The sequence below is a fragment of the Sporosarcina highlanderae genome (assembly GCF_030433715.1).
Classification (GTDB): domain Bacteria; phylum Bacillota; class Bacilli; order Bacillales_A; family Planococcaceae; genus Sporosarcina; species Sporosarcina highlanderae.
Genome location: NZ_JAROCC010000005.1, coordinates 114,949 through 172,619 on the forward strand (window position 1 = coordinate 114,949; position 57,671 = coordinate 172,619).

Here is a 57,671-nt window from a genome sequence, read left to right on the forward strand (position 1 = left end):
GGTGTATCGACATAAACCCGTAAAAACCAGTCTCTTCCTTCTTTCACAAATTCAATATCAACCAATTCCAACTCGAGTTCGCTCACAATCGGACTGACGAGTTTTTGGACTTCTTCTGTAATTTTACTCATCAAAACCCTCCCGAAATTTGATTTAAAAAAATTATTACTTACAGAACAACAGAAAAGAGCGGGAAACCCCACTCTTTTTACGCAAGACTTATAGCAAAAGTTGCTCCAATTGTAGCATTTATAGGGCATCATTGCAAATAATGTGCCATGTTACCCAAACTTAGCGTACCAATTGATCAAAATAATGATAATTGGTTCGAATCCGGCATGCCTTCCAAACAACCTAAAGAATCCATATATTCAATAACAGTTTTTGACACCCTGCCCCTTTGTTGCAAGTCTTCTTTCGACAAGAAGATTCCATCCTTACGAGCTTCAACAATTGTTCTCGCAACGTTAGTACCCAAAGAAGGGATAGAGTCAAATGGGGGGATCAGTTTGTTATCTTCAATAATGAATACGGAAGCATCTGATTTATATAAATCCGGTTTCGCAAACGAAAAACCTCGTTCTCCCATTTCCAATGCAATTTCAAGTACTGTCAACAGGTTCTTCTCTTTCGGGCTTGCCTCTAACCCTTTGTCATTGATTTCCTTTATTTTTGCACGCATAGAAGCTGTCCCTTTGGTCATTGTTAATAAATCATAATCTGTGGCTCGTACAGTGAAATAGGCGGCATAATACATAATTGGATGGTGCACTTTAAAATATGCAATCCTTAGTGCCATAAGAACGTAGGCGGCAGCATGTGCCTTTGGAAACATATATTTAATTTTCTTACAAGAATCGATATACCAGCCGGGAACGTTATTTGCCTTCATCTCATCCTCGAATTCGGGAGTCAGCCCTTTCCCTTTCCGAACAGATTCCATTATCTTAAATGCCATTGAAGGCTCCAAACCTTGATAAATAAGGTAAACCATTATATCGTCACGACACCCGATTACATCCGACAATTGACATATCTTATTTTGTATCAATTCCTGTGCATTCCCCAGCCAGACATCCGTCCCATGAGATAGCCCAGATATCTGGATTAGTTCAGAGAAGGTCGATGGCTTTGTTTCCTCTAACATCTGTCTAACAAAGCGTGTACCAAACTCAGGAACACCCAATGTACCTGTCTTACAGTCTATCTGTTCTTCAGTAACGCCTAAAGATGAGGTTCCACTGAAAAGCGCCATTACTCCTTCGTCGTCCGGCGGAATCGTTTTCGGATCGATGCCCGATAAGTCTTCAAGCATCTTAATCATCGTCGGATCATCATGCCCAAGTATGTCCAGTTTCAGTAAGTTGTTGTCAATTGAATGGAAGTCGAAATGTGTTGTCCGCCAGCTTGATGAAGTATCATCGGCTGGATATTGAATTGGAGAAAAGTCAAAAATCTCCATATTATCCGGTACAACGATGATTCCACCTGGATGTTGTCCTGTATTTCGTTTAACGCCAGTACAACCTTGAACCAACCGGTCAATTTCCGCTCCTCTTAAATGGAGATTATTATCATTCATATATCCCCTGACATATCCATATGCAGTCTTTTCAGCAACTGTACCAATGGTTCCTGCCCGATACACATAGTCTTCACCAAATAGTTCCTTCGTGTAGTTATGCGCATGCGCTTGGTATTCCCCACTGAAGTTCAAATCGATATCGGGGACTTTATCTCCGTTAAAGCCAAGGAAAGTTTCGAACGGGATGTCTTGTCCATCCTTTTTGAACATTGTTCCGCAGGAAGGACACGCCTTGTCCGGCAAGTCAAAACCGGAACCAACAGAACCATCCGAGAAGAATTCGGATACTTTACATGATGGACATACATAATGTGGCGGCATCGGGTTCACTTCGGTAATTTCCATCATCGTTGCAACGAGTGAAGAGCCTACTGATCCACGTGAACCAACAAGATAGCCATCGTCCAAAGACTTTTTAACAAGCTTATGTGAAATCAGATAGATGACCGCAAATCCATTGTCGATGATCGATTTCAATTCTTTTTCAATTCGCGCCTCAATGATTTCGGGCAGTTGTTCACCATAAATATGACGGGCCATCGAATAAGTAAGTTCACGAACATCTTCATCCGCTCCCTCAATGGCTGGAGTGTAAAGATCGTCTTTGATAACTTTTACATCACCAATCCGATCGGCAATCGCTTGAGGATTATCAATGACAATTTGTTCTGCAGTTTCATTGCCCAAGAACGAAAAATGCTCCAACATTTCATCAGTTGTTCTAAAATGAACTTCTGGCAGCACATGCCGATTCATCGGGTTTGCTCCCCCCTGAGATCGAACAAGCACTTGTCGATAAATGGCATCCGTTTCGTCAATATAATGAACGTTACCAGTCGCACATACCGGAAGACCGACCTTTTTTCCAAGTTTAATCATCTTCCGCATAATATCTTCGAGATTCCACTCATCCCGTATAAGTTCTAACTCTATCAGATGCGAATAAACCGGTTTCGGATGCAATTCAAGGTAATCATAAAATTGAGCAATTTCCTCAACTTCCTCCATCGATTTTTGCATTAGGCCTTCAAAGACTTCTCCTTTATCACAACCCGATCCAACTAATAGCCCTTGTCTATGTTTTATTAATAAGGAACGTGGGATCCTTGGTACTCGGTAGAAATAATTCATGTGAGAAATCGAAACCAATTTAAATAGGTTCTTCAGTCCTTCATCATCAATTGCAAGTAGCGTACAATGTGAAGGCCTTGACCGTTTATATGCATCGCCTTCGCCAATATTTTTGTTGAAATCATCAAGATATACAATGCCTTTCTCTTCGGCATCTTTCATAAGGCGAATGAAAAGATAAGCCGTCGCTTCTGTATCATAGATAGCGCGGTGATGCTGGGTCAGCTCTATATCGAATTTTTTTGCCAATGTATTCAATCTATGATTCCGTAATTCAGGATACAAAAATCGGGATAGTTCAAGCGTATCAATTGTTGGAAAGTTCCTATCATGCAAGCCGGCTTTTTTACTTGCTTCATAAAAGAAGCCCATATCAAAAGATGCATTATGGGCAACTAAAATTGAGTCACCGATAAATTCTTTGAAATCCCTAATGACTTCGGATACTTCTGGAGCATCTTTCACCATATCATCCGTTATGCCGGTAAGGTCAGTCGTCGTGGAGGATAATGGATGATGCGGATTTGCAAATCGTTCAAATCTATCTTTTATTTCCCCATTCACCACTCTAACTGCCGCTAGTTCGATAATTGTGTCATACACAGCGGATAGACCAGTAGTCTCCACGTCGAAGACGACATACGTTTCCTCTTCAAGTAAACGATGTTCTTCATCGTAAACAATTGGAACACCGTCATCTACAAGATTAGCCTCTAAGCCGAACAATACTTTTACACCGTGTTTTTTACCGGCGGCATACGCTTCAGGAAATGATTGAACATTTGCATGATCAGTAATGGCAATTGCCGGGTGACCCCATTTTGCAGCCTGCGCAACTAAATTCGAAGCAGAAGTTATAGCATCCATCTGGCTCATATTTGTATGAGCATGTAATTCGATCCGTTTTCGATTTTCCGATGCATTGTCCTTCCGGATAACCGGTGCTACTTCCATGATATCTTGTGCCATCATAATGAGATCTCTTACAAAAGTATCATTTTGGATGCTTCCCCGGGCGCGAACCCAAGAGCCTTTTTTCAGTGTTTTCATGAGCTCCGCATCTTCATTATCTCTTGAAAACATTTTAACTAGTATGGAATCGGTGTAATCGGTAACTTTGATGGTGAGCAATGAACGTCCACTTCTCAGTTCCCTTACATCCGTATCGAAAACATAACCTTCGATTGTGACTCGTCTTTCTTCATCCTGAATTGTTTGAATATCAATTAACGGTTCATCCGGTTTAATAGGCACACCTAATACGAATGGCCTGTTTCCAACATCTCCATTTTCTCTTTTCGTTGCCTCTAATTTTTGAAGGTTTGCTAAAGCATTCCTGGCAAAAGCTTCTTCTTCCGCTTCCTTTTGGGCAATGAAGGCCAACCGCTCCGCTTCACTACTTTCGGCCTCTTCTTCGGTGATTGAGAATTCAATTGCCATTGCCGGGAAACCGAAAGACTCATAAACTTCGGTGATCAGACGACTATATTTACTTTTCAATGTCTGTTGTTCAAAATCATTAATGCAAATCAGTCTTATCTTTTCACCGACCATCACCGGTTGCTGTCCAATGAGGCGTTCCCGAATCGGTGGAGACATATCTCTCATCTCTTCGATAACGTACGGCCAATACCCAATGATATTATCAGGATTCCATTCGGGATGGTTTGTACTAATTTTAAGGCGGATTGTAGCAATGGATTTAAAGGCTTCCTGTAACTTATGCTGGAATAGCTGAAATACTTGTAAAGGCAATGTCTTATCAAGTCGTATATTGAATTGCCAAATCCTTGACTTTCGGTGAATATCGACTCGTTCAAGTGTTGCATGTTCAAAGTGTACGATTGTTTGATCATCAGACATTCCAATTTGCTGCAATAGAGTGAGCATTTTCACTTTAGCATCCATATGTATCCCCCCTTGTTTTACAGTGAAAAGGGAAGCGTCGCAATTTCCGACCTCCCCCTTACACTTTACTTTAATTAAAAAATGATTGTAGTTTTTCGGTTAGTTCTTCTTTTTGCCATTCGACTGTTTCACCGGTTTCTCGGAATTTAACCTCTACAATTCCATCCTTTGCCAACTTACCGACAGTAATACGGATGGGCAAACCGATGAGGTCGGCGTCCGCAAATTTAACACCCGCCCTCTCATCTCTGTCATCATGAAGGATATCATAGCGATAGGTTTTCAGAAGGTGATAAAGATCGTTAGATAAATTTGTTTGAATTTCATCGTTCATATTGATTGTAATCAGATGAATATCATATGGCGCAAGTTTTTTCGGCCACTTCAATCCATTGGCATCATTGTATTGTTCTGCAATTGACGCTAAAATTCGAGACACCCCAATTGCATAAGAACCCATTAGAAAATGCTGGTAATTTCCATCTTCACCAAGAAAGGATGCTTTCATCGCTTCACTATAAGTGTCGCCTATTTTAACTAAATGACCAAGTTCGATTCCTTTTGCAAAACGGATTGTTCCATTTCCATCTGGCGAACGGTCACCTTCTTTTATGAATCTTAAGTCTAAATAATTATCAATGGCGAAGTCTCGTTCTGGATTAACATTTATAAAATGGAAGCCGTTCTCATTGGCTCCGCAAATCCCGTTAACTATTTCCATCACAGCATTATCGGCAAAGACTTTAATATCAAGTGGTAATTTAACGGGACCTATCGAGCCAACTTTGCATGAAAGTGCTTTTTCGATTTCATCCTCAGAGGCAAGATTTAAAACATTAACGTCTAAAGCTTTTCTAAGTTTCGTCTCATTAATTTCATGATCTCCACGTATTAGCACAGCAATCATATTGCCATCTGCGTGGAAGATGATTGTCTTGATGATGTTTGATGGGTCGACATTAAAGAAAGATGCAACTTCTGCAATTGTTTTATGGTCGGCAGTTTCGACCTTCTCCAACTCTATCATTGATCCTTTTGGCTTGGTATAGTCACTATGGACTTCTGCCATTTCGATATTAGCTGCGTATGGTGAAGAATCACTAAGTGCAATTGTAGCTTCCCCTATTTCTGATAAAGCCACGAACTCATGTGATTTCCCACCCCGAACTGATCCACTATCAGCTAAGACGGCACGAAACTCCAAACCGAGCCTCGAAAAAATCCTCGAATAAGCTTCCATCATTTCACGATATTTTTCTTCAAGGCTGTCATCGGTAGAGTGAAACGAATAGGCGTCCTTCATGATAAATTCCCTGCCGCGTAGCAATCCGAATCTTGGTCGTTTCTCATCCCTGAACTTCGTTTGAATCTGATACATGGTCAGTGGCAACTTTTTATAGGTTTTCACCTCATCACCAACAAGTGATGTAATCACTTCCTCATGAGTTGGTGCTAATGCCATTTGCCGATCATGTCGATCACTTAAAGAAAATAATTCAGAACCATATGTTTGCCATCTTCCTGTTTCTTCCCAAAGGTCAGCTTGTTGTAGCGTCGGTAAGTAAACCTCGACTGCTTCGATTGCATTCATTTCTTCACGGATGATGTTCTCGATTTTTCTTAACACTTTTTGTGCTAATGGTAAATATGAATAGACCCCGCTCATATGATGCCGGATATAACCGGCTCTAAGTAGCAGTTGATGGGAGATGATTTCAACGTCGCTGGGTATTTCACGAATAGTTGGGATGAATGTCCGTGATTGTTTCATGAAAGATTTCACCTCGGATTGTAAGAAATGCTGAAGGCGCTTGCTCAAATGCGACAGGCATAAGGCGAAGATGCGTAGTGGCGTCCTTTGCCACATAGCATCTTTGACTTATGTCCCGAGCGTTTAGCGCCTGAAGCTGGACAGTAAATTAGTCCAGGTTAGTTAAAAGAAGAATCTTTGTATATCGTTCCAGGTGACGACTAGCATTAGGACCATTAGTAGCATGATTCCTACAAAATGGACCATGCCTTCTTTTTGCTTATCGACCGGTTTACCTCGTAAGCCTTCAAATAGGAAGAACAACAATCTTCCTCCGTCAAGTGCTGGAAGAGGTAAAAGGTTCATGATTCCTAAATTAATACTTAGGACAGCAGCCCAATTCATAAGCGAGAAAACGCCAAATTGTGCAACTTCCTCTGTTGCTTTATAAATTCCAACGGGGCCGCTTAAGGCTTCAATTGTAAATTTACCTGTCACGAGCATACCCAAAAGTTCAAAAATGCGTTTAGTCCAAGTATATGTTTGCTCTGCCCCGAAAGTGAACGCCTTCAACGGGTTCTTTTCTAATGGAGGATCATACATTACACCGATTTGGCCAACTTTCTGACCTGCTTCATTCTCAACTGTATCGGGAGTAACTGTAAACGTAACGAGATCACCGCCACGCTCTACTTTCAATTGAATTTTCTCGCCGCCACTGCTTTTTACAATATCAGTAAATCCAGTCCAAGTCTCAACAGGTACCCCATCAACTTCCTTAACGAAATCACCAGCTTCCATTCCGGCGGAGTACGCTGGACTGTTGCTGATAACTTCACTAATAATGGGTTCATTAGTAGGAATGCCATGTAGAAGACCTATTGCTAGAAAGATAAAGAATGCAAGGATGAAATTGAAAAGGGGACCTGCAAAAATAGCCATAGCCCTGCTGCCTAAAGGCTTCGAATCAAATTGTCGATCATAGGGCGCTATTATAGTCTCCTGCCCCTTTTCATAAATAACTGCATTTCTGGAAACGTTATACTTAACTAGATTTCCGTCCTCATCATATCCCTCGATGAATAACCCTTTACTCAAATCTGCTCTTTCAGTTTCGATGAAAAGGACATTCGGATTAGAAACTTCTTGGTTTAAATAGATCTTCTCAACTTCATCTTCATTATTTATAATGAGGCCAACTCGATAACCGGGTTGTAATTCAACAGTATCAAAATCCTCGCCGGCCATCCTGACGTACCCACCAAGAGGCAGAAGTCGGATTGTGTAAAGCGTCTCATTCTTTCTAAGCGCTAATATTTTTGGTCCGAATCCAATCGCAAATTCACGAACCATGATTCCAGCCTTTTTTGCAAATAGGAAATGACCTAATTCATGAAAAAAGACGAGCGAACCAAATATGATTATAAACGCAATTACGGTTTCCATAAAAAACCACCTTAACTGGCTTTTAAAGCCGTTTTATGAATCATTTTACCTTATCATACACCATTTTTCGGGTCAGGGAATCGATTTCCAGTATCGTATCCAAATCGGGGGATGTAATTTTTTCGTGCTGATCCATCATTCTTTCAACGATTTCCTCAATTTCAAGGAAAGGAATTTCACCTTTCATGAAAAGCTCAACAGCGACTTCATTTGCCGCATTCATTACGGTCGGCATCGTACCGCCTTCCCTACCTGCAGCGTAAGCAAGCGCAAGTGCTTTATATCGTTCCAAATCCATTTTTTCAAAATGCAAGGTTCCAATCTCCTCAAGTCTGAGTGGTTTTGCATTTTGCATTGGAATCCTATCAGGATAAGTCATTGCATATTGAATTGGAACACGCATATCCGGGGAACCCAACTGGGCGATCATGCTCGTATCCTCAAATTCAACAATTGAATGGATTATGCTCTCTTTATGGAGAAGACAATCAATTCTTTCATACGGCATATTGAATAGATGATGAGCCTCTATCACCTCAAGTCCCTTATTCATCATCGTTGCCGAGTCAATCGTCAATTTGTTTCCCATTGACCAATTGGGATGCGCTAATGCCTGCTGTACGGTTACATCTTTTAACTGTTTCCGCGACAAATCCCTGAAACTGCCTCCAGATGCTGTAAGAATTAAACGTGATACCCGTTTTGGATCTTCTCCATTCATAGATTGAAACAGTGCAGAATGCTCGCTATCTACAGGCAAAAGTGCAACATTTCTCTTTTTAGCTTCTGTCATGACAATGTCTCCTGCAGCCACCAATGTTTCTTTGTTAGAAATAGCTATTGTTATTCCTTCTTTAATTGCCTCCATTGTCGGTTCCAATCCAACACTACCAATAACCGCATTGACAAGCATGTCCGCGTTCGAATGGGCAGCAACAAGAATCAGGCCCTCTTTTCCATGAACGAATTTCGTTTTAGGGAATTCAGCTTGTAAAACATTCGCGTCAGTTGAATTCATTACTGAAACGATTTCGGGCTGAAACTCCTTTGTGATTTCTCTCACTTTAGTAATATTCATCCCGGCTGAAAAAGATACGAGCTTAAATTTTTCACGGTTTGAATGAATAATATCAAGGGTCTGTGTACCGATTGAACCAGTAGCTCCAAGCAGACTAATTTTTTTCACCATTATGAACTACATCCTTTCCTTTTAACCGACAAGATGAAGAAAATGTATGAGTGGCAATACGAAAAGGAGACTATCAAATCTATCAAGAATTCCACCATGACCTGGTAAAAGATTTCCTGAATCCTTCACTGCAAAATGCCTCTTCAATGCAGATTCAACCAAATCCCCCAACTGTCCAACAATTGAGGCGATTATCGTAACAATAGTTAACATGAAATAAGAAGGTGCTATCGGATAAAACAACTGGAATACAAACGCAAATAATACAGCACAAAGAATCCCACCAAGAAACCCTTCTACTGTCTTATTAGGGGAAATCTCCGGCCATAACTTTCGTTTTCCAATTTTTCTTCCCGTAAAATATGCACCTGAGTCGGTCGTCCATATTACTAATAATGCATAGAATACATATTCAAATCCGTAAAATCGAGTTTCAATCAAGAAGTAAAAACCAATGCCAAGGTATAAGGCACTAAACGCAGTAAATGCTGCATGTTCAAAAGTAAAACGATTTTTTGAGATTACTGTATAAATCAATAGAATGAGTATAAATGCGAATAACAATTCCATTTTTGTGTAACTCGTTAGTTGTAGTACATCCTTCGTCCATGTCGAAGGCATTAATAGGATAGCGAGCATAATCCATGTAAGGATCCCTTCCACTGAAAATATGCGAATGTTTTTCATGCGAAGCAACTCGAATAAGCCTATTGAAGCGAGTGTATAAATGGCTAGTGTAAATGGAAGGCCACCGATGATGACAAGTGGAAAAAAAACTGCTAATGCGATGATTGCTGTGATTATTCTCTGTTTCAAACTTCATTATCTCCTTCCACATTCCCAAATCGTCTATTACGCATTTGGAATTCCTCAATAGCATTTAGCATACATGATTCATCAAAATCTGGCCAAAGAACATCTGTGAACGAGAATTCCGAATAGGCAAGCTGCCACAGCATGAAATTCGACAATCTTACTTCTCCACTTGTTCGAATCAGTAAATCCGGTTCAGGCAAATGCGAGGTCATTAAATGCGACTCAATAAGGGTTTCATTAATATCGTCTATTGATAGTTGTTTGGTTGCCGCCATTTGGACAATTTCCTTTACCGACTCAACAATTTCAAGCCGGCTTCCATAATTCATAGCGAAATTTAGTATAAGGCCAGTATTCATTGAAGTAGCTTCTACAGCTTTCATAATAGCCTCTTTTGTATGGGGCGGCAAAGCATCAAAATTACCGATTGTTTCCACCTTAACATTCTGCTCAACCAATTCCGGTAAATATGTAGTTAAAAACTCTCCAGGAAGCTTCATTAGAAAATCTATTTCCATTTTTGGACGTTTCCAGTTTTCGGTTGAAAATGCATAAAGAGTTAAAACTTTTATGCCAATATCATTCGCTATTCGGGTAATTTTACGAACTGTTTTCATTCCTTCATGATGACCGGCAATTCGCGGTAAACTGCGTTGTTTTGCCCATCTGCCATTCCCATCCATAATGATGGCGACGTGTGAAGGTATTGTCCTCTTTTTCACATTTTTAAGCCTGTCGGAAATTGACAATTCGATTCCTTTAGTTTTTTTTCGCAACAGTTTTTCTAACATTCCGTTTCCTCCACTCGCCTGCTTCTTGAGCAAGTACCTAGTCTATCGTATCAAATCGGCCAGCAAATTTCATTAAAACAAGCGAACGTTTCGATGAAATTTAAGTATCATCTGTTAAAGACTATGCGTGCCTACTAATATTATTTATATTTCTTTCCTTTTCCTCTAAAATTCGGTCAGAAAAAAGGCGTCCTGAGAATAGGACGCCCGGGCATATAGAAAGTTCTTCGATCAGATTTCCATAATTTCATTTTCTTTTGCTTTAGAAATCCCATCAATCTTTTCGATGTACGAATCAGTAAGTTTTTGAATTTCATCGCCTTCGCGACGCAACTCATCCTCAGTGATTTCACCGTCTTTTTCCAACTTCTTTAATTCGTCATTTGCATCTCTTCGCACATTACGAATTGCGATTTTGGAATCTTCCGCTTCTCTTTTAACTTCTTTCACCAATTCCTTACGACGTTCTTCCGTCAAAGCGGGAACAGCCAAGCGGATTACAGAACCATCATTGGATGGAGTGATTCCGATATCTGATTTCAAAATCGCCTTTTCGATATCCCCAATTGTCGTTTTGTCATAAGGCTGTATGACCATTAGCCTTGCCTCAGGCACCGAGATACCCGCCATTTGGTTTAATGGCGTTGGTGCACCATAGTAAAGAACAGTAATACGATCAAGCAGTGATGCGCTTGCCCGTCCAGCACGAATTGAAGCCAATTGTCTAGTAAATGCTCCAATTGCTTTTTCCATTTTGTCCTTCGTTTGGTCCATAAGTTCTTTTGGCATTACCCATTCCTCCTCACAACCGTACCAATCGGTTCCCCTAATACGGCCTTTTTTATATTTCCATTATCCATTATTGAGAATACTACGAGAGGGATATCGTTGTCCATACATAGGGTTGAAGCTGTGGAATCCATTACTTCAAGTCCTTGGCTAATTACTTCCAAATATGTCAAATCCGTGTATTTCACTGCAGTTTTATCTTTCATTGGATCAGCGGAATAGACACCATCGACATTGTTTTTCGCCATTAGAATGACATCGGCTTCGATTTCAGCCGCTCTTAGTGCTGCAGTCGTATCTGTTGAGAAATAAGGATTCCCTGTGCCAGCAGCAAAGATGACGACGCGCTTCTTTTCAAGATGACGAATTGCTTTTCTCCGTATATACGGTTCGGCTACTTGGCGCATTTCGATAGATGATGATACACGTGTTTCAACGCCTAATTTTTCAAGAGCGTCTTGTAAAGCCAATGAATTCATGACAGTGGCAAGCATGCCCATGTAATCAGCGGTCGTGCGGTCCATTCCCATCTCACTGCCGATCTTTCCGCGCCAGATATTTCCTCCGCCAACAACGACTGCCACCTCTACACCAAGGTCCGTGACATCTTTTACTTGTGCTGCTACGGTTTTTATGATTTCAGGCGATAATCCGAATCCCTTTTCCCCTGCGAGTGCTTCACCGCTAAGTTTCAAGACAATTCTTTTGTATTTTGGGACGCTCATATGTACCCTCCGTCTATAATTTTCTTTAAAAATAGGGAACACAAAGTTGTGTCCCCTAAATTATTTTGTATTCATAAAATGTGAATTAGTTACCTTTAACTTGGCTCATAACTTCTTCAGCAAAGTTATCTTCACGTTTTTCGATACCTTCACCAACAGCATAGCGAACGAATTCTTTCAAAGAGCCGTTAGTGGACTTAACAAAGTCACGGACTTTTTGATCGGAATTTTTAACGAATGCTTGATCAAGAACACAAATTTCTTCGAAATATTTACCAAGACGGCCTTCAACCATTTTCGCAACGATATTTTCTGGCTTGCCTTCGTTCAACGCTTGCTCAGTAAGTACTTTACGCTCGCGCTCAACTTCCTCTTCTGATACTTCATCACGTGAAATGTATTTAGGGTTCAATGCAGCAATATGCATTGCAACGTCTTTTGCAGCATCAGCGTCTGTTGTGCCTTCAAGGATTGTCAACACAGCAATACGTCCGCCCATATGAAGATATGGTCCGAATGCATCGTTATCTGTTTTTGTTTTCAATTCAAAGCGGCGAAGAGTGATTTTCTCTCCGATTTTTGAAACAGCGTTAGAAATATGGTCAGCGACTGTAAGACCGTTTTCCATTTTAGATTCGTTAGCTTCTTCGATTGTAGCTGGTTTTGCAGCAAGAAGGTGTTCTCCAAGTTCTTTAACAAGTGTTTGGAATCCTTCGTTTTTCGCAACAAAGTCTGTTTCAGCGTTTACTTCAAAGATAACAGCTTCGTTTCCGTTAACAAGGATTTCAGTTGTACCTTCTGCTGCAATGCGGTCAGCCTTTTTCGCTGCGCTGGATAGACCTTTTTCACGTAGGAAGTCAACAGCTGCGTCCATATCACCATTTACTTCAGTAAGCGCTTTTTTGCAGTCCATCATACCTGCGCCAGTTTTTTCACGTAGTTCTTTTACCATTTGTGCTGTAATTGCCATTATAATTTCCTCCTGTATGAGTGATTTGTGACGACAATACTCTTTCTTGTTCAACAGTATTGTTAACCTTTCGACGTGTTTCACACTAAAAATCAACAAGTAATGTAAACAAGCCAACTCTTTAAAAAAGACGATAAGGGGGTTGGCCGCTTATCGTCTGTTCATTTGCTAATTTTACTCTGCAGCTACTGTTTCAGACGCTTCTTCAGATACTTCTTCATCTGCGCCTTGTCTTGATTCGATCAATGCATCTGCCATTTTGCTTGTAAGTAAACGTACGGCACGGATTGCATCATCATTCGCAGGAATGACATAGTCGATTTCATCCGGATCACAGTTTGTATCAACAATACCGACGAGTGGAATGTTCAATTTGATAGCTTCAGCCACAGCGATGCGCTCTTTGCGTGGGTCAACAACAAAGATGACGTCTGGCAATGATTTCATATCACGAATACCGCCAAGGAATTTCACAAGACGTTCGTGTTCTTTTCTTAGTTCGGAAACTTCTTTCTTAGGAAGTACAGAGAATGTACCATCCTCTTCCATCGTTTCGATCTTTTTCATACGTGCAACACGTTTTTGGATCGTCCCGAAGTTTGTAAGTGTACCACCAAGCCAACGTTGGTTGATGTAGTACATGCCTGCACGTTCTGCTTCTTCTTTAATAGCATCTTGTGCTTGTTTTTTCGTACCGACGAAAAGTACTTTTCCGCCATCAGCACCTACTTGACGCATGAAATCATACGCTTCTTCAAGTTTTTTCACCGTCTTTTGAAGATCGATGATGTAGATTCCGTTACGTTCTTGGAAGATGAACTTCTTCATTTTCGGGTTCCAACGACGAGTTTGGTGTCCGAAGTGTACACCTGCTTCAAGCAGTTGTTTCATAGAAATTACTGACATTTGATATTCCTCCTATTTGGTTAGTTTCCTCCGTATGTTTCATCCGATGGAGCGACCTTTCGGCACCGTTCCCATCGTCCACGCACGTGTGTAGTAACACCATTTGATAATATACCATAGTGAAAAAGAACTTGCAACTCTGTTCATCGGAATTTGAGTAATAATTCTACTTCAGTTGTTCCTTTGCCGAGGGTTTTGGCGATTTCTTCTATTGTTTTACCTTCATCAAACATCGATAAAGCGCGATGATGGTCGTTCTTTTCGGGAGTTGAATTTACCGTTTTTTTGGTCGTAGGGGCATTCTGATATGACTTCAGTGCCACATTTACTGGGATATTTGGTTGAACGATCGTAAATTCATTTTCCTTTTCCACAATCTTAGACTCACGGGCAGGTTTTACTTCTTCTTGTACTTTTAAATGGACTTTCTCTTCACGCTTTTCAATGGCATGAATAAGCCGTTCATTTTCCTCTTTCAATTCGGAAAGATAAGCAGCGATGGCATCATCCATTTCAGCCATAAGCCGCTCTTGCTTTTTTTCCAGGTTGTTGAATTTGGAGATCTTCATATAAAGAAGTGCGATAACATAAAAACTGACCATTTGTAAAACGAATAACAATAATAAAAATAATGAACTCATTTGCTTAACCTGTAAAGTCTACGAATGACCCTTTATACGGATGCATCGCTTTCTTTTCCCCTTCTTCTTGTTGTCGGTTTCTTGCTGAAGGTTCCCTTTCCTGCTTACTACTATTTGCGTCAGAATTTGTTTTAGCATATTTGTCAGTATGCAAGACAGTCTCACGGTGTTTCAAAACTTCTTTTTCATTTAACGCTTGTGCATGTCCCTGGTCAATTTGGGGCTGTTGTTGCTTTTGCTCTGTTAGTTTACCAGCATCGAAAGTTCTTGGAATTGCAATTTGGAGTTCGATTCCTTTTAAGCTCATAAAATCCCTCCATCAACTATTTCCGGTAATAGTGACTTTCTTAATTTAAAAAGCGCTTTTGAATGAATTTGGGAAATTCGGGAAGTAGATAGGTTTAAGATTTCACCGATTTCAGTCAAGGTCATTTCATTCGTATAAAAAAGGTCTAACACCATTTGTTCATTCGAATTCAGTTCTTTGATTTTCATTGTTAAATCCTTAACAAGTTCTTTCATCATAACTTGATGCTCCGGTGTACGTTCATGATGATCTTGTAAAGTATATGAACTGCCTTCCTCATCATCAATTCCAATGCGCTCCTCCATGGAAAGAACATTTGAAAAGTAATGTTCGTGCATTATTTGATAAACATCTTCCACTTCGATACCAAGATGATCAGCAATTTCTTCAGGAGTGGCATGTCGCAATAATTTTTGTTCTAACTTACTAATTTCATACTCTAACTTTTTCGACTTTTCACGTGATAACCTGGGCATCCAATCATCTTTTCGAAGGCCATCTATTATCGATCCACGGATTCTGAACGAAGCGTACGTGTCAAACTTTAGGTCCCTACTAGGGTCGAATTTTGTCAGAGCATCGAAAAGTCCCTGAAGACCGAGACTTACTATATCATCCCTTGATACGTTTTTGGGCAAGCCGGAGCTAATTCGTTGCACATGATAATTGACAAGTGGAGTATATTTTCGGACAAGGACATCACCTGCATCTGAATCCCTATAATTTAACCATTGTACCCAACATTTATCATCATCCGTCAAATCCTGTTTGGACATGAACTCCCCCCACTTTCCATGTTTCGACATTCCTCGGCAATTGTTTGACTTCAATTATAGCAAACGCGGACAAAAAAAAGCGACTGAACCGTTCAGTCCCCACGATACATGTCCATTTAACTCTCAGCTCTAATCGAAAGGTCATATTTCCTTAAATCCTTTATTGACAGTTCGAATGCTCAACTTGCCTGTCTTCGGATCAAATTGGATTGTCCTCCCGCTTGAACCTCCAGTATCTTCTGCCATGATCGGAATTGATAGCCGGTCAAGCATCATCTTAACTGCTTCAACATTCCGGGGGCCGATACGAATTGTATCATTCGTACCGAACTGGAACATTTGTGCTCCTCCTGCAATTTTGGATTTCAAAGAAAGAGGGTTTATTCCCTCGGCCACCAATAGCTCTACCAATGAGTGGATGCCTGTATCTGCAAACTTAGCCACATTAACATTGTCTAAACGTCCAAGATTAGAATCTGGCAGCATTACGTGAAGGAGGCCAGCGATCATTTTTACTTCATCATATAAAACGACACCGACACACGATCCTAAACCCGATGTCTTGATTATATTGGGTGCTTTCACAATTTTCATATCCGCAATACCGACCCTTACAACCGTTTTAGAATTGTTCATCTAAAGGACACCTAATGATTGGAATAAGGAGATGTAGGATTCCGGATTTGGAAGGAGAAGGAAATGGCCATCCACTTTGGAACTTCCCTCAACAATAATCTGTGTATCTATAACAATCGCCTCGTCATAGTAATGTGATAGTTCTATCAGGCCGTAACTAATTATTGCCCCTACCATATCAACACTAAGCGAAGGGACAGTCGGTTGTAATCTCATCGCAGTAAAATCGGATAAAGCAGAAAGATATGATCCGGATAAAATATTTCCAACCTCCTGCATTGCCGAAATCCCCATTTCCGTCATCTCTGGGTTGTGGAAATCGAAAGAGCTACCGACCAATTTTTCAATAAGTTGATTTGCAGAATCGATCGGCAACAAATAAAAAATATTTCCGGAAAGATCACCTTCGATTTTTTGAAATATACCTACTACTATCCTCTCTGTCCCCCCTGCCAAATCGAACATTTCATCAAAGGTAACAAGATTGACATTCGGAACAAGCATTTCAATTTTCCTATCCAATAACTGAGATAAAGATGTGGCTGCATGTGCTGCACCGATACTTCCTATTTCTTTTAAGACGTCCAAATGAATATCAGTTATTTCGTTATTAATATTCATCTATCGACACTCGTTTCACAGGAATTAGTAATTTACCGAGACTTAGCATGACAAATAACCGCTTATCGACTTTCGCAACCCCCGCAATAAATTCAGACTCAACTGAACCAACCACTTCCGGTTGTAGTTTAATTGAATCTATTGGAATATCAATGACATCAGTCGCCTCATCAACGATTAAACCTACATCAAATTCATCATTTGAAACGATAATAATCCTTGTTTCTTCATCAAGGGGGTTCACCTTGAGGTTTAGACGCTCACGCAAATCGATAATTGGTGTAACAACCCCTCTCAGATTAACGACCCCTTTTACATAGGAGGGCGTTTTCGGAACTTTGGTTATCGCCATTAACCTTTCAATCGATTCAACTACATCCACCTCTAATGCGTACTCTTTATCCTCCAACCGGAAGACAACGATTTTCTGTACTTCAACATTTCGGTTCAAACTGTCCGTTGCAGTCATTCGTACCCCCCACCTATTCGTGATTTATTTGATCAATGCATTACAATCCACGACTAATGCAACTTTGCCCGTGCCAAGGATAGTAGCGCCTGAAATCGCAAAAATATTTTGTAGATAATTGCCAAGTGATTTCAATACGATTTCTTGTTGACCAATGAAGGAATCTACTAATAACCCGGCCATCTTGTCGCCTTTTCGAACAATAATGATAGCTTGATGTTCTGCTTTTTCATCCACAGTATCCATCTCAAAAACTTCTTTTAAATCAACGAGTGGAACAATGTTACCTTTAACATCAATTACCTTTCGGTTGTGGGCATTCATAATATCCGTAGTTCGTATTATTGCCACCTCAAGAATCGAAGTAAGCGGGATGGCATATATATCTTCACCTAAATTTACTAACATGACAGTTATGATTGAGAGTGTAAGCGGTAATTGTATTTGGAACTTTGTACCTTGGCCGTCTTTAGACGTTATTGTAATATAGCCTCCAAGGGATTCAATTTTACTTTTTACGACATCCAACCCAACCCCCCGACCGGAAACATCGGTAATTGTTTCAGCTGTTGAAAACCCTGGTGACATAATCAATTCCAAAATCTGTTCTTTCCGCAGTTTAGAAGCAAGCTCTTCGGTGACAATTCCGTTTTCAACGGCTTTCTTCATGACTCGTTCTTTATTAACGCCTTCTCCATCATCCTCTAATTCAATAAAGACATGGTTCCCCGAATGATATGCACGTAGTGAGATAGAACCTTCCGCCAGTTTCCCTTTTGTAAGACGAACTCCCGGACTTTCTATTCCATGGTCAATTGCATTACGAATTAAATGAACGAGCGAGTCTCCAATTTCATCAATAACCATCCGATCCAATTCGGTTTTAGCGCCAGTGATTTCGAGGTTGACGTCCTTACCCAAATCTCGTGCCAATTGTCGGACCATTTTTGGAAAACGATTAAATACTGTTTCCACTGGAACCATTCTCATTTTAAGAATGACACTTTGCAGGTCGCCGGTAATACGTGTAATGTGCTCTACAGTGTCATTCAGATCCTGGTTGTGTAATTCATCGGCAATAGATTGCAGGCGCCCCCGGTCAATTACCAGTTCCTCAAATAGATTCATAAGAGTATCTAGTCTATCTATATTGACGCGAATGGTCTTGTTTGAATTTTGAACATTCAATGCGCGTCCACCTCTAATATTGGTTGACTCGTCCACAGCATCTTCAATGACTTCTTCTTTTTGAAATGTATCTAATTCGATTCTATTTAATTTATTTGCAATTTCACTTACATCTTTTGCTCCGGTTCCTCCTGCCTCTATTTCCAAAACCATTTCTTCCGACAAATCAATCGCTTTTAAAAGCATATCAAGAATTTCCGTCGTAACATTTATCCTTAAATTACGTATCGCATCAAGAACATTTTCCACTTCATGTGTTAGTTTGATAATGTCCTCATAACCCATTGCTGCCGACATTCCCTTTAATGTATGCGCAGAACGAAAGATTTCATTTACAATGGCTAAGTCGTCCGGATTTTTTTCGAGTGCAAGCAAAAGTTCATTACATGCTTGTATATGTTCTTTACTTTCATCCAAGAACATTTCCAAGTATTGAGTTGTATCCATTCCAATGCTGCCCCCTTACTTTATATACCCCCATAAATTTGTTTCTTCAATCTTTTGTACAAACGAGCCACTTTTGTCCTTATCTAAGGAGTTTTGTTCGTTACTAATAACCTATTGCTCTATCGAAGAGAAATCGGATACAATAGATTTTCCGGGTATTGATATAATTAGGGAGATTTTACATACGCCCTTTTAAGAAAACACCTTTCAATTTACCAAGGAATCCAGTTTCCATTTTCACCTCTGATTCATTCACTTGAACGAATTTATCTGCTATTGCCTGCATGCATTTGGAAATAGGTGCATTCGGATAAAGAACTAAAAAAGGTTTTTGGGCTAAGACTGCTTTTTGAACTGATGGATCTTCAGGTAGGAATCCTAATATAGCCGTTTCTTTATCTAAAAACTTTCGCATTGCAAACTGCAATCTTTTAACTGCGTCGTTTCCGCCATCCCTTTTTGTTAATCGGTTGCTGACAATATGGAACACTTTTTCCTGATCCTTTAGATAGATGAATTTCATCATGGAATACGCATCTGTTATAGATGTTGGTTCTGTTGTTGAAATGACAATCACTTCATCAACAGACAGGATAAGATCAATAGATTGCTGTGTAGCACCTGCTGCCATATCGAAAAGGATAAAATCATAATCTTTCTGTAATTGTTCAAAAGCTGTAATTAATCGTTCGGACATTTCTTCTGACCATTCCAGCACACTTTCTAAACCCGATCCACCCGAAATATACACTAAGCCCTCTTTTTCGGTATTTATGACGTCTTCCAATTCCTCTTCTCCAATTAAATAATCTTTCAAACTACTCCGAGGAGCTTCACCAAGAAGTATCGAAATATTTCCCATACCAATATCCATATCTATAACTATGACTTTTTTCCCTTTTTTTATTAGCGAGTGAGCGAAGTTAACGGAAAAGTTAGACTTTCCGACTCCGCCTTTTCCACTAACAATTGCAATAGATCTTGCTAATTCTCCTTTGGCCTTCAACATTTTCAGTCTTAATGCCTCGGCTTGATCACTCATTTCTATCACCTACCAATAGCAGATTGAGCATCTCTTCAAGACAAGCTTCAATTATATCCTCAGGTACTTCCTGCCCATCAGTAAAATATGCCGTCCCAATTCTATATTGTTTCATCAAATTGAACATTTGACCAATCGAGCTGGTTTCATCCACTTTAGTGAAGATGAATTTTTCAATAGGGAATGACGAGAACATTTCGACAATCTTCTTCATGTCTGCTTCCTTAGATGTAACAGACAAAACAAGAAATGATTCCATATTTAACGAGAAATCGATTACACGGTTTAAATCGTCTAAAAATTTCTTTTCCATATAATTACGACCGGCAGTATCGATAAAAATCAAATCCAGATCTTTCATTTTATCAATTGCCGCTTTAAAATCATTGCTGTTATAAACTACTTCAACTGGCGCTTGCAGTAAATTCGCATATGTCCGTAGTTGCTCGATTGCTGCTATTCGATATGTATCAGTCGTTATAAATCCGATCTTTTTCCTATTTTCTAATACTGCTCTTGCGGCAATTTTGGCAATCGTTGTCGTTTTTCCGACACCAGTTGGTCCAAGTAAGTTGACGTATTTTTTATTAAACGAAATTCCGCCAAACGGCAGATCAGCAAACTCTTTCGTCAAGAAATCTCTAACAATCTGCAGTTGTTCGCCTTTTGAAAAATCCTTCTTTTCCAACTTCATCTTCGCGAAGATTTCATTACCTATTTGTAATATGAATTCTTTGGACAGATCTTGTTGTTCTAAGTAGGAGAGCAAAGGTTGTAGCTCTTCAGGTAGGCTGCCGAAAGATGCCACCTGTTTCATTTCCTGTAAAAGCTTCTTCATTTCATTCATTTCTTTTTGCATTTCTAAGTCGACTTGTTTTTCTACTGGAGAAAACTTAGGGAGGAAAATTGTTTCAGCAGGTTTTGAAACAGACCTGTCCAATCCAGCAACAACTTCTACCGACTTTCTTCGGAATAAACCTAAAAACCCCTTCGATTTTACAACGGACGAGCTAAGAATGACGGCCTCGTCCCCCAGGTCCTTGCGTACTTGTTTCATCGCCTCCACCATAGTGTCCGCTGTATATTTCTTCATCTTCATCAAATTTCCACCACCCCTACACTTTGGATTTCAATTGATGCTTCAAGTTCATTGTAAGACAAAACAGGTATTTGCGGGAAGTATCTCTCGGTTATTTGTCTTAAATACATTCGAATAGCCGGTGAACAAAGAATTACGGGTGATTGATCCATCAAAGCAATCCTTTCAATCTCTCTTGCTATCGCCTCCAAGATCTCTTGGGAGTGAGAAGGATTGATGGATAAATAATTTCCTTGCTCGGTTTGCTGAATGTTATCGGCAATCAGCTTCTCAATTTTACCTGACACTGTCAACACCTTGAGTGTGTCCACCCCGGTAGAGTATTGAGTCGTAATTTGTCGCGCAAGCGATTGGCGGACATATTCAGTCAATAAATCGACATCTGATGTATATTTCGAGTAATCCGCAAGCGTCTCAAAAATGATAGGAAGGTTACGGATTGATACATTCTCTCTTAATAATTTTGCCAATACCTTTTGAATTTCACCGATGGAAAGCGGTGTTGGAGTAAGTTCTTCCACAAGAATCGGATAGGTTTCCCGTATATGATCAACCAATTGTTTCGTTTCTTGTCTGCCTATCAGGTCAGCCGCGTTTGCTCGGATCACTTCTGTCAGATGAGTCGAAACGACACTTGGCGGATCAACGACTGTATAGCCTTGAATTTCGGCGTCTTCTTTAACATCATCAGTTATCCATTTAGCTGGCAGACCGAATGAAGGCTCTATTGTGTCGATTCCATTAATAGAGTCGTCACCACCGGGACTCATTGCAAGGTAATGATCAAGAAGAAGTTCTCCTTTTGCGAGTTCATTTCCCTTAATTTTTATTCTATATTCATTTGGTTGTAGCTGAATATTATCCCTAATCCGTACAACCGGAATGACTAAGCCTAATTCAAGCGCAAGCTGTCTTCTTATCATGACAACCCGGTCAAGAAGGTCACCACCCTGTTGTGCATCTACCAAAGGAATGAGACCATATCCGAATTCGAATTCAATTGGATCAACATTCAACAAGTTGACAACGTTTTCCGGCCTTTTCAAACTTTCTGTTTCGACTTCTTCTGCCATTTCCAATAGCTCTTCCGGATCTTCCTCAGGCTTTCTTGACATTAGGAAAGCTCCAATTGCCAATGCTGCAGCTATGGGGGCTGTGACGATATCTTGTATTGGCGTGAAAAGCCCTAATAGAAAAATGGTTGTTGCAGCAACGTATAGTAGCTTAGGTTGTCCCATTAATTGTTTAGTAATATCCGAGCCAAGATTACCCTCTGAGGCAGCACGCGTGACAACGATACCTGTTGCTGTCGAAATGAGCAACGCAGGTATTTGTGATACGATCCCATCACCTACTGTTAACTGGGAAAACTTCGTAACGGCTTCGGCGAATGGCAAGCCCATTTGAACAACTCCGATGATCATTCCAACAAGGAGGTTAATGATAACGATTATGATACCAGCAATGGCATCACCTTTTACAAATTTAGTTGCACCATCCATCGCACCATAAAAGTCTGCTTCATTACTCACTTTTTCACGACGCATCCTGGCCTCTGTGTCAGAAATCATTCCTGCATTCAAATCCGCATCAATACTCATCTGTTTTCCCGGCATCGCATCTAACGTAAAACGTGCTGCAACTTCGGAAACTCGTTCTGAACCTTTCGTAATGACGATGAATTGAATAATGATTAAAATGACAAACACAACGAGACCGACAACAATATTCCCACCGGTAACAAACGTTCCAAACGTATCAACAACGCCTCCTGCATCTCCTTTAGACAGGATTGCACGTGTTGTTGAAACATTTAATCCAAGGCGGAAAAGTGTTAATAATAGAAGCAATGATGGAAAAATCGAAAACTGCAATGCCTCCTGCATATTCATCGATGTCAATAAGACCATAAGAGCCAGTGTAATATTAATGATTATTAAAAAGCTGAGAAGCCAAGGAGGTAATGGGATGACAAGCATTGCGACAATCATAATGACTGCCGTTAATACTCCAATATCCTTAAATTGCATGTCAACACCACTTTCTCACGTAGTTCTAAATTTTTCGTTGTATTCGATAAACATATGCCAATATTTCAGCTACCGTTTTAAAAAACTGGTCTGGTATCCAATCACCAATCTCTACGTCATCGTAAAGTGCTCTTGCCAATGGGCGATTCTCCACCATAACAATATTATTCTCTTTAGCTATCAACTTTATCTTTTGGGCGATAAAATCGGCCCCTTTAGCAATTACAATCGGGGCGTCCATCTTCTCATCATCATATTTCAAGCAAATCGCAAAGTGAGTTGGGTTCGTAATGACGACATCCGCCTGCGGTACTTCCTGCATCATCCTTCTCATCGCCATCTCTCGTTGGCGCTGCTTAATACGTGATTTGATAATTGGATCCCCTTCAGTATTTTTATATTCATCCTTGATATCCTGCTTGGACATCCGAAGGTTCTTTTCATAGTCAAATTTCTGATAAAAAAAATCCAAAATAGCAATGAATAACAGTACAAAAGAAGCTACAATTCCCATTAAAGCAACTAACTGACCAACAGTAAGCAGTGTAACCTCAGGAGTCTTGTATGCAAGGCCCAAAACTTTATCTAAATTCATGACAAGCAAAAGTGTTGTTGTAAAACCGATAAACGAGATTTTTAATAATGATTTTGCTAACTCAACAAGAGCGCGGATTGAGAATATACGTTTTAAACCTTTTATCGGATCAATCTTTTTCAAGTCAAATTTCAAGGGTTCCGTCGTGAATAACAGACCGAATTGAAAAAGATTTCCTGCTATACCTGCAATGACAGCAATTGCCATAACAGGCAATAAGATGTATGCCATTTGAATAATCATATCTTTGTAGATCATCATTGAATGATCAATGTCCAATGTTTTTATAGTTAAAAAATCGGTAAAAGTATGGTTGAAAAATATAAAAAGACGATCACGCATAAAGCCTGCTGTAAAAAAAAGAAACAGAAAAACACAAAGGAGTACGATTGCGCTTGTTACATCCTGACTCTTTAATACCTGTCCTTTCTTTCGGGAATCTTGACGTTTCTTCGGAGTGGCTTTTTCAGTTTTTTCACCCGCAAAGAATTGTAGATCAAGTCTAATCACTTATTAGCCACCCCCTAAGATAAGCATCAGATCCCTCATCGCGGTTATCATCACCTCAAATAATTTACGCATCATCGTGATCATCACAGTAAACATCGTTGCAAGCACAAGAAAGCTAACCCCGATTTTAATCGGAAAACCGACTACGAAGATATTTAATTGGGGAACTGTTCTTGCTGTAATCCCAAGAGCAAGATCGACAAGGAATAAAGTAGCGACAATTGGAACTGACATTTGAAATGCAATTGCGAATGATGTTGCGAACGTTTTAATGACGAATTCGACAAGGCGTTCACTTCCGAAAGATGGCCATAACATTTCGATAGGGATAAATCGGTAGCTGTAAAAAATTCCATCTAATAACATATGGTGACCATTTAATGTCAATAAAAGCAACATAGCAAGAACATTGAAAAACTGTCCAAGTAAGGGGGATTGCGCGCCTGTCTGCGGATCAATTACGTTTGCTATCGCAAAACCCATTTGAAAATCAATAAAACCACCCGCAACTTGGATAGCCGAGATGACTATATAGGCAATTATTCCGATAAAAAGCCCTGTAGTCGCCTCTTTGATAACAAGTAAGATAAACATGTCATTAATCTCTAATTCTGGTGCATCAATGGAATACACCATCATCCATGCTAGTAACGCAGCGAAAATAATTCGATGGGTAGTTGGAATCGCACGGTATGAAAATAACGGCACGGTAATGATAAAGGCTGTCACCCTAGTTAAAACCAGTAAATATACAGCTAGTGAAGGGATTAATGCTTCCATTCTATCACCCTATATATCGAACAAGATTTTCAAAAATGTCCGATGCAAAAGCTGTCACCCTGGACAACATCCATGGCCCAAAAAAAATTATGGCTACAAGAACTGCTATGATTTTAGGTACAAATGCAAGGGTCTGTTCCTGTATTTGTGTTGTCGCCTGAAAAATACTTACGATCAAACCTGTGACCAATGCCACAATCAATAGAGGGCCAGAAGCCAATAATATGACCCATATTGCACGTTCAGCGATCGTAATGACCAATTCGCCTGACATTCAAACCACTCCTATACTATAAAAATACCTTTTGGCTGAAAGCGACAATTGATACCCGCTAAAAACTTTGCAACAAGGATTTGACAATTAAATACCAGCCATCAACAAGGACGAATAATAGAATCTTGAACGGCAATGAAATCATAACAGGGGGTAACATCATCATCCCCATTGACATTAAAACACTTGCAACAATCATATCGATAACAAGGAATGGAATGAATATCATAAAGCCCATTTGAAATGCTGTCTTTAATTCGCTCAATGCAAATGCCGGGACCATCATTGTTAAGGGAATATCATCCAATGTTTCTGGACGTTCTGCTTGATTGTAGCGCAGGAACAGTTCCAAGTCCTTTTGCCGTGTATGTTTACTCATGAACTCCTTGAAAGGAATGCTTGCCCGATCATACGCCTCTTCCAGCGTGATCTCATCTGCAAATAATGGCGTTAACGCCGTATTATTCACTTGTTGCAATGTAGGTGCCATAATGAAAAAAGTAAGAAATAATGCCAGACCGACAATTACCTGATTGGGTGGCATTTGTTGTGTTGCAAGTGCTGTTCTGACAAAAGACAGTACGATAACAATTCTTGCAAAAGATGTCATCAGAATAAGAATTGCTGGAGCAAGTGATAACACAGTTAGAAGAAGGAGCATTTTGATAGATGTCGACACATTAGCCGGGTCACTATCAGAGAAAAACTGGACAAAATCATTCATCTTTTCTGTTCTCCTTTTCTTCCAGGCGGTTCAAATGTTTTTTCCGTTCCTCCCTAATTTCATCAAGTCTTGAAGTGAATAACTTGCCAAAATCAACTGGTTGGTCTTCCCTCGATTCACTTTTGCTTTTGAGCATTGTCATTACTTTATCAATAAGAGTAATCGGACTTTGTTCTTCTTCCGCTTCAAAATAACTTTCAAGCACCTTAATTTCTTCGGGATCTATAATTTCTTTCAACAAACGAACTTCATCCCCCACGCCTATGATGAAATAAGTTTCGCCGATAACAACTAATTGGATTGACTTATTTTGTCCGAGTGAAAGACCGCCAATGTTTTTCATTAATCGATGCTGATTGAACATCCTATTCTTTCGGTTAATGAACTTTAATAAAGCAAAAAGTAAAGCTATGACAAATAACAATGCGAAAAACGTCTTTACATAATCCCATAAGGACAATCCGAATGAATCATCTTTCGTTGCATTACCGGTGTCCGTTACTTTTGTATTCAGTTCACTATTGAACTCTTCGTCACAGTCATTGTCCTTTCCAAGACAATCGGAAATATATTTATCCGAACCGGTTTCAGCTTGAACGACTTTTAGAGGCGATACATTTAATGCAAAGAATACAAGCAGGCAACACAATACTAATTTAAAATTACTTGAATAGTTCATAAGTTAACCCAATGCTTTTTGGATTGCTTCAACAACGCGATCAGCTTGAAATGGTTTTACAATGAAATCTTTAGCTCCGGCCTGAATGGCATCAATGACCATCGCCTGTTGACCCATTGCTGAGCACATAATAACTTTTGCTGAAGGATCTTTTTCCTTTATTAGTTTTAAGGCTGTAATCCCATCCATTTCGGGCATTGTAATATCCATCGTAACGAGGTCTGGCAATAATTCCATATACTTTTCCACAGCCTGCATTCCATCAGCCGCTTCCCCGACTACTTCAAAATTGTTTTTTATCAAGATATCTTTTATCATCATGCGCATAAATGCAGCATCATCCACTATTAAAATGCGTTTACCCATTTTGCAAACCCCCGGATCCTATCTTAAGTTATTTAATCTTTCTTTCTGGCTTAAAACGTCAGTAATCCTTACACCGAAATTCTCATCGATAACCACTACTTCTCCTCGAGCAATATGACGATTGTTTACCAATATATCAACAGGTTCTCCCGCCAACTTATCCAGTTCTATAATGTAACCACTTGACATTTCAAGAATTTCTTTAACCGATCGTTTAGTCCGGCCAAGTTCTACTGTCACTTGTAATGGAATATCCAATAACATGTTTAAGTTATTTGATTTTGTATGGTTAAAAGAAGGACTGTCAAAATTCGCGAATTGAGCTTGTTGCACATGTACTGGTGGCTGTTGTTCTTTTGCCGGCGACAGCTGCTGGCTATTTTCAGATAAAGGTTGTTGGGGCATTTGTGCATCATTCTGCCGATTACCGAAACCTGTAGAATCTTGGTCGCTAAACTCACGCTGTTTCTGGTTCCGTGAAGGCGGAAGAATCGGGGTTTCCACTGTTACTGCTGCTTCCTTCTCCACATCCATTCCCATTAACGTTGTAACAAGATTTTTACCGAATTGTAAAGGGAATAACTGCATAATGTTAGAGTCAATCAAGTTTCCAACCTTTAAATCAAATGAAACTTTAATCATCAATTCATTTTCTGGAATATATGAAATTTCATCCTCGCTTCGCATATCAACTAAATTGATAGACGGAGGAGAGATATCGACTCTTTTATTAAACACTGTAGACATTGATGTCGCTGCAGAGCCCATCATTTGGTTCATTGCTTCCTGTATTGCACTTAAACGTATGTCATTTAGTTCCTCTGGAGGTTGGAGGCCGTCCTCGCCTAACATTAAATCCGCAATAATTGTTGCATCTTTTTGTTTAATGATTAGGAGGTTCATACCATTTAAACCTTCTGTGTACTCAACTTGAACAACAATATAAGGATGGATGAATTCAGCCATCAGCATATCACGATCCACAACAGATATTGAAGGTGTGGTAATTTCAACTTTATGTCCTAACAATGAAGAAAGTGCAGTTGCAGAACTGCCGAAGGAGATATTGCCCACTTCCCCTAAAGCATCTTTTTCCATTTCACTCAATTCGTGACTCAGATTCTGATTTGTTGAGGACGATGTATTAGTTTTTGCGGAGTCTATTTCTTCGCCGCGTAACAACGCTTCGATTTCTTCCTGAGAAAGAATATTATCACTCATCATCTTCATCCCCTTCGTTCAAAGTGCCAATAATTTGTATTGCCATTCTATTTCTTGATTGACCGGGCTGTGCTGTAAATTTCGGAACCCCGCCAACTCTTACAAGTAAAGGATCTTGAATCCTTTGGTTAAGGGGGACAACATCGTCTACTTGAAGCGATAAGAATTCATCAATGGACATCATTCCTTGACCTAACTCAACGCTAATCGGTAAAGAGGTTTGTTTTAAACGTTTTTCCAACACCGTGTTCTGCTCGGGAGTCGATTCTTTCTTATTCGACTGCATCCAGTATCTTACTGAAAGATTTGGTACAACAGGTTCAAGCACTACGTGTGGAATACAAATATTCAACATACCACTTGACTCCCCAATGACAATATTGAAGCCAATTACAACGACAGTTTCGTTCGGTGAAATTGTCTGTAAAAATTGAGGGTTCACTTCAATTTCTGATAGGAAAGGGTCGATCTCAATAATTCCTGACCATGCTTCCCTGAAATTGTCAAAAGATCTTTCAAAAAGATTCGTTAAAATTTTCGTTTCAATTTCGGTCATATTATTTATTGATCCTGTACCTTTCCCCGCGCCGCCCATCAACCGATCAAGCATTGAATAGGCAATATTTGGGTTGACCTCCATTATGATGCTTCCTTCTAAGGGGGAAACATCGAAAATGTTAAGCAATGTCATATTCGGAATAGACCTTATGAATTCTTCAAATGGAATTTGATCAACCGTAGCGACATGTATTTGGATATACGTACGTAATTGTGCAGAAAAATAAGTAGTTAGCAATCTCGCAAAGTTTTCATGGATTCTTGTCAAACTACGAATTTGATCCTTTGAAAAACGAAGCGCCCGCTTGAAATCATATACTTTGACCTTCCGGGTCCCATCTTCTTTTTTCATATTTTCTGCGGACATTTCACCTGTTGACAATGCGGACAATAATGCATCTATTTCATGTTGGGATAAGATATCTTCCGGCATGAGGTCACCTCCCGGTATTGTATATGTTTAAGTTCACTGGATGATATAACTTACTATATACACCTTTTCAATCTCGCCTTTTTGCATTAGCGGATTTAATTGTGCTTTTATGGAATCCTCGAATAACTGTTTCCCGACTTTCCCTTCAAGTTCCTTCGATGTCATTTCGGAAAGCTCTTGAATTACGATATTCTGAATTTGAAAATCCCGTTTCTTCAATTCTTCAGCAGCTTTCTTATTACTTGTTTGGATCTTTAATGTAAGTCTGACGAACTGCTGCCCTTTTAAATTAGTCATGATTTCCGGTACATCAACCGATGACTCAAGAATCTCATCAATGGAGACTTCCTTCGTTTCTGTTTTGTCACTCTTGTCCAATTGGATTTTAAGGGCGATACCGATAATCCCGACGAGTGAAATGCATATTAAGATGATAAGTATCAATGTTAAAACTTTATTCTTCATTTTCTTCACCCCGGATATGCGGATTTGATAATAATTGAACCGATTGATAGAAGTCGATAATTCGCTGGTTTATCGTTTCAACCGGGTCAAGGACGACGTATTTGGAGCCAGTTGTTAATGTTATTGTTGTGTCGGGAAATGATTCGACTTTTTCTATGTAAAGTGCATTTAATGTGAAGTTTGTTCCATTGAGTCGTGTGACTTTTATCATTTTAAAGGGGCCGGGCACTGGGCCGGCCCGTCCCTCCTTTGTTCATATGGCATGTGGAAACTATAATTATCGTTTCAAGTTTACTAGTTCTTGTAGTATTTCGTCGGATGTTGTGATGATACGTGTATTTGCTTGGAAACCACGTTGTGCCACAATCATTTCCGTGAATTCCTCTGAAAGGTCGACGTTGGACATTTCAAGGAAACCAGAAGCGATTTTACCGCGACCTTCTTCAAGAGGAGCCCCTTCACTTGGTTCACCTGAGTTTCCAGTTTCTTGATACAAATTGGAACCAACTTTTTCAAGTCCCCCAGGATTAGAAAATTTGGCTATTTGAATTTGTCCAGCGGTAAAAGGTTCCCCATCTTGGACATACGATACTGTCCCATCTTCCGCAATAGACATTGATGATGAATCCAATGGAATAGTAATGATAGCTTCTCCATCGAGTAAATACCTTCCCTCTCCATCAACTAAATTCCCTACTTCGTCGAGATAAAAGTTCCCTGCTCTTGTATAAAATACATTTGTACCGTCTACATTTCCTACTTTAAAGAACCCATCTCCAGATATCGCCAAATCCAATGTATTCCCTGTAAATTGAGTGGAGCCGTTGGAATGAATTGTGTCGATTGCTGCAATTTGCGAGCCTAATCCAACTTGTTTCGGATTGACACCGCCTCTATTCTCATTTCCAGCAGCTGCACCTGCTACTGTTTGTGACATCAGATCCTTGAAAATAACTCTTCCTTTTTTAAATCCATACGTATTTACATTGGCTATGTTGTTACCGATTACGTCTAATTTCGCTTGGAAATTTCGTAGGCCTGAGATTCCTGAGTACATTGATCTTAACATGTTTTTTCCCTCCCGGATTTTGGGTGTAGCTGCCTCTGTCATTCGGCAGTACGTTGGCATCCTTTTCAAGGTCCTGCCAATTTAGTTTAACTGAGTACAATTGTTCCATCGATATTCGTAAATAATTGATCCTTTGCTTCTTTGCGATCCATCGCTGTAATTACAGTGGAATTTTTTGCACTAATGATTAAAGCTGCCTGATCCATTAGTACAAGTGATTCTTTAATACCCTTCCTCTTTGCCTCATTCACTTTTTCACCAATATGTGCCCATTCACTATCTGAAATGTAAATATGTCGTTCTTTCAATCTTTCATTTGCATGTTTGCTAATTTTCAGCTCTTGTGACTCGATTGCCTGACCAAGTTGTTCAAGGAAAGAGTGTTTAGGTGCAATTGTCGATTTCCCAAGCTGTTTTTGGTGAATTGGTGGCTGCGATGGGACTCTATGAAAATTCAATCTCTCCATTACAATTGCTCCTATTCTATTGACTTATTGATGTAAATGTATCTCCATCAATTCGACTGCCGTCACTTAAAATATACTGTAGTTTTCCATTTTTATTGGAAACCGATACGACAGTTCCTGACTTTTCAACTTCTCCATCCATATAGCCTACTGTTTTACCAATTAGGCGACTTGCCCCTACCAAATCTATTGAATTTAATCCTGACAACACTTCCGAAATATTACCTGGGGATAGCTCTTTCCCATCTTCCATCATAAACACAACAGATCCATTTACGAATTTAGCAGATTGGATAATACCTGTTCCTTCGTTGACTATCAACTTGGAGTCTTCGTCTTTCTTGTCCGTGATTTCATGCCAACGAACACTTTTACCAACGAATTGGTTGTATTGGATTAATTGAGTTTGATTTTGCGCTTCGGCAAACTTTTCAAACGCACTTGCCAAGTTCATAGTCTGTTCCAAGGATGAAAACTGTGCCATTTGTGCAATGAATTCATTATCTTTCATTGGATTTGTTGGATCCTGGTTTTGCAACTGAGCAATTAAAATCTTCATGAATGCGTCTTTCCCCATTGTGTCTGGTCCTGTTTTACGCTGATCTCGTTGTTTGTTGATAAGGAACATCGATTCAGTAATTGGTTTCTGTCCTTCAATCACTTTGTTAGACCTCCAATTCAAGTAAATATTCGTCAAAGGAAAGAGTGTCTTCTGAACTACTACTGTCGTTACTTTCCTTATTCGTCTGTTGCTCACGTTCAAATTGCTCGTTAAATGATTGTTCCCGTTCATTCCTTGGTGACTCTTGGATGGATTGGGCAATATCAATACGATCGACTTGGATGTTTTGTTGGGTAAAGGCGTGTTTTAATTGATGTAATTGGCTATCCAACATTCCTTTGGCAAGGGCGGTTGAGGCTAAGATTCTAGCTGAGATTACACCGTTTGTTTCCATTAATTCAATACGAATTTGTCCTAAGTGTTCGGGATACAATTTAATTAACATTCTATTCGTTCCATTTATTTGTCCAAAATTGGATCGTTTGAATAGAGATTGTAATTCTCGTAGTAAGGATTCACTTTGATTAGTTGAGTTCGTTTTACTTGTTGCAAGATCACCTTTTAATGTAGACGGCAGTCCATTTGTAGAACCCGGCACTTGCAATTCAGTCACTTTTTTGGAACTATCATTTTCTTCAGCCATCGATGAAGACGAATTCAATTCAGGAATTCTCATATCGAATTTTTGAAATGGACTCTCCAATAAATTCTGTTTGCTTGTGGATAGGATCTCATGATCGAATTGTATAGCGGCTTCGGCTATCATGTTTTGAAAAACATGTAACTTCTGCGCCATAGATATCACCATTTCACTTTTCGGCGCTAATAACTCTATTGATTTAATAAAGGCAACCAACTCTACTGCTTCCTTATTTGTTCCACTGTTTCGAAAAGAATTGTTCAAAATCTTCAAGGCATTTTCTTTTAAACCTTCTAAGGTAGATAGTACTGTCCATAAATCTGACGAAATTGTCAGTTCTGTAACTTCTTCCTCTGCATGACCAGCCTCATTCAAAAGCCCCTTCAATAAATCCAGGATTTTTTCAGGGTTCATTGAAATCGCCATCGACAATTCCTCTAAAGTTGTATTCCCTTCATCAAGAAGAACAGATAATCCTACAGATTCAAAATCTTGAAAGGGTTCCATGACTTTCCGAAGCTCCTCAATAGTTTCTGCTGTATATATGTCTGAGACGATCTCGTGTGGTGATTCTGTAGACGTTTTAGACAGTTGACTGTCTTTTATCGAATTAGTCGTATTTACTCCCTTCAATATGTCGCCAAACGACAATTTGTTCACATCGCTTTTATGAACGATACCGGGATGTACTTTACTCATTACAATTTTAGGCTGCAACGCTCCGACTTTCACTTTTTATCACCCCCTTTCACGGAAGGCTCTCATTTTGTTAAGAGACTTGCATATTTCGCAGCATCTTCAGCTGAAAGTTTTTCCATAATCGGTGCCAACACATCCGGCTTTAGACTTGAAAGGATTTCTATAGCTTCCTCATCACTCATTTTAGAAATGATTGGGGCAACCGATTTTGCTGACATCTTTTCAAAAGTAGAAATAATTTCTTTCAAATCGCGTTTATGATCATCTTTAGCGATCTTCAACTCTTCAATTTCAGCTAATAGAGCCTTTTGGTCGGCAATAAGTACATTCTTTTCGTCTTTAACTTTCGATAATTCATTTTGGAGTTTAACTAACTGGGCTTCTTTTTCCTGAATTTCTGCTTGTAAGGAGACTACACGTTCCTCAAATAGAAAATCATCCTTAACTTCATCATCCTGTAGTATTTCATTAAATATAGGAAGTGAAGGATTCCATACGTCATCAAATACATTGATATCTGCGACGTATGCTATGATCAGAAGCACCATTGTCGTGAATAGCAATGGGATTAGTGTCCAGAGCAGAATTCCCTGCAAAAGGCCGCCGCCTTTCTTTTTTTTCACCTTCGACTCATGTACTTCGTGTTTTTTTACCACATTACCACCCTGTTTTTCTTCGATGGAACTTTGCTGTCGTTAACTCATCTAAGAATCGTCCTTCTGACAGTTCCATTTCAATTCGATAATGTTCTCGATCTTTTCCCTTCATCTTTTCAAACTTCTTTACTTCAATAGTCTTTTCGAGTAATTTTTCTTCGAACCAATTCATTTTTGTCCGTGCTTTTATAACGGATTGTTGCTGAATCGCAATTCGCTTTTCAAGACTTTCCAAGTAACGTGTATACGTGTGAATTTCATTGATGTGAAATCCTTGTTCCATCTTCTTTTGATTATCGGACTCAAGTTCTTCTTTCATTTTCAATAAATCGTATAACTCTGTTGCAACCATTTCGAAAGAGGCTACAGCTTTTTTATACTCAGTTTCTGTTTCTACTTTTTCCTGCTCACGATAGGTCAACACTTTTTCAAATCTGTATAAATAAGGTTTCATCATTTGCCACCTCTAAGAGCAAGGGATATCAATTCCTCGATACTATCTTCCATACTTACATTATCGTTATAACTTTGCTTTAAAAACTTCGTAATATATGGCTCGAACTCAATTGCTTCATCGATTTCTTTTGATGTACCGCGCTTATATGCCCCAATATTAATCAAGTCTTCAGATTTGCTATATGTGTAATAAAGTTCACGAAGTTTTTCTGCTGCTTTGACATGTTCTTGACTTGCAATATGATTCATTAGCCGGCTTACGCTTTTCAACACATTGATTGCAGGGTATTGACCTTTATTGGCAAGTGTTCTATCAAGCACAATATGACCGTCCAGTATACCTCTTACCGCATCTGCGATTGGTTCGTTCATATCGTCTCCATCTACGAGAACAGTATAAAAGGCGGTAATTGCCCCAACTTCATTTGTTCCTGTACGTTCAAGTAATTTAGGAAGGATAGAGAAAACGGACGGCGTATATCCGCGGGTTGCCGGTGGTTCTCCTACTGCTAACCCAATTTCCCTTTGCGCCATCGCAACACGCGTGACTGAGTCCATCATTAGCATGACGTTCATCCCTTTATTACGGAAGTACTCTGCTATGGCCGTAGCTGTGAAGGCACCTTTAATACGCATTAGGGCAGGTTGATCGGAAGTGGCTGCCACAACAATTGTTCGACTTAGTCCTTCAGGACCAAGGTCTCTCTCGATGAACTCAAGTACTTCCCGGCCCCTTTCCCCGATTAATGCAATAACGTTTAAATCTGCAGTCGTATTCCTCGCAATCATACCTAATAAAGTACTTTTACCGACACCTGAACCCGCAAAAATACCTACTCTTTGCCCATTTCCGACTGTTAACATACCATCTATCGCTTTGACACCTACAGCTAACTTCTCAGCGATTGGTTTTCGGGTCATGACATTGGGAGGATCTTGTTCAGTTCTGATTGTCGATAGACCTTTTGGCAATGCGCTGTTATCAATAGGATTTCCCATCGCATCAAGTACTTTTCCGATTAGATTCATACCTACTTTTACTTCAAGTGGTTTTCCTGTACATTCCACTAAACACCCACTTGAAATATCCATAATATTGGTATATGGCATTAGGATGACAATCTCTTCGCGAAAGCCGACAACTTCTGCTAAAACGACGGAGTTATCATTCCGCCCATTCTTCAAATGAATTCGGCATACATCTCCGATCGAGCTTTCAGGACCTTGGGATTCTATCATTAATCCGATTACTTGGACAACACGGCCGAATTTCCTATAAGGATTTAGTTTTGGAATGACGTTAACTAACTCTGTAGCCTTTTTCAACGTCAGTCACCACTTTCCATTAAGTCAAAGAGTTGTTCTTTCAGCATGCTCAATTGCTCATCGACACTGACAACGATCCGTCCCTGATTTGTTTCGATGATACAGTCGTTCTCATCAAAATCGTCATTTGCAAATATGAGGAAAGGAACCTCTGGAGGGAAGATGGCCATTAACTCAGAACGGTTAGAGGAGATGAAGTCAAAGTGAGTCGTTGGTACATACAATTTAACTTCTTTCATCTCTCTTGCCTCTTTTAAGCCTTTCTTCACAATCGATAAAAACTTCTTCTTATCATCTTCAAGAGTTGTCCCTAAAATCCGCTCGGCCGTTTTCATCGCAATTTCGAGGATTACTCTTTCCTGGTTCTCCAAGTACTTCTTTGAGTTATCATGTGATTTAACAGTAACCTCATTTGCAATGTTTACGGAGTCGCTCATATCGGACAAAGCTTTGCTTCTTCCTTCCTCATAGCCTATCTGAAAGCCTTCTTCATAGGCTTGTTGTTGCAATCTGGTTTTTTCCTCTTCCCACGTTGCATGCATAGCAGAGATATCTTCCAGAGCCGTTTGTCTCATTCGTTCCAACTTGGACTTTTCTGTTTCAATTTCCGTCCGTGCGTTAGTTAGCATCCTATCGCGTTCCAAAATGAGAGCTTCCTGTGTGAGTTCATGGCCAATTTCGTCAGTCGGCGGTAGATTCAAATTCCGGATTGTGATTTCCTTTACGTCCTCTTTGGGAATCATTTTTATGGAACGGTAAATATTAGACAATGATATCATCCCCTCCACCGCGGGCAATAATGATTTCACCGGACTCTTCCAATCTACGGATAATAGAAACAATCCTTGCTTGCGCTTCCTCTACATCCCGTAGGCGAACTGGTCCCATAACCTCCATTTCATCTTTGAAAGATTCAGCCATACGCTGAGACATGTTCTTGAAAAGAACTTCTCTAACCTCTTCGCTGGATACTCTTAGTGACAAAACAAGGTCTGCATTTTCACATTCACGGACAATTCTTTGAATAGAACGATTATCCAATGTGACAATATCTTCAAAGACAAACATTCTTTTCCGGATTTCCTCAGCAAGTTCCGGATCTTGGATTTCAAGTGCGTCCATTATTGTTTTTTCTGTCGCTCTGTCAACACCATTAAGTACTTGAACAACAGCATCCACCCCACCGGTTTCAGTGAAATCCTGAGTTACTGTAGATGAAAGTTTCCTTTCAAGTACAGCTTCAATTTCACTAATTACTTCCGGAGAAGTGGAATCCATTGTCGCTATTCTTTTAGCGATATCCGCCTGCATTTCCTGTGGTAGGGAGGATAATATAATCCCAGCCTGCTCGGCTTCCAAATATGAAAGTATCAACGCTATCGTCTGTGGATGTTCATTTTGAATGAAATTCAGTACTTGTGCCGGATCAGCTTTCCTTGCAAAATCAAACGGTCTGACCTGCAATGACGTAGTTAGGCGATTGATGATTGATAGGGCGTGCTCTTTACCAAGTGCCTTTTCTAACACTGTCTTCGCGTACCCAATACCGCCTTGCGATATATAATCTTGAGCAAGTGCGATATTATTGAATTCTTCAATAATTTCTTCCTTTACCGTCGAATCCACCTTTTTCACACCGGAAATTTCAAGAGTCAACATTTCAATCTCTTCTTCCGTTAAATGTTTATAGACGGATGCCGAGACTTCCGGACCAAGCGAAATGAGTAGGAGTGCTGCTTTTTGTTTACCGGTCATTTCTTTATCTTTCCTAACCATATTCATCTCCCCATCAATCATCAGTAAGCCATGACCTTAATAACTTTGCAAATTCCTCAGGCTTTTCTTTCGCCATTTTTTCAAGAGACTTTTTCCGCAATGTGGCTTCGGTTTCATGTTCAGGTCTAATCTCTTCGTCCCTAATTCCTTTTTCCTGGATGACTGCCGGGCTATCCTTTTCTCTACGTTTTCGCATAAAAGCAACGACAAGAACGACGATTACAACGAGGAGAAAAGCACCAATTCCATAGCCCCACCATGGGATTGATATCTGTTCGATTGGAGTTACATTGGCTACTTTACCGTTAAAAACATGTGACGATATCGCGATTTTATTTTCCCAGAAACTATCTGGTATTTCAGTCGGTAGATAGCTTTTATCAATAGACGTACTGATTATGGTCTCCAAAATCGATCTAATATCAGTTTGCACATCGGCAGTTAACGATTCGATATCGTTAACATCCGGGGGCTCTACCATTACTTGAATACCTATATCCCGGATCTTATAAGGGCTTTCCACGATATCTTTTCGAATTCTGTTCACTTCGTTATTGATTGTTTCTTCCATACGGTCGTAATCACCGTTGGATGTATTGCCCTCAACAAATCCCGTACGATTATCAGTAGGATCTTCGCCCTCTAAAGTGCCTCCTGCATTTGCACCATTGCCAGAGAAGGTTTCTGTTATTCTTTGCACACTGATTGCCAAACTATCAAGGTCCTCATCAACCCGATCGACAAGGTTTTCCTGTCTGTTTTCTTGTTTAAAGTCAATATCAGTTGTAACCGAGACGATAACTTTATCTTGACCGACCATCGTACCAAGCATCATTTGCACTTTTCGTTGTAAATCACGCTCAATATCTTTTTTCAATTCCATTTGATTTATAATTGTAGTGCCTGAAGAGTGGGCTGTAGATTTCAGATCAAAGTACTCGGAATATTGGTTCATAATCACAATATCGTCTGTAGATAAATTCGGTAAGCTTTTTGATACTAAGTTATATAGAGCATTAATTTGTGGTTCAGTAAATTGATGGCCGGGTTCAGTATTCAGTAGAATTGCAGCACTGGCATTTTGAACAGATTCGTTCATAAAAACACTTGGCGTCGGTAAAGTAATCATTACTTTCGCGTCTTTGACACCACGTATACCTTTTATCAAGTTGGCCAATTCCGTCTGCATCGTTGCCAGTTTAATCATATTGAATTCATTGTCGGTCGTTCCAAACCCAGCATTTTGGGAGAAAAATGAATAATCGATTGTTCCTGAATTCGGGTACCCTTCCGCTGCTAACGTTACAAGTAAGTCATCCACACGATCTTTAGGCACTAAAATAGACGTACCGCCAGGGGCGATTTGATTAGGAACACCTTGGGCATCTAACTCCTCTTTAATGCGTCCGATTTCCGCTCGGGAAACATCTTTATAAAGCGGAACAAAGTCAGTTTTTGACAAGAAGAATGTCAAGACTGCGGCCAATGCAACAATCACCACTGCCGACCCGATATATGTAGTTTTTTGTTGTTTGGTGCGACTTAACCAGAACTTTTTTAAATCAGCTCCAATTTTAGTCAATCTTTCTTTCATTCTAATCCCCCGGTCTACTTACGTGGTTCAGGTAAACATACTATTTGCCAAATTACACAGGCATCCGAATTATTTCCTGATAAGCTTCCACTACTTTGTTTCGAACTTCCATTGTTGCATTTAATGCAATTGACGCTTTTTGAGCGGTAATCATTACATTATGCAGATCAACATTTTCACCCATAATGAGTTTTTGAGTTAATTGGTCAGATTTACCTTGCAAGGTATTCACTTCTTGAATCGCATCTTTTAAATACGTACCAAAACTTTGTTGTGCCTCGTAAGGTGTTGGCTTCATGCTTTGGTTTATCTTCAGCATTCCTGCCGTGTTATTTAGTCCAGCTATTGATTGAATTGGCATCATTAGTCCCCCCCTTTATCATTTACCTATCTCAAGGGCTTTCATTAGCATTGATTTATTGGCATTCAACACCGTGATATTCGCTTCATAGGATCTTGTTGCAGACATGAGATCAATCATTTCTCTTAAGGGATCCACATTAGGCATTTGAACATAACCGTCTTCATTCGCATCCGGATGTGTCGGATCGAATACAAGTTTAAATGGAGTTTCCATATCTTCCTTAATTTCAGAGACGGTCACTCCGTTGCCCGATGAACTTTTATTATTACCTATTGCTGCATTGAGCATTGATGAGAACTGACCTTCAATTGGTTTGAAGCTTACTGTTTTTCTTCGATATGGCTGCCATTCACCGTTTACCATTTTCCCCCGTGTCGTTTCGACATTTGCCATGTTTGAGGAAATAACGTCCATCCTTAAACGTTGGGCGGTCAGTGCTGAGGCGGAAGTATTCAAACTTTGGAATATTGACATACTTATCGACCTCCCTTGATTACGTTTTGCAATGTATTAAATTTCCCATTTAATCGATCAACAAGTGCATTGTAATAGATCTGGTTTGCTGCGAGATCCGCTTGTTCCTTTTCCATATCAACTCCATTACCATTATGCCTGTAACGAAAATCCAAGCTTTTAATCCCATTTGTTGAAACATTTGATGTGAAGTCAAGATGTAACTCATTAGTTCTATATGCTCTAAGGGAGCTTGAACTGGATTCATGAAGCAGTTCTTTAAAGCTGACACTTTTCGCCTTATAATTCGGCGTATCCACATTCGCAATATTTTGAGCAATCACCTTGCCTTTGGCAGATGAAAAATTCAACCCACGTTCCAAAAGCGAGATGGTAGATCCATAAATATTCATATCGATAATTCACCTCATGTTCAATTAACATAAATTAGTTTTATATGTTTATTTCTATCAAACTTAAATTTATATATATATGTCTTATTGTATCGGATTTTGGAGAACTTTGTCTATCATATTAATATAAATAGCATAGTACAAAACAACCCTTTTAATTCGTTAGTTATAGGTAAAAACTAACTTATAGGACTATTATAAGGCCACCTTTAAATCTGAATTGCGCACATTCTTTTTTCATCCATAATTTTTCACATAAAAAATAACACTTCCGCAATCATCGCGGAAGTGTTATTAAGAGTAATTAGTTCTTTTGGTTTTCAAGTTCTTCAAGGAATTTGCTGTTTAGGACTTTGATATATGTTCCTTTCATTCCAAGGGAACGTGATTCAATTACGCCAGCACTTTCAAGTTTACGCAAAGCGTTTACGATGACTGAGCGCGTAATTCCAACTCTGTCTGCAATTTTCGAAGCAACAAGTAGCCCTTCGTTACCATTTAGCTCGTTGAAAATATGTTCAATCGCTTCGTGCTCACTGTAGGAAAGGGAGTTAATTGCCATTTGAACGACGGCTTTACTACGAGCTTCCACTTCGATTTCTTCTGCTCTTTCACGAAGAATTTCCATTCCGACGACTGTTGCACCATACTCCGCAAGAATTAAATCATCTTCAGTAAACTCTTGTTGAAGACGAGCAAGAATAAGTGTACCAAGGCGTTCTCCACCACCGATAATCGGAACAACTGTAGTTAAACCTTCTTTGAAAAGTTCGCGTTCTTCTTCAGGAAATACAGAATAATCGCTGTAAACGTCAATATTCGATGATGTCTCATTTACTTCGAAAAGTTTTTTTGTATATTCCTCAGGGAATTTACGGTCTTCGAACATTTTTTTCATACGTTCATTTTCAATTTGATGGTGAATTTCAAGACCAAGTAATTTGCCTTTTCTGCTAACGATAAAAGCGTTACATTCAATAACTGAACTTAACTTTTCCGCCATTTCCTTAAAGTTAACAGGTTTTCCTGCTGTTTCTTGTAACATTGCATTAATTTTTCGTGTTTTTGTTAGTAAAGCCATTGCTATTTCCTCCTTAGGTTTCCGTGCATTTATGAATATTCTAAAGCTTTTTAATCGTTAAATAAAGTAAAACGACTCCATTAAAGGATAAAATGTGACAAATCTTTGTTTTTTATGATGTTTTTCAACTTTTCATCGACATATGCCAACGTAATTTTTATAGTAGAAGGGCCAATTTCAGCGGCTTCATAGGATAATTCCTCAAGCAATTTCTCTAAAATCGTATGCAAGCGGCGAGCTCCGATATTTTCCGTATTGTCATTCACATCAAATGCGATTTCTGCAATTCGTTCAATCGCCTCATCTGTAAATTCAATATTGACATTTTCCGTCGCCAATAATCTTTGATATTGTGTAATCAGTGAAAAATCCGGTTCTTTCAATATCCTGAAAAAGTCATCTTTTGTCAGTTTATCAAGCTCCACGCGGATTGGGAAACGGCCTTGAAGCTCAGGGATGATATCCGATGGTTTAGACATATGAAAAGCACCTGCCGCGATAAACAGGATAAAATCCGTTTTAACAGGACCATATTTCGTTGTAACCGTTGACCCCTCCACTATTGGAAGGATATCTCTTTGTACACCTTCCCTTGAAACATCCGCAGAAGACCCACCACCATTACCTCGACTTGCAATCTTATCCATTTCATCAATGAAGATAATGCCGGATTGTTCAACTAACTCAACAGCTTTTCTGGCTATATCATCATGATCAATCAGTTTATCGGCTTCTTCAGCTTGAAGGATTTTCCTTGCATCCTTCACCTTCATTTTACGTTTCGTCATTTTTTTCGGCATTAGAGAGGACAATGCATCTTGCATATTTGCCCCCATTTGTTCCATTCCCGAACCCTGTAATGCATCAAACATTGAAGGCTGTTGAGAAGAGACTTCAACTGTAATCATTTCCTCTTCCAACTCACCCGCAGCAAGCCGCCGTGAAATTTCCGAGCGTTTCCTACTGATTTCGACCTGTTCTTGCGAATCGTTTTCCTCTTCGACAACCTTTTGCCCGAAAAGCATTTCAAATGGATTTTGCATATTCCCTTTTCGTTTCCGTTCCGGAACTAACAACTCGACAAGCCGTTCTTCTGCCAACTTTTCGGCCTGCCCCTTCACAGATTCACGCATTTCTTCACGGACGATCCGTACACCAGCTTCAGTCAGATCTCTTACCATTGACTCAACATCTCGACCAACATATCCGACTTCCGTAAATTTTGTCGCTTCTACTTTGATGAAAGGAGCATTTACCAACTTCGCAATCCTTCTTGCAATCTCAGTCTTCCCTACTCCGGTCGGACCAATCATCAAAATATTTTTCGGAATGATTTCACTTTTCTCTTCATCCGTCAATAGACTTCTTCGATACCGATTGCGCATTGCAACCGCTACAGCTTTTTTAGCTGCGTCCTGCCCGACTATATAACGATCGAGGAATGCAGTCAATTCGCGTGGTGTCATTTCCTTTTTTTGGTTCATTTTAGTACCTCCACAATAATTCGATCATTTGTGTAGACACATATTTCAGCGGCAGTTTCAAGCGCCGCCCTTGCAATCTCCTCTGCATTGAGTGAATCGCCGCTATACTTTTTTAACGCACGCCCTGCCGCCAATGCGTAGTTTCCACCGGAACCGATAGCAAGGATGCCGTCATCAGGTTCAATTACTTCTCCTGTACCCGAAACGAGTAAAAGCCTATCCTTGTCAGCGACCAAGAGAAGCGCCTCCAATTTCCTAAGGATCCGGTCTCCCCGCCATTCTTTCGCAACTTCAACAGCTGCCCTTTCAAGATTGCCATTGAATTCTCCTAATTTCCCTTCAAAAAGTTCAAATAGGGTAAATGCATCGGCAACCGAGCCTGCGAAGCCTGCAAGGATTTTGTCTCCGAAAAGTCTTCTTACCTTCTTCGCGGTATTCTTCATGACAACGGATTCACCCATCGTCACTTGCCCATCACCCGACATCGCACAAACACCATTGTGCCTTATAGCAAATATCGTGGTAGCATGAAATTCCATCTTCTCATCCTCCTACGCTCGCGGATGTGTCTTCATATAAACTTTCCGCAAGTGTTCTTTTGTAATATGCGTATACACTTGTGTCGAAGATAAATGACTATGGCCAAGCAGCTCCTGAACCGTCCGTATATCCGCCCCATTAGAGAGTAAATGTGTTGCAAAAGAATGACGAATCATATGTGGATGAATCTTGCCATGAATCGCTGCGTCCTCCATCATCCTGTTCAATATATGTCGAACACCACTATCAGTAATTGGATCACCACGTAAATTAACAAATAGGGATTGATGGTTTTTCTTTTTCATCAATATAGGACGACTATTTTCTAAATAGGATTCCAATGTTGTCTGGGCAAAACTTCCAAAAGGTACATACCGTTCCTTTCTACCTTTACCCATAACCTTTACGATTCCAAGTGAAGTATCAATATCGCGAAGGCTGATGAACGTCAACTCACTTACCCGTATTCCAGTTGCATAAAGCAATTCAAGGAGAGCAAGATTGCGAAGTGATTTCGGATCTTCACCTTGGCATGATGCGAAAAGTGCTTCCAATTCCTCTTCATAAAAAAAAGCCGGAAGCCGCTGTTCCTTCTTTGGGTGATTCAACAAACGAAATGCATTATCATTTATTCCGAATCGAGCATTTCCGAATTTATAAAACGAGCGTATTGATGAAATCTTCCGGGAGATTGACATCCTAGACAATCCACGATCATAAAGCCTTGTTACATATAATCTTGCCTCGGAATACTCGACTTTATCCAAATCAGCAATTCCTTCCTCAACCAAAAAAGAAAAAAACTCCCGAATATCATTGCTGTATTCTGATACGGTAAGTGATGAATAATTCTTTTCTAACTGAATATAGGAAATGTACTCGTCAAGAACAATAGACATGTCATCTCTTTGCGTCAAGTGCTCACCCCCATAATGAAACACTCTACTAATTATAACAAAATTAGAACATGTTTGAATAGTGGTTATTCTTCATTTTTTTAAAATATTTACCGTACACAACCAATTAATCGAATTGGAGGACTAATCGAGAAATTGCAAAGTCGTCCACGATTCACTATACAACCCTTTCGCCACTTCGGCAACAGAATCGTCTTAGGAAGTCTGACATCTCTTGATCATATCATTTTTTCGACACACTTTGTTCAAATTTAGTATATGTAAGAGGGAAAAAGCTGCGCAATGTGAATTATTTCCACATTCAGCAGCCCTTTGACATTAATTATCACTCGATGTGATTCGCTTGATTTTATTCTTGCGCATCCTCTTTGTAATCACATTCTGTACATTGAATTTGAATACCTTTTTTAAGTCGTTTTTCGACTAAGGTGTTTTGACACTTAGGACATGGCCTTGCGATTGGTTTATCCCAAGAGACATATTCACACTCCGGATAACGGTCGCAACCATAGAATATCCTCTTCGTCTTACTCTTTCGCTCAACAACTTGCCCTTCTTTACATGATGGACAAGCGACCCCTATCGGCTTGATGATCGCTTTTGTATTTCTACAATCCGGGAAGTTTGAACATGCCATGAACTTACCATACCGTCCCATTTTGTAGACCATAGGTGAACCACATTTTTCACAGTCTTCACCCGCAGGTTCGTCTTTGATTTCAATTTTTTCCATTTCATCTTCAGCCACTTTAAGATGCTTTTCAAATTCCTTGTAAAACTCATCTATGACCTGCTTCCACTGCACTTCGCCCTCTTCAACATTGTCGAGATTCTTTTCCATTTCTGCAGTGAACTCAACGTTTATGATATCCGGGAAGTATTGATTCATAGCTTGATGAACGATTTCACCCAACTCAGTAGGCACAAAACGTTTAGCGTCCAACGTGACATAGCCACGTTTTTGTATGGTATCAAGCGTCGGAGCAAAAGTCGATGGTCTTCCTATTCCAAGCTCTTCAAGAGTCTTAACAAGTCTAGCTTCAGAATACCTTGGAGGCGGCTGCGTGAAATGCTGTTTCGGATCGATGTCCTTCCCTTTTACGAACTCACCCTTCTCGAGAGGTGGTAAAATGCGATCCTTTTCCTCTTGCTGATCGTCGTCCCCTTCGATATATACTTTCATGAACCCAGGGAATTTCACTTCAGATCCAGTAGCTCTGAATTTCACTTCACCATTCATCAAATCAGCAGTAACTGTATCTAAAACTGCTGGGGCCATCTGACTAGCAACAAAGCGCTCCCAAATCAATTTATATAATCTGTGCTGATCACGTGATAAAAATGCTTTCATCGCCTCAGGTGGCCTCATAACCGATGTCGGTCTAACTGCCTCATGCGCATCTTGGGTATTAGCTGATTCTTTAGCCTTCGCCTTTGTTGTCGAGATGTATTCTTTCCCGTACATTGTTTCGATAAAAGACGCAGCTTCACTTTTAGCCCCTTCAGAAATGCGTGTAGAATCTGTTCTCATATATGTGATCAGACCCACTATGCCTTCTTTACCTGTATTGATACCTTCGTACAACTGCTGGGCGAGCATCATCGTCTTCCTAGCTCTGAAATTCAACTTGCGCGCCGCTTCCTGCTGAAGGGAGGATGTTGTAAACGGAGGCGCCGGATTCCTTTTTCTTTCCTTCTTAACAAGGTTTACGACTTCAAAATCAAGGCCAGACATCTTTGAAAGGATTTCTTCAACCTGTTCCTTATTTTCGAGCTTCAATTTTTTTGAAGCATCACCATAAAAGGAAGCTTCGAATTTTTTTCCGTTTTTATCAAACTCTCCAACAATGCTCCAATATTCTTCCGGAACGAAAGCCTTTATCTCATTCTCCCGATCGATTATCAAACGCAATGCCACAGATTGGACTCTTCCTGCCGACAATCCTTTTTTAACTTTCTTCCAAAGAATCGGGCTAATATTATAGCCTACAAGTCTGTCCAGAATTCTTCTAGCTTGTTGGGCGTCAACACGATTCATATCTATCGGTCTTGGGTTTTTAAATGACTCTTTAATAGCATCCTTCGTAATTTCATTGAAAACTACACGACAATCCGAATCGATATCAATCCCTAATTGATGGGCCAAATGCCAAGCAATCGCTTCCCCCTCTCTGTCGGGGTCAGCCGCAAGGAATATTTTCTTCGATTTTTTTGCATCTTTTTTCAATTCTTGGAGGATAGGACCTTTTCCTCGTATTGTAATATATTTCGGTTCATAATTATTCTCGGTGTCCACGCCCATCTGGCTTCGTGGCAAATCCCTTAAATGACCGATTGATGCACGTACTTTATACTTTTTTCCTAAATAACGCTCAATTGTCTTCGCCTTTGCTGGAGACTCGACAATTACTAAGTAATCTGCCATTTGCTTGTTCCTCCTCATAGAGGTTTCCTATTTATATTCACCAAAACTAATTGTTGATTATCTTTGCCCATTCTCATAACTGGTGAATTCGGACTCAAAAGAATATCTGATGCAAAATGTATAACAGATTTGATATAAAATCAACCTTTTCAACACAATGATTGGAATTTACATGTAGTTGGCTAACTCATTTCAAACACTTGAAAGCCGTTCCAGATGGGTTTTGCGCCTTGTACAATCAATTTATTCGGCCCTAATGATAAAGACGATGTAATTGGCCCAGGAACGGCGTAAATCCCCTTCCCGTGTTCAAGTGCATGATCCACAGTGCTCATCGTTCCGCTTTTTTCATTAGATTCTGTTATGATCACGGATTCCGATAAACCACTGATGATCCGATTGCGCATCGGAAATGTCCATTTGGCGGGTTTCATATAGGGTGGATATTCGGTTAATAATAAATGATTTTCAGCTATTTCCCTTGCAAGTTGCTTATTCGCCTGAGGATATAAATGAAATAATCCATGACCTAAGACTGCGATTGTTTTTCCACCATATTGAATTGCGGCTTTATGAGCCATTGTGTCAGCGCCTTTAGCAAGTCCGGATACGATGACTGCCCCATTTTCCACAAGTGGAGGTACGATGAATGAAAGGGCTTTAAGTGAGTAATCTGTTGCCAAACGCGAGCCAATGATAGCAACCTTCAATTGTGCCTCTAAAATGTTCGTCACTCCCTTTAAATAGAGCACTGCCGGAGGGTCGACTAACAATTTTAATGACTGTGGATATTTTTTATTTGTAATTGGTATCGGTATGATTTTTTCTTGATGATAAAGTAGATGAAAGGGGGTTTTCTCATGGAGTTTAAGCTGTTCTTTCAAACGGACCGCTTTGATTTCGGGGATTTGTAGCAGTCTCGCAAGGTCAGTTGCATGATAATTAAAAAGATTGGTGAGTTCTGGATCACAACTCAGGATAGTGTGAAATTTATTATAAGGCACAGGATAAACATAATGCAATGCAAGTAGTCTTTTGTCGACTTCAGTAATTTCCATACAGTTCCTCCTTAAATTTGTATATGCAAAAGAACAGCATGCAGTTTCAACCGCATGCCGTACTTTGAATTAATGAGTTTTACACTGTTCGTATAAACCTTTTTCTTTTAGAACCTTGATCAATGTCTCTCCGATTACGGAAGGTGTGTCTGCTACTTCAATACCTGCCGCATTCATTGCTTTGATCTTTTCGGCTGCAGTACCTTTACCACCGGAAATGATTGCGCCTGCGTGGCCCATACGCTTTCCTGGAGGTGCAGTTTGTCCACCGATGAAGCCTACGACAGGTTTAGTCATGTTTGCCTTAACCCACTCTGCAGCCTCTTCCTCAGCAGTACCACCGATTTCACCAATCATGACTACCGCGTATGTTTCAGGGTCCTCATTGAACTCCTTAAGAACATCGATGAAGTTTGTCCCGTTTACAGGGTCTCCACCAATGCCGACAGCAGTCGTTTGACCAATACCAGCTTGGCTTAATTGGTGTGTTGCTTCATAAGTTAAAGTCCCTGAACGGGAAACGACACCAACATGTCCTTTTGTATGGATGTAGCCAGGCATAATTCCAATCTTACATTCATCAGCAGTGATGACGCCCGGGCAGTTTGGTCCAACAAGGCGAGTTTTCTTACCTTCCATATAGCGTTTCACTTTGATCATATCGATAACAGGAATATGTTCAGTAATACAGATTGTCATATCTAATTCTGCGTCAACAGCTTCAAGAATCGCATCCGCTGCAAAAGGAGCCGGAACATAGATGACGGATACGTTTGCACCTGTTGCTTTAACTGCTTCTTCAACAGTGTTGAAAACAGGAACACCTTCAACTTCCGTTCCACCTTTTCCTGGAGTGACTCCTCCGACGATTTTCGTGCCATACTCAAGCATTTGCTTCGTATGGAAAAGAGCTGTAGAACCTGTGATACCTTGTACAATCACTTTTGTATCTTTATTAATATAAATTGCCATCGTTTGTCCCTGCCTTTCTTAGCCTACGAGTTCAACAATCTTTTGTGCACCGTCTGCCATCGTGTCAGCAGCGATGATGTTCAATCCGGATTCGTTCAATAAAGCTTTACCTTTGTCAACATTCGTACCTTCTAAACGTACGACTAATGGTACTTGAAGTCCGACTTCCTTCGCAGCTGCGATAACGCCTTCTGCGATGACATCACATTTCATGATACCACCGAAAATGTTAACGAAGATACCTTTAACAGCTTCGTCGGAAAGGATGATTTTGAATGCTTCAGTAACTTTTTCAGCAGTTGCACCGCCCCCAACGTCAAGGAAGTTTGCAGGTGTACCGCCGTAGTAATTGATTGTATCCATCGTAGCCATAGCAAGGCCAGCACCGTTAACCATGCAGCCGATATTCCCGTCTAGGGAGATATAGCTAAGGTCGTATTTAGATGCTTCGATTTCCTTCGGGTCTTCTTCATCGAAATCGCGCAATTCGACAATGTCTTTATGACGATATAACGCATTTTCATCAAAGTTGAATTTTGCATCCAATGCCAAAACATCATCATCACCTGTAACAACAAGTGGATTAATTTCTACTATTGAAGCGTCTTTTTCAACAAATACTTGATAAAGTCCAAGCATGAATTTCGCTGCTTTATTAACAAGTTTTGTAGGGATGTTCATGTTGAATGCCATACGTCTTGCTTGGAAGCCTGTCAAACCGACAATAGGATCGATAATTTCTTTAAATATTTTTTCAGGTGTTTGTTCAGCAACTTCCTCGATATCCATTCCGCCTTCTTCAGATCCCATCAATGTAACGCGATCTGTAGCGCGGTCAACTACGAGGCCAATATAGTATTCTTTTTTAATATCTGACCCTTCTTCGATAAGAAGTCTTTTAACTTCTTTACCCTCAGGTCCTGTTTGATGGGTTACAAGAGTTTTACCAAGAAGCTCCTTTGCATACGCGCGCACTTCGTCAAGATTTTTAGCGATTTTAACGCCGCCTGCTTTACCACGCCCGCCTGCATGAATTTGCGCTTTGACTACGATAACATCAGTGCCGAGCTCTTTCGCCGCTTTTACAGCTTCATCGGGCGAAAATGCTACCCGACCGTTTGAAACAGCAACGCCATAATCTCTAAGCAGCTGCTTACCTTGATATTCATGGATATTCATCTTACATCCTCCATTCGAACTTGTAGCTCATAATTTACTGCCGTATCTATTGTAGTCAAGATGTAAAATAATGTCCACAGTTGTATTTCACAATTTAACATTTTTTTGACAGAGTTCGTCATTTTCCGATAGTTTTCTTCGTATTATGCTCTCTATCAATCTGATAAATGTATGCAAACACTTCAGCAACAGCCTGATATAACTGTTCAGGAATCGTTTCATTGACATCCAATTGCCCTAATAATTCAACCAAAGTCTCGTCTTCTTGTATTGGAATTCCATGTTCCTTTGCTTTACCAATTATATTTTCAGCTACAAGACCATTACCCTTGGCAACGATTTTTGGTGCCTCTACGACATCTGGATCATATGACAGTGCAATTGCTCCTTTTCTAATATGCTTCTTACCCGTCATACCCGAAAGTCAACTCCTTGGAAATTCGACTTCAACTGATTCGATATATTTCTTTTTGCTTCTTTTTCAAGTTTTTTAAAAGAGATACCCGATAATTTATAGTCAGCTGATTCAAGTCCACTCTTCAATCTTTCTTGGAAGATGTCGCCAATAAGCTTTAACTTTTCGTCATCATTAAAAACAGTGACTGATACAACCCTGTTTTGAACTTGCATATCAATAACAGTTTCCTTAATGGAACTTAGATCCAGGTAAAATAAGATTCTTGCATATTCCGGATCAATTTTTCCGTCCTCTCTCATTCTTCCATTCCATTGCATTGTCGCATCAATCCGTTTACCTAACAATTCGAGAGGGAGCTGCATGACTATCTGTTGATTCATACCTGATTCAACAGATTGAAGAAGTGAACCATTCAAACGGGCCACTGCCAATTCACTTGCTTCCCTTAATGCTGGAGAAATTGCTGATTCATTTAACAATGCGATCAACTGCGGTTTTAACATGTCTTTTATCTTGTTAATATCCGGTTCATTCTGTATTAATACAGCTTCGTAATTAAAACCTAACGTATTGAATAGTTTTTGCATAACATCCTTCATTACATTTCCATCTATCGTTTGTTCAACTATAGAATTGGAAATTCGTCCAAGTTGATCTAATGTCCCTAAAATTTTATCTTTATGATGCGCGGATAGGCTAAAGTCATCCACCAATGCCGTTTTAAACGAGTCTAAAACACGATGCATCCCTTCTTTAGTTTCTATTCCAACGAATGTTTTAAAGTTCAGATCCGTTAGCGGCAATTTCAATTCGACAAGGCGTTGAACAGAGCTCAGTGCTTCCTCCTGAATGGTAGGTGGCACCGATTTCATAAGATGTGCTGCACTTATAAGATTTTCCCGGGAAACAGGAATTTTATGCTTAATGAAATGGTTTATAAGGCTTTGCATTTCCTCTGATTTTGGGAGTTGCATGGTTTCAATCAATTTCATCATTTGGTTTTCCTTTGTTTCCGTTGCAGTTATAGGACCAGTAATGATCTTTAATTGTACGTCCGGCTCAATCGACTTCACTTTGAAGAAATACGCATCCCCCGTTTGCATCGCTACTTCGAGTCTCGCCATCAATTTCTGTTCGCCAATTTGAACTTCAGCCATCTGCCCTTTGAAAATTTGGTTTATCCGCCCTTGAAACACTTGTCCTTCGCGTAGTGATAGGCCAATTGAGTTCGGGGTAAGAAAATTGTTCATCAATCCGTGAATCGATGGATGACTCACCTCTCCATCACACCTTCCAACATCGATTTTACAGGCTCGAAAGTTTTCCTGTGGTGCTTACATGGTCCATGAATGCGAAGAGCTTCAACATGCTCAGCTGTGCCGTATCCTGCATTCTTTTTGAATTGATACATTGGGTAACAAGCATCGAGCTCATCCATCAAGTCATCCCTTGTCGTCTTAGCTAATATAGAAGCAGCGGCTATCGCAAGACTTTGTGCATCTCCTTTAATAATAGATTCAGCACGGCAATTAACTTTAAGTGCCATCGCATCCGCTAAAACAATAGAGGGATATACAGATAGATTATTTACTGCTGTCTCCATCGATTCCCTCGTTGCAGCATAAATATTCACGGCATCTATCCGTTCTGCAGATTGTATATGTACGGAATAACTGACCGCAACCTGTTTAATCAGGCCAGCCAAACGATTCCTCTCCTGCCTACTTGTCTTTTTTGAATCATCGAGGCCTAAAAGACAGTCTACATTGTCCGGCAAAATAACAGCTGCACAAACGACCGGGCCCGCTAATGGCCCTCTCCCAGCCTCATCGACACCCGCAACCAATTCCTCACCGGATATTTTATAGCTCCCATCAAAGGCTATTTTATCTAAAAGCATTTTTTTCAACTGTTGTTTCTTCTCAAAGTTTCGATACCAACGTTCCAGTTCCCTTTTCACCCCGACACGTTGATCGGATTCAAGCTCTTTCATCCACCGTTCAGGTAGTTCGGTGGATTTCAACCGTTCTGATATTTCTTTTATCGTTTTCATTATTTTCACCTTCTATATGTATGTCGCATTATCTTTCTTATCGGTTAAAATAAGAGTGGGTTTATTGCTCCTAAAAGAAAAAGGCCGATCATTACGGAATTACTCCGTAATGTTTTCGGCCGGTCTCTCTATGTCGTCTGTAAAATCGAAAGTCAACTTGCCCAACAGTTCGCTGCGTATGTCTTGGATTATCAATTCAGCTACTTTGTCATAATCAATCTCCCCGCCCTGTGTATAGGCTTTGCGGGACTCACCTATTGTATTGAACACTTCTTGGATGTCTTCGCCAACAGTTTTGATGCCATATCGCTTTTCAAGTCGATCCGGATAATGCGCTTCTAAAAAACGGAGGCCGTAAACAGCAAGGTTTTCCATATTGACAACAGTATCCTTAATGGCTCCGGTCAAGGCAAGTTTATAGCCAACTGCCTGATCTTCAAATTTCGGCCAGAGGATTCCCGGGGTATCTAATAATTCAAGCTCTTTTTCAAATTTGATCCATTGCTGTGCTTTTGTTACACCCGGCTTATTTCCCGTTTTAGCAATGTTTTTCTTCGCCAAGCGATTTATCAATGTCGATTTACCAACATTCGGGATCCCGACAATCATTGCCCGGATGGCTCCAGGTCGAATACCTCTTTTTTTCAAACGTTCGATCTTCGGCGCAAGTATTTCCTTTGCCGCCTTTATCACTGTTTGCAACCCTTTTCCCTCAAATGAATTGATGGCAACAGCCCGGATTCCTTCGGCTTCAAAGAATTTAATCCAACGATCAGTTTCTTTTTCATCCGCAAGATCCATCTTATTCAATATCAATAATCTTGGTTTTTGCTGAATGACCTCGTCAATCATCGGATTCCTTGATGAAAGGGGTAATCTGGCGTCTATCAGTTCAAATACAATATCGACAAGTTTTAGTTGTTCAGTAACTTCACGTCTTGCTTTGGCCATATGGCCGGGAAACCATTGAATCGTCAATGGGCTCATCCCCTTTCTTTATTCCACCATTCCGAAATCGGCAATTGGCCAAAACACAAATTTCGTACTTCCGATGATTTCATCAATCGGAACTGCACCGATATGTCTCGAATCTTTACTCTTTCGCCGATTGTCTCCCATGACGAAAACATGGCCATCCGGTACGGTCGGACTATCAATTTTTTCTTCAAGAGTAAAATCCTCAGTCAATGGGCCGTCTGTAACTTCAGTCTTGTATTGATCAAGATAAGGTTCTTCATATGGAACATCATTGATATATAAAATATCATCCCGATATTCAACCTTATCTCCAGGTAGACCGATAACCCGTTTAATATAATCTTTTTTTTCAGGGGCGTGGAAGACAACGATATCGAAACGGTCTGGTTTTCCAAGTGTATAACCGATTTTGTTTACAATCATTTTATCTCCATGCTCAAGTGTCGGCATCATTGAAATACCGTCAACTACAATTGGTGTAAATAAAAACACCCGAATGATCGCTGCTAATCCGAACGCGATTAAAAGGGCTTTAATCCATTCCCATGTTTCATTTTTCTTCTTCACTTCATTCATACCAATGCCTCCCGCCAAGCTACTATCCCTATTGTACATTCTATTTATATTTAGGGCAAAAAGAAAGGAGGCCATTTTTCTGGCCTCCTTTTGCTTCATGAAACGATGGAGACATGATCCCCGCCGTTTTACTATTATCGGATTTCTTTGATACGTGCAGCTTTTCCGCGAAGGTTGCGAAGGTAGTACAATTTCGCACGGCGTACTTTACCACGACGAGTTACTTCAAGTTTAGCGATTTTTGGTGTGTGTACAGGGAATGTACGTTCAACACCAACACCGTTGGAGATTTTACGGACTGTGAAAGTTTCACTGATTCCGCCTCCACGACGCTTGATAACGACACCTTCGAAAAGTTGGATACGCTCGCGCGTGCCCTCAACGATTTTCACGTGCAAGCGGACAGTGTCCCCAGGACGGAAATCAGGAAGATCAGTACGAAGTTGGTCTTTTGTTACTTCTGCAATAATGTTTTGCATGATTTTCTCTCCTTATTCACAGATGCTCTTGCACTTCTTGCGTTTGCAGCGGAACACCAGTTAGTATGTACTCCTCATAGAAGTACATAGTAGATAATAACATATTAGGATTGCATGTGCAAGCTTAATATTAAGTAGGAAAACGGTTGAATTCCGCTACAATCAACGGAAAAGTCCTTGTCTAACTGAAATGCGCATAAATCGAATTAGAAACGCATAAAGCGTCCCAGATACGCATAAATTACGACAGATACGCATATAGCGTCCCAGATACGCATAAAGTCCGGCAGATGCGCATAAAGCGTCCCAGATACGCATAAATCTCGGCTTATGCGTGATTTAACTGATTTATGCGTTTCTCGTAGCTTTTATGAGTCTCTCGTAGCGTTTATGCGTCTCTCGCGGCCTTTATGCGTCTTTCATAGTCTTTATGCGTATTTGCATTCGCTTTAATTAATTTTCTTCTTCAGTAAGGAGTTTTAAGTACTTTTGTTGATGTTCAGTCAATGGTGCGTCTGCCAAGAGATCTTTTCTACGTTCGAACGTTCTTTTGAGGGATTGTTCTTGCCGCCATTTTTCGATTTCTGCATGATTTCCTGATAGGAGGACATCCGGGACTTTCATTCCTCTGAAATCTGCTGGTCTAGTGTATTGTGGATGCTCAAGGAGACCTGTAGAGAATGAGTCATGGACAGGGGAGTCAGTATTGCCTAAGACATTTGGCAATAACCGGACTACGCTGTCGATGATTGCCATTGAGGCGATTTCTCCGCCGGTTAGGACAAAGTCCCCGATTGATATTTCGTCCGTGACAAGATGTTCTCGTATGCGCTCATCGTAGCCTTCGTAATGTCCGCATAGGAAAACGAGATGTTCTTCCTTTGAGAGTTCCTCGGCTTTTTGCTGATTGAACTTAGCTCCTTGAGGGCACATGAGGATGACTCGCGGCTTTTTCGTTGCGTCGAGTGCCAATGATTCGACTGCCGCGAATAGGGGTTCAGGCTTTAATACCATTCCAGCTCCACCACCGTAAGGGTAATCGTCAACTTTATGGTGTTTATTGCCTGAGAAGTCCCTGAAATCGGTTACTTTGAAAGAAACTGCTTCGTTCTCTTGTGCTTTCTTCATGATGGACGAATGGAGTACACCTTCGAACATTTCCGGAAACAAAGAGAGGACATCTATTTTCATCATGAAAGGAGACCTTCCATTGGTTCGATAACGATTCGTTTTTGCTCGATGTCCACTTCCAAAACAACATCGTCGATATAAGGGATATAATGTGGCTTTCCTGTTTTAGGTGTGACTGTCCATACATCATTTGCACCTGTTTCGATGATCTCCGTCACTTCACCTAACTCCTCGCCTGCATCAGTATAAACTGTGCAGCCGACGATCTCATGGTAGTAGAATTCCCCTTCCTCAAGATCGCCAAGCTGTTTTTCTGAGACTTTCAGTATGCCGTCCCTGTATTTTTCTACGTCGTTGATATTGATATGCCCTTCAAAGGAAAGTAAATCAAAGTTTTTATGGCGGCGATGACTTTCAACAATCAGCTTGATTGGCTTTTTTTCATTTGGCATGAATAAAGAAAGTTCATTTCCGATAGCATATCTTTCTTCCGGGAAGTCGGTGCGTGAGATGACTCGGACTTCACCGTGTATTCCGTGTGTGTTGACGATTTTTCCAACATTGAACCATTGCATGCATTACACCTTCCTTTTTTTTCATTCCGAACATGGTAATCTTTTACGTTTCATAAATAGACAAAAAAGGAGGGAACATTGAGCTCCCTCCTTTTTCACAGGTTTCGGAAAAGTTCCGGGTGGCCTGTTGTTTAGTCTGATCTTTTGCTTTCGCTTTCAATCAGTCAATGATATCAAGGTAAACTTTCTTACCGTGGTGACTGCCTGCTGCTGAATAAACAATAGTTCGTATCGCTTTCGCAACACGCCCCTGCTTTCCGATCACTTTTCCCATATCTTCGGGATTGACGGAAAGTTTGTAAGTGACTCGATGATGTTGTTCATCTTTGTCGACATGCACATCTCCGGGATGATCGACTAAAGGTTTGACAATCGTTTCAATCAGCTGCTTCATGTCCACCCTCCTGATTATTTACCGTATTTAGCGTTATGGAATTTCTCCAGGATGCCTTGGTCTGAGAACAGGTTACGAACTGTATCAGATGGTTTCGCACCGTTTTGAAGCCATTTAAGCGCCAATTCTTCGTTGATTTTTACTTCCGCAGGTTTTGTTAGCGGGTTGTAAGTACCAACTGTTTCGATTTGACGACCATCACGTGGTGAACGTGAATCTGCTACTACAATACGATAGAAAGGAGTTTTCTTAGCTCCCATACGTTTAAGACGAATTTTTACTGACATTTTTTCTTGCACCTCCGAATAGTTTCACACAAGATAGTATATTATCAAGGTTTTTCATGTTTGTAAAGTGTTTTTTCTTAACACCTTAAATTTATGCAGGAAATCAACTTTTTCACCTAAAAAACGAGTCGAATCCTGGCATTTTCATTTTCTTTTTGCCTTTTTGCTGCATGTTGGTCATCTGTTTGACCATTTTCTTCATCTCTTCAAATTGCTTCAGAAGGCGGTTCACTTCCTGGATGGAAGTTCCTGATCCTTTTGCAATTCTTTTCTTTCTGTTCGCATTGATGATTTCCGGAGTTGTTCTCTCCGCAATTGTCATGGAACGAATGACTGCCTCTACGCGTCCCATCTGACTTTCATCGACCTGGGCGTTTTCAAGACCTTTGATTTTATTGAATCCGGGCATCATTTTAAGAATCTCGTCAAGAGGACCCATTTTTTTCACTTGTTGAAGCTGATCCAAAAAGTCATCGAGTGTGAAGGTTTGTGTACGGAACTTTTGTTCAAGTTCTTTCGCCTTCTCCTCATCAACATTTTCTTGTGCTTTTTCAATAAGTGACATGACGTCACCCATTCCTAAGATCCGGGATGCCATACGCTCCGGATGGAAAGGCTCAAGCGCGTCCATTTTTTCTCCCATTCCGACGAATTTAATCGGTTTCTGGGTAACGGAACGGATTGACAATGCAGCACCGCCGCGCGTATCGCCGTCCAATTTTGTTAGAACAACGCCAGTAATGCCTAATAATTCATCAAAAGACTTAGCAACATTGACTGCG

63 protein-coding genes (2 of these 63 only partly in view) are annotated in these 57,671 nt (G+C 40.1%); all 63 read right to left on the reverse strand.

Annotated features, from left to right (window positions below; translation table 11 throughout):
- Positions 1 to 131: the 5' end (the start) of a ribosome maturation factor RimP gene (gene rimP / locus P5G49_RS08005; RefSeq protein ID WP_301242973.1), read on the reverse strand. 346 nt of this gene lie to the left of the window's left edge; only the first 131 of its 477 coding nucleotides appear in the window; its start codon is at positions 129 to 131; the stop codon falls past the left edge of the window.
- Between the two features lie 176 nt (positions 132 to 307).
- Complete coding sequence (locus tag P5G49_RS08010) at positions 308 to 4,624, reverse strand: PolC-type DNA polymerase III (RefSeq protein ID WP_301242974.1); 4,317 nt, start codon at positions 4,622 to 4,624, stop codon at positions 308 to 310.
- Between the two features lie 70 nt (positions 4,625 to 4,694).
- Entirely contained in the window at positions 4,695 to 6,395 is a 1,701-nt protein-coding gene (locus P5G49_RS08015; RefSeq protein ID WP_301242975.1) for a proline--tRNA ligase, read from the reverse strand.
- Positions 6,396 to 6,557: 162 nt separating this feature from the next.
- Positions 6,558 to 7,820 carry an RIP metalloprotease RseP gene (gene rseP, locus P5G49_RS08020; RefSeq protein WP_301242976.1) on the reverse strand — a complete coding sequence of 421 codons (1,263 nt, stop codon included), beginning with the start codon at positions 7,818 to 7,820 and terminating at the stop codon, positions 6,558 to 6,560.
- A 40-nt stretch (positions 7,821 to 7,860) separates the two neighbouring features.
- Positions 7,861 to 9,006 (reverse strand): 1-deoxy-D-xylulose-5-phosphate reductoisomerase, encoded by a 1,146-nt coding sequence (locus P5G49_RS08025; protein WP_301243118.1) that lies wholly within the window; start codon positions 9,004 to 9,006, stop codon positions 7,861 to 7,863.
- Between the two features lie 24 nt (positions 9,007 to 9,030).
- The gene (locus P5G49_RS08030; protein ID WP_301242977.1) at positions 9,031 to 9,825 is read right to left on the reverse strand and encodes a phosphatidate cytidylyltransferase; all 795 of its coding nucleotides are present in this window, start codon (positions 9,823 to 9,825) and stop codon (positions 9,031 to 9,033) included.
- Positions 9,822 to 10,616: an undecaprenyl pyrophosphate synthase gene (uppS, locus tag P5G49_RS08035; protein ID WP_301242978.1), complete on the reverse strand. Its 795-nt coding sequence runs from the start codon at positions 10,614 to 10,616 to the stop codon at positions 9,822 to 9,824. The genes P5G49_RS08030 and uppS overlap by 4 nt, the downstream gene beginning before the upstream one ends.
- Before the next feature lie 231 nt (positions 10,617 to 10,847).
- Positions 10,848 to 11,405, reverse strand: coding sequence for a ribosome recycling factor (frr, locus tag P5G49_RS08040; RefSeq protein ID WP_301242979.1), 558 nt, complete (start codon positions 11,403 to 11,405; stop codon positions 10,848 to 10,850).
- Positions 11,405 to 12,130 (reverse strand): UMP kinase, encoded by a 726-nt coding sequence (gene pyrH, locus P5G49_RS08045; protein WP_301242980.1) that lies wholly within the window; start codon positions 12,128 to 12,130, stop codon positions 11,405 to 11,407. Before pyrH ends, frr begins: the two co-directional genes overlap by 1 nt.
- Positions 12,131 to 12,215: 85 nt before the next feature.
- Complete coding sequence (tsf, locus tag P5G49_RS08050) at positions 12,216 to 13,100, reverse strand: translation elongation factor Ts (RefSeq protein ID WP_301242981.1); 885 nt, start codon at positions 13,098 to 13,100, stop codon at positions 12,216 to 12,218.
- Between the two features lie 174 nt (positions 13,101 to 13,274).
- The gene (gene rpsB, locus P5G49_RS08055; RefSeq protein WP_301242982.1) at positions 13,275 to 14,006 is read right to left on the reverse strand and encodes a 30S ribosomal protein S2; all 732 of its coding nucleotides are present in this window, start codon (positions 14,004 to 14,006) and stop codon (positions 13,275 to 13,277) included.
- Between the two features lie 143 nt (positions 14,007 to 14,149).
- A complete protein-coding gene (locus P5G49_RS08060) occupies positions 14,150 to 14,647 on the reverse strand; it encodes a DUF6115 domain-containing protein (RefSeq protein WP_301242983.1) in 498 nt (165 codons plus the stop codon).
- 4 nt (positions 14,648 to 14,651) lie between these two features.
- Positions 14,652 to 14,954 carry an RNA polymerase subunit sigma gene (locus P5G49_RS08065; RefSeq protein ID WP_301242984.1) on the reverse strand — a complete coding sequence of 101 codons (303 nt, stop codon included), beginning with the start codon at positions 14,952 to 14,954 and terminating at the stop codon, positions 14,652 to 14,654.
- Positions 14,951 to 15,730, reverse strand: a complete 780-nt coding sequence (locus P5G49_RS08070; RefSeq protein WP_301242985.1) for a FliA/WhiG family RNA polymerase sigma factor — start codon at positions 15,728 to 15,730, stop codon at positions 14,951 to 14,953. Before P5G49_RS08070 ends, P5G49_RS08065 begins: the two co-directional genes overlap by 4 nt.
- A 141-nt stretch (positions 15,731 to 15,871) precedes the next feature.
- A complete protein-coding gene (locus P5G49_RS08075) occupies positions 15,872 to 16,366 on the reverse strand; it encodes a chemotaxis protein CheD (RefSeq protein WP_301242986.1) in 495 nt (164 codons plus the stop codon).
- The gene (locus P5G49_RS08080) at positions 16,367 to 16,987 is read right to left on the reverse strand and encodes a chemotaxis protein CheC (RefSeq protein ID WP_301242987.1); all 621 of its coding nucleotides are present in this window, start codon (positions 16,985 to 16,987) and stop codon (positions 16,367 to 16,369) included.
- Positions 16,977 to 17,456 (reverse strand): chemotaxis protein CheW, encoded by a 480-nt coding sequence (locus tag P5G49_RS08085; RefSeq protein ID WP_301242988.1) that lies wholly within the window; start codon positions 17,454 to 17,456, stop codon positions 16,977 to 16,979. Before P5G49_RS08085 ends, P5G49_RS08080 begins: the two co-directional genes overlap by 11 nt.
- A 24-nt stretch (positions 17,457 to 17,480) precedes the next feature.
- Positions 17,481 to 19,091, reverse strand: coding sequence for a chemotaxis protein CheA (locus tag P5G49_RS08090; protein ID WP_301242989.1), 1,611 nt, complete (start codon positions 19,089 to 19,091; stop codon positions 17,481 to 17,483).
- Positions 19,092 to 19,269: 178 nt separating this feature from the next.
- Positions 19,270 to 20,133 (reverse strand): MinD/ParA family protein, encoded by an 864-nt coding sequence (locus P5G49_RS08095; protein WP_301242990.1) that lies wholly within the window; start codon positions 20,131 to 20,133, stop codon positions 19,270 to 19,272.
- Entirely contained in the window at positions 20,126 to 21,232 is a 1,107-nt protein-coding gene (gene flhF / locus P5G49_RS08100; protein ID WP_301242991.1) for a flagellar biosynthesis GTPase FlhF, read from the reverse strand. The genes P5G49_RS08095 and flhF overlap by 8 nt, the downstream gene beginning before the upstream one ends.
- Entirely contained in the window at positions 21,232 to 23,262 is a 2,031-nt protein-coding gene (flhA, locus tag P5G49_RS08105) for a flagellar biosynthesis protein FlhA (protein WP_301242992.1), read from the reverse strand. The genes flhF and flhA overlap by 1 nt, the downstream gene beginning before the upstream one ends.
- A gap of 25 nt (positions 23,263 to 23,287) precedes the next feature.
- Complete coding sequence (gene flhB, locus P5G49_RS08110; RefSeq protein ID WP_301242993.1) at positions 23,288 to 24,367, reverse strand: flagellar biosynthesis protein FlhB; 1,080 nt, start codon at positions 24,365 to 24,367, stop codon at positions 23,288 to 23,290.
- 3 nt (positions 24,368 to 24,370) lie between these two features.
- Positions 24,371 to 25,147 (reverse strand): flagellar biosynthetic protein FliR, encoded by a 777-nt coding sequence (gene fliR / locus P5G49_RS08115; RefSeq protein ID WP_301242994.1) that lies wholly within the window; start codon positions 25,145 to 25,147, stop codon positions 24,371 to 24,373.
- Positions 25,148 to 25,151: 4 nt separating this feature from the next.
- Positions 25,152 to 25,421: a flagellar biosynthesis protein FliQ gene (gene fliQ / locus P5G49_RS08120; RefSeq protein ID WP_301242995.1), complete on the reverse strand. Its 270-nt coding sequence runs from the start codon at positions 25,419 to 25,421 to the stop codon at positions 25,152 to 25,154.
- A 58-nt stretch (positions 25,422 to 25,479) separates the two neighbouring features.
- On the reverse strand, positions 25,480 to 26,145 hold the full coding sequence (fliP, locus tag P5G49_RS08125; protein WP_301242996.1) for a flagellar type III secretion system pore protein FliP: 666 nt from the start codon (positions 26,143 to 26,145) through the stop codon (positions 25,480 to 25,482).
- Positions 26,138 to 26,824, reverse strand: a complete 687-nt coding sequence (locus P5G49_RS08130; protein ID WP_301242997.1) for a flagellar biosynthetic protein FliO — start codon at positions 26,822 to 26,824, stop codon at positions 26,138 to 26,140. The genes fliP and P5G49_RS08130 overlap by 8 nt, the downstream gene beginning before the upstream one ends.
- 3 nt (positions 26,825 to 26,827) lie before the next feature.
- On the reverse strand, positions 26,828 to 27,190 hold the full coding sequence (locus P5G49_RS08135; protein WP_301242998.1) for a response regulator: 363 nt from the start codon (positions 27,188 to 27,190) through the stop codon (positions 26,828 to 26,830).
- Positions 27,191 to 27,208: 18 nt separating this feature from the next.
- Complete coding sequence (gene fliY, locus P5G49_RS08140) at positions 27,209 to 28,411, reverse strand: flagellar motor switch phosphatase FliY (protein ID WP_301243119.1); 1,203 nt, start codon at positions 28,409 to 28,411, stop codon at positions 27,209 to 27,211.
- Positions 28,404 to 29,402 carry a flagellar motor switch protein FliM gene (fliM, locus tag P5G49_RS08145; RefSeq protein WP_301242999.1) on the reverse strand — a complete coding sequence of 333 codons (999 nt, stop codon included), beginning with the start codon at positions 29,400 to 29,402 and terminating at the stop codon, positions 28,404 to 28,406. The genes fliY and fliM overlap by 8 nt, the downstream gene beginning before the upstream one ends.
- A 33-nt stretch (positions 29,403 to 29,435) precedes the next feature.
- Positions 29,436 to 29,867, reverse strand: a complete 432-nt coding sequence (gene fliL, locus P5G49_RS08150) for a flagellar basal body-associated protein FliL (RefSeq protein ID WP_301243000.1) — start codon at positions 29,865 to 29,867, stop codon at positions 29,436 to 29,438.
- The gene (locus P5G49_RS08155) at positions 29,857 to 30,078 is read right to left on the reverse strand and encodes a flagellar FlbD family protein (RefSeq protein ID WP_301243120.1); all 222 of its coding nucleotides are present in this window, start codon (positions 30,076 to 30,078) and stop codon (positions 29,857 to 29,859) included. Before P5G49_RS08155 ends, fliL begins: the two co-directional genes overlap by 11 nt.
- A 66-nt stretch (positions 30,079 to 30,144) precedes the next feature.
- Positions 30,145 to 30,936, reverse strand: coding sequence for a flagellar basal body rod protein FlgG (flgG, locus tag P5G49_RS08160; protein ID WP_301243001.1), 792 nt, complete (start codon positions 30,934 to 30,936; stop codon positions 30,145 to 30,147).
- Positions 30,937 to 31,022: 86 nt separating this feature from the next.
- Positions 31,023 to 31,403 (reverse strand): TIGR02530 family flagellar biosynthesis protein, encoded by a 381-nt coding sequence (locus P5G49_RS08165; protein WP_301243002.1) that lies wholly within the window; start codon positions 31,401 to 31,403, stop codon positions 31,023 to 31,025.
- 16 nt (positions 31,404 to 31,419) lie between these two features.
- Positions 31,420 to 32,064 (reverse strand): flagellar hook assembly protein FlgD, encoded by a 645-nt coding sequence (gene flgD, locus P5G49_RS08170; RefSeq protein WP_301243003.1) that lies wholly within the window; start codon positions 32,062 to 32,064, stop codon positions 31,420 to 31,422.
- Between the two features lie 4 nt (positions 32,065 to 32,068).
- Positions 32,069 to 33,337 carry a flagellar hook-length control protein FliK gene (locus P5G49_RS08175; protein ID WP_301243004.1) on the reverse strand — a complete coding sequence of 423 codons (1,269 nt, stop codon included), beginning with the start codon at positions 33,335 to 33,337 and terminating at the stop codon, positions 32,069 to 32,071.
- Positions 33,338 to 33,366: 29 nt separating this feature from the next.
- The gene (locus P5G49_RS08180; RefSeq protein ID WP_301243005.1) at positions 33,367 to 33,960 is read right to left on the reverse strand and encodes a MotE family protein; all 594 of its coding nucleotides are present in this window, start codon (positions 33,958 to 33,960) and stop codon (positions 33,367 to 33,369) included.
- Between the two features lies 1 nt (position 33,961).
- Positions 33,962 to 34,417: a flagellar export protein FliJ gene (fliJ, locus tag P5G49_RS08185; protein WP_301243006.1), complete on the reverse strand. Its 456-nt coding sequence runs from the start codon at positions 34,415 to 34,417 to the stop codon at positions 33,962 to 33,964.
- A complete protein-coding gene (gene fliI / locus P5G49_RS08190; protein ID WP_301243121.1) occupies positions 34,414 to 35,748 on the reverse strand; it encodes a flagellar protein export ATPase FliI in 1,335 nt (444 codons plus the stop codon). Before fliI ends, fliJ begins: the two co-directional genes overlap by 4 nt.
- The gene (gene fliH / locus P5G49_RS08195; RefSeq protein ID WP_301243007.1) at positions 35,745 to 36,512 is read right to left on the reverse strand and encodes a flagellar assembly protein FliH; all 768 of its coding nucleotides are present in this window, start codon (positions 36,510 to 36,512) and stop codon (positions 35,745 to 35,747) included. Before fliH ends, fliI begins: the two co-directional genes overlap by 4 nt.
- Positions 36,505 to 37,518 (reverse strand): flagellar motor switch protein FliG, encoded by a 1,014-nt coding sequence (gene fliG, locus P5G49_RS08200; protein ID WP_301243008.1) that lies wholly within the window; start codon positions 37,516 to 37,518, stop codon positions 36,505 to 36,507. The genes fliH and fliG overlap by 8 nt, the downstream gene beginning before the upstream one ends.
- A gap of 13 nt (positions 37,519 to 37,531) precedes the next feature.
- A complete protein-coding gene (fliF, locus tag P5G49_RS08205; protein ID WP_301243009.1) occupies positions 37,532 to 39,112 on the reverse strand; it encodes a flagellar basal-body MS-ring/collar protein FliF in 1,581 nt (526 codons plus the stop codon).
- Positions 39,113 to 39,164: 52 nt separating this feature from the next.
- Positions 39,165 to 39,473 (reverse strand): flagellar hook-basal body complex protein FliE, encoded by a 309-nt coding sequence (gene fliE, locus P5G49_RS08210; protein ID WP_301243122.1) that lies wholly within the window; start codon positions 39,471 to 39,473, stop codon positions 39,165 to 39,167.
- An 18-nt stretch (positions 39,474 to 39,491) separates the two neighbouring features.
- Positions 39,492 to 39,950 (reverse strand): flagellar basal body rod protein FlgC, encoded by a 459-nt coding sequence (gene flgC / locus P5G49_RS08215; RefSeq protein WP_301243010.1) that lies wholly within the window; start codon positions 39,948 to 39,950, stop codon positions 39,492 to 39,494.
- 2 nt (positions 39,951 to 39,952) lie between these two features.
- On the reverse strand, positions 39,953 to 40,342 hold the full coding sequence (flgB, locus tag P5G49_RS08220) for a flagellar basal body rod protein FlgB (protein ID WP_301243011.1): 390 nt from the start codon (positions 40,340 to 40,342) through the stop codon (positions 39,953 to 39,955).
- A 304-nt stretch (positions 40,343 to 40,646) separates the two neighbouring features.
- Positions 40,647 to 41,423 (reverse strand): GTP-sensing pleiotropic transcriptional regulator CodY, encoded by a 777-nt coding sequence (codY, locus tag P5G49_RS08225; RefSeq protein WP_301243012.1) that lies wholly within the window; start codon positions 41,421 to 41,423, stop codon positions 40,647 to 40,649.
- An 80-nt stretch (positions 41,424 to 41,503) separates the two neighbouring features.
- Entirely contained in the window at positions 41,504 to 42,907 is a 1,404-nt protein-coding gene (gene hslU, locus P5G49_RS08230; RefSeq protein WP_301243013.1) for an ATP-dependent protease ATPase subunit HslU, read from the reverse strand.
- Positions 42,904 to 43,446: an ATP-dependent protease subunit HslV gene (gene hslV / locus P5G49_RS08235; protein WP_301243014.1), complete on the reverse strand. Its 543-nt coding sequence runs from the start codon at positions 43,444 to 43,446 to the stop codon at positions 42,904 to 42,906. The genes hslU and hslV overlap by 4 nt, the downstream gene beginning before the upstream one ends.
- A 12-nt stretch (positions 43,447 to 43,458) precedes the next feature.
- Complete coding sequence (xerC, locus tag P5G49_RS08240; protein ID WP_301243123.1) at positions 43,459 to 44,346, reverse strand: tyrosine recombinase XerC; 888 nt, start codon at positions 44,344 to 44,346, stop codon at positions 43,459 to 43,461.
- A gap of 367 nt (positions 44,347 to 44,713) precedes the next feature.
- Positions 44,714 to 46,789 carry a type I DNA topoisomerase gene (gene topA, locus P5G49_RS08245; RefSeq protein ID WP_301243015.1) on the reverse strand — a complete coding sequence of 692 codons (2,076 nt, stop codon included), beginning with the start codon at positions 46,787 to 46,789 and terminating at the stop codon, positions 44,714 to 44,716.
- 182 nt (positions 46,790 to 46,971) lie between these two features.
- Complete coding sequence (dprA, locus tag P5G49_RS08250; RefSeq protein ID WP_301243016.1) at positions 46,972 to 47,847, reverse strand: DNA-processing protein DprA; 876 nt, start codon at positions 47,845 to 47,847, stop codon at positions 46,972 to 46,974.
- Between the two features lie 69 nt (positions 47,848 to 47,916).
- A complete protein-coding gene (gene sucD / locus P5G49_RS08255; RefSeq protein WP_301243017.1) occupies positions 47,917 to 48,819 on the reverse strand; it encodes a succinate--CoA ligase subunit alpha in 903 nt (300 codons plus the stop codon).
- A gap of 18 nt (positions 48,820 to 48,837) precedes the next feature.
- Positions 48,838 to 49,998 carry an ADP-forming succinate--CoA ligase subunit beta gene (gene sucC / locus P5G49_RS08260; RefSeq protein WP_301243018.1) on the reverse strand — a complete coding sequence of 387 codons (1,161 nt, stop codon included), beginning with the start codon at positions 49,996 to 49,998 and terminating at the stop codon, positions 48,838 to 48,840.
- 118 nt (positions 49,999 to 50,116) lie between these two features.
- On the reverse strand, positions 50,117 to 50,413 hold the full coding sequence (locus P5G49_RS08265; protein WP_301243019.1) for an EscU/YscU/HrcU family type III secretion system export apparatus switch protein: 297 nt from the start codon (positions 50,411 to 50,413) through the stop codon (positions 50,117 to 50,119).
- Complete coding sequence (locus P5G49_RS08270; protein WP_301243020.1) at positions 50,410 to 51,693, reverse strand: hypothetical protein; 1,284 nt, start codon at positions 51,691 to 51,693, stop codon at positions 50,410 to 50,412. Before P5G49_RS08270 ends, P5G49_RS08265 begins: the two co-directional genes overlap by 4 nt.
- The gene (locus P5G49_RS08275) at positions 51,690 to 52,469 is read right to left on the reverse strand and encodes a ribonuclease HII (RefSeq protein ID WP_301243021.1); all 780 of its coding nucleotides are present in this window, start codon (positions 52,467 to 52,469) and stop codon (positions 51,690 to 51,692) included. Before P5G49_RS08275 ends, P5G49_RS08270 begins: the two co-directional genes overlap by 4 nt.
- Before the next feature lie 99 nt (positions 52,470 to 52,568).
- The gene (ylqF, locus tag P5G49_RS08280) at positions 52,569 to 53,447 is read right to left on the reverse strand and encodes a ribosome biogenesis GTPase YlqF (RefSeq protein WP_301243022.1); all 879 of its coding nucleotides are present in this window, start codon (positions 53,445 to 53,447) and stop codon (positions 52,569 to 52,571) included.
- Between the two features lie 18 nt (positions 53,448 to 53,465).
- Positions 53,466 to 54,023, reverse strand: coding sequence for a signal peptidase I (gene lepB / locus P5G49_RS08285; protein ID WP_301243023.1), 558 nt, complete (start codon positions 54,021 to 54,023; stop codon positions 53,466 to 53,468).
- Between the two features lie 134 nt (positions 54,024 to 54,157).
- Positions 54,158 to 54,502: a 50S ribosomal protein L19 gene (gene rplS / locus P5G49_RS08290; protein ID WP_301243024.1), complete on the reverse strand. Its 345-nt coding sequence runs from the start codon at positions 54,500 to 54,502 to the stop codon at positions 54,158 to 54,160.
- 453 nt (positions 54,503 to 54,955) lie between these two features.
- Positions 54,956 to 55,693 carry a tRNA (guanosine(37)-N1)-methyltransferase TrmD gene (gene trmD / locus P5G49_RS08295; RefSeq protein ID WP_301243124.1) on the reverse strand — a complete coding sequence of 246 codons (738 nt, stop codon included), beginning with the start codon at positions 55,691 to 55,693 and terminating at the stop codon, positions 54,956 to 54,958.
- Positions 55,693 to 56,208, reverse strand: coding sequence for a ribosome maturation factor RimM (gene rimM, locus P5G49_RS08300; protein WP_301243025.1), 516 nt, complete (start codon positions 56,206 to 56,208; stop codon positions 55,693 to 55,695). Before rimM ends, trmD begins: the two co-directional genes overlap by 1 nt.
- A gap of 160 nt (positions 56,209 to 56,368) precedes the next feature.
- Positions 56,369 to 56,602 (reverse strand): KH domain-containing protein, encoded by a 234-nt coding sequence (locus P5G49_RS08305; RefSeq protein WP_301243026.1) that lies wholly within the window; start codon positions 56,600 to 56,602, stop codon positions 56,369 to 56,371.
- Positions 56,603 to 56,616: 14 nt separating this feature from the next.
- Entirely contained in the window at positions 56,617 to 56,889 is a 273-nt protein-coding gene (gene rpsP, locus P5G49_RS08310) for a 30S ribosomal protein S16 (protein WP_301243027.1), read from the reverse strand.
- Between the two features lie 112 nt (positions 56,890 to 57,001).
- On the reverse strand, positions 57,002 to 57,671 hold the end of the coding sequence (gene ffh, locus P5G49_RS08315; protein ID WP_301243028.1) for a signal recognition particle protein. It continues 686 nt past the right edge of the window; the window shows 670 of its 1,356 coding nt (coding positions 687–1,356); the start codon falls outside the window, past its right edge; it ends in the stop codon at positions 57,002 to 57,004.

Bases quoted from the DNA above. Each gene is read 5' to 3' on its own strand.
- P5G49_RS08010 (WP_301242974.1), bottom strand. From the start codon at position 4,624: ATGGATGCTAAAGTGAAAATGCTCACTCTATTGCAGCAAATTGGAATG.
- P5G49_RS08015 (WP_301242975.1), bottom strand. From the start codon at position 6,395: ATGAAACAATCACGGACATTCATCCCAACTATTCGTGAAATACCCAGC.
- rseP (WP_301242976.1), bottom strand. From the start codon at position 7,820: ATGGAAACCGTAATTGCGTTTATAATCATATTTGGTTCGCTCGTCTTT.
- uppS (WP_301242978.1), bottom strand. From the start codon at position 10,616: ATGTTAGAAAAACTGTTGCGAAAAAAAACTAAAGGAATCGAATTGTCA.
- frr (WP_301242979.1), bottom strand. From the start codon at position 11,405: ATGCCAAAAGAACTTATGGACCAAACGAAGGACAAAATGGAAAAAGCA.
- pyrH (WP_301242980.1), bottom strand. From the start codon at position 12,130: ATGAGCGTCCCAAAATACAAAAGAATTGTCTTGAAACTTAGCGGTGAA.
- tsf (WP_301242981.1), bottom strand. From the start codon at position 13,100: ATGGCAATTACAGCACAAATGGTAAAAGAACTACGTGAAAAAACTGGC.
- rpsB (WP_301242982.1), bottom strand. From the start codon at position 14,006: ATGTCAGTAATTTCTATGAAACAACTGCTTGAAGCAGGTGTACACTTC.
- P5G49_RS08060 (WP_301242983.1), bottom strand. From the start codon at position 14,647: ATGAGTTCATTATTTTTATTATTGTTATTCGTTTTACAAATGGTCAGT.
- P5G49_RS08065 (WP_301242984.1), bottom strand. From the start codon at position 14,954: ATGAGCTTAAAAGGAATCGAACTCCAAATTGCAATTCCAAGAACTTTC.
- P5G49_RS08070 (WP_301242985.1), bottom strand. From the start codon at position 15,730: ATGTCCAAACAGGATTTGACGGATGATGATAAATGTTGGGTACAATGG.
- P5G49_RS08075 (WP_301242986.1), bottom strand. From the start codon at position 16,366: ATGAACAATTCTAAAACGGTTGTAAGGGTCGGTATTGCGGATATGAAA.
- P5G49_RS08080 (WP_301242987.1), bottom strand. From the start codon at position 16,987: ATGAATATTAATAACGAAATAACTGATATTCATTTGGACGTCTTAAAA.
- P5G49_RS08085 (WP_301242988.1), bottom strand. From the start codon at position 17,456: ATGACTGCAACGGACAGTTTGAACCGAAATGTTGAAGTACAGAAAATC.
- P5G49_RS08090 (WP_301242989.1), bottom strand. From the start codon at position 19,091: ATGGATACAACTCAATACTTGGAAATGTTCTTGGATGAAAGTAAAGAA.
- P5G49_RS08095 (WP_301242990.1), bottom strand. From the start codon at position 20,133: ATGAGTGATCAAGCCGAGGCATTAAGACTGAAAATGTTGAAGGCCAAA.
- flhF (WP_301242991.1), bottom strand. From the start codon at position 21,232: ATGAAGATGAAGAAATATACAGCGGACACTATGGTGGAGGCGATGAAA.
- flhA (WP_301242992.1), bottom strand. From the start codon at position 23,262: ATGCAATTTAAGGATATTGGAGTATTAACGGCAGTCATTATGATTGTC.
- fliR (WP_301242994.1), bottom strand. From the start codon at position 25,147: ATGGAAGCATTAATCCCTTCACTAGCTGTATATTTACTGGTTTTAACT.
- fliQ (WP_301242995.1), bottom strand. From the start codon at position 25,421: ATGTCAGGCGAATTGGTCATTACGATCGCTGAACGTGCAATATGGGTC.
- fliP (WP_301242996.1), bottom strand. From the start codon at position 26,145: ATGAATGATTTTGTCCAGTTTTTCTCTGATAGTGACCCGGCTAATGTG.
- P5G49_RS08130 (WP_301242997.1), bottom strand. From the start codon at position 26,824: ATGAACTATTCAAGTAATTTTAAATTAGTATTGTGTTGCCTGCTTGTA.
- P5G49_RS08135 (WP_301242998.1), bottom strand. From the start codon at position 27,190: ATGGGTAAACGCATTTTAATAGTGGATGATGCTGCATTTATGCGCATG.
- fliY (WP_301243119.1), bottom strand. From the start codon at position 28,411: ATGAGTGATAATATTCTTTCTCAGGAAGAAATCGAAGCGTTGTTACGC.
- fliM (WP_301242999.1), bottom strand. From the start codon at position 29,402: ATGCCGGAAGATATCTTATCCCAACATGAAATAGATGCATTATTGTCC.
- fliL (WP_301243000.1), bottom strand. From the start codon at position 29,867: ATGAAGAATAAAGTTTTAACATTGATACTTATCATCTTAATATGCATT.
- P5G49_RS08155 (WP_301243120.1), bottom strand. From the start codon at position 30,078: ATGATAAAAGTCACACGACTCAATGGAACAAACTTCACATTAAATGCA.
- flgG (WP_301243001.1), bottom strand. From the start codon at position 30,936: ATGTTAAGATCAATGTACTCAGGAATCTCAGGCCTACGAAATTTCCAA.
- P5G49_RS08165 (WP_301243002.1), bottom strand. From the start codon at position 31,403: ATGGAGAGATTGAATTTTCATAGAGTCCCATCGCAGCCACCAATTCAC.
- fliJ (WP_301243006.1), bottom strand. From the start codon at position 34,417: ATGATGAAACCTTATTTATACAGATTTGAAAAAGTGTTGACCTATCGT.
- fliG (WP_301243008.1), bottom strand. From the start codon at position 37,518: ATGGTTAGGAAAGATAAAGAAATGACCGGTAAACAAAAAGCAGCACTC.
- fliF (WP_301243009.1), bottom strand. From the start codon at position 39,112: ATGAAAGAAAGATTGACTAAAATTGGAGCTGATTTAAAAAAGTTCTGG.
- fliE (WP_301243122.1), bottom strand. From the start codon at position 39,473: ATGCCAATTCAATCAATAGCTGGACTAAATAACACGGCAGGAATGCTG.
- flgC (WP_301243010.1), bottom strand. From the start codon at position 39,950: ATGTCAATATTCCAAAGTTTGAATACTTCCGCCTCAGCACTGACCGCC.
- flgB (WP_301243011.1), bottom strand. From the start codon at position 40,342: ATGAATATTTATGGATCTACCATCTCGCTTTTGGAACGTGGGTTGAAT.
- codY (WP_301243012.1), bottom strand. From the start codon at position 41,423: ATGGCTTTACTAACAAAAACACGAAAAATTAATGCAATGTTACAAGAA.
- hslU (WP_301243013.1), bottom strand. From the start codon at position 42,907: ATGAACCAAAAAAAGGAAATGACACCACGCGAATTGACTGCATTCCTC.
- hslV (WP_301243014.1), bottom strand. From the start codon at position 43,446: ATGGAATTTCATGCTACCACGATATTTGCTATAAGGCACAATGGTGTT.
- xerC (WP_301243123.1), bottom strand. From the start codon at position 44,346: ATGTCTATTGTTCTTGACGAGTACATTTCCTATATTCAGTTAGAAAAG.
- topA (WP_301243015.1), bottom strand. From the start codon at position 46,789: ATGGCAGATTACTTAGTAATTGTCGAGTCTCCAGCAAAGGCGAAGACA.
- dprA (WP_301243016.1), bottom strand. From the start codon at position 47,847: ATGGAAATTACTGAAGTCGACAAAAGACTACTTGCATTGCATTATGTT.
- sucD (WP_301243017.1), bottom strand. From the start codon at position 48,819: ATGGCAATTTATATTAATAAAGATACAAAAGTGATTGTACAAGGTATC.
- sucC (WP_301243018.1), bottom strand. From the start codon at position 49,998: ATGAATATCCATGAATATCAAGGTAAGCAGCTGCTTAGAGATTATGGC.
- P5G49_RS08265 (WP_301243019.1), bottom strand. From the start codon at position 50,413: ATGACGGGTAAGAAGCATATTAGAAAAGGAGCAATTGCACTGTCATAT.
- P5G49_RS08275 (WP_301243021.1), bottom strand. From the start codon at position 52,469: ATGAAAACGATAAAAGAAATATCAGAACGGTTGAAATCCACCGAACTA.
- lepB (WP_301243023.1), bottom strand. From the start codon at position 54,023: ATGAATGAAGTGAAGAAGAAAAATGAAACATGGGAATGGATTAAAGCC.
- rplS (WP_301243024.1), bottom strand. From the start codon at position 54,502: ATGCAAAACATTATTGCAGAAGTAACAAAAGACCAACTTCGTACTGAT.
- trmD (WP_301243124.1), bottom strand. From the start codon at position 55,693: ATGAAAATAGATGTCCTCTCTTTGTTTCCGGAAATGTTCGAAGGTGTA.
- rimM (WP_301243025.1), bottom strand. From the start codon at position 56,208: ATGCAATGGTTCAATGTTGGAAAAATCGTCAACACACACGGAATACAC.
- P5G49_RS08305 (WP_301243026.1), bottom strand. From the start codon at position 56,602: ATGAAGCAGCTGATTGAAACGATTGTCAAACCTTTAGTCGATCATCCC.
- rpsP (WP_301243027.1), bottom strand. From the start codon at position 56,889: ATGTCAGTAAAAATTCGTCTTAAACGTATGGGAGCTAAGAAAACTCCT.